The 52,443-nt window shown below is 59.5% G+C and carries 48 protein-coding genes; 24 read left to right on the forward strand and 24 right to left on the reverse strand.

Translation table 11 applies throughout. From position 1 onward, the window contains the following. Positions 1-3,547: retention module-containing protein (locus D8U73_RS29490; protein WP_241668517.1), on the reverse strand; the 3,547-nt coding region annotated here is incomplete at its 3' end. 590 nt (positions 3,548-4,137) lie between these two features. Between D8U73_RS29490 and D8U73_RS13770 the strand changes: the two genes are divergently transcribed. The 3 genes from D8U73_RS13770 to D8U73_RS13780 all read left to right on the forward strand — a co-directional run bounded on the left by D8U73_RS13770 (position 4,138) and on the right by D8U73_RS13780 (position 9,335). Then, positions 4,138-5,496 carry a TolC family outer membrane protein gene (locus tag D8U73_RS13770; RefSeq protein WP_056853075.1) on the forward strand — a complete coding sequence of 453 codons (1,359 nt, stop codon included), beginning with the start codon at positions 4,138-4,140 and terminating at the stop codon, positions 5,494-5,496. Between the two features lie 133 nt (positions 5,497-5,629). After that, positions 5,630-7,789, forward strand: a complete 2,160-nt coding sequence (locus tag D8U73_RS13775) for a type I secretion system permease/ATPase (RefSeq protein WP_130904788.1) — start codon at positions 5,630-5,632, stop codon at positions 7,787-7,789. A gap of 181 nt (positions 7,790-7,970) precedes the next feature. Beyond that, entirely contained in the window at positions 7,971-9,335 is a 1,365-nt protein-coding gene (locus D8U73_RS13780) for an HlyD family type I secretion periplasmic adaptor subunit (protein WP_130904789.1), read from the forward strand. A 141-nt stretch (positions 9,336-9,476) separates the two neighbouring features. Here D8U73_RS13780 and D8U73_RS13785 read toward each other — a convergent pair whose 3' ends face one another. Together D8U73_RS13785 and D8U73_RS13790 are read right to left on the reverse strand one after the other, a co-directional pair. Beyond that, positions 9,477-10,070 carry a DTW domain-containing protein gene (locus D8U73_RS13785; protein WP_056853078.1) on the reverse strand — a complete coding sequence of 198 codons (594 nt, stop codon included), beginning with the start codon at positions 10,068-10,070 and terminating at the stop codon, positions 9,477-9,479. Positions 10,071-10,075: 5 nt separating this feature from the next. Then, the gene (locus D8U73_RS13790) at positions 10,076-10,969 is read right to left on the reverse strand and encodes a LysR family transcriptional regulator (protein WP_056853079.1); all 894 of its coding nucleotides are present in this window, start codon (positions 10,967-10,969) and stop codon (positions 10,076-10,078) included. A 333-nt stretch (positions 10,970-11,302) separates the two neighbouring features. Here D8U73_RS13790 and speB point away from each other — a divergent pair, with 333 nt between their 5' ends. The 5 genes from speB to D8U73_RS13820 all read left to right on the forward strand — a co-directional run bounded on the left by speB (position 11,303) and on the right by D8U73_RS13820 (position 16,261). Next, positions 11,303-12,253, forward strand: a complete 951-nt coding sequence (gene speB, locus D8U73_RS13795) for an agmatinase (protein ID WP_056853080.1) — start codon at positions 11,303-11,305, stop codon at positions 12,251-12,253. Between the two features lie 9 nt (positions 12,254-12,262). Next, complete coding sequence (locus D8U73_RS13800) at positions 12,263-12,685, forward strand: nuclear transport factor 2 family protein (RefSeq protein WP_056853081.1); 423 nt, start codon at positions 12,263-12,265, stop codon at positions 12,683-12,685. A 51-nt stretch (positions 12,686-12,736) separates the two neighbouring features. Next, the gene (locus D8U73_RS13805) at positions 12,737-14,248 is read left to right on the forward strand and encodes a cytosine permease (RefSeq protein WP_241668518.1); all 1,512 of its coding nucleotides are present in this window, start codon (positions 12,737-12,739) and stop codon (positions 14,246-14,248) included. A gap of 187 nt (positions 14,249-14,435) precedes the next feature. Further along, positions 14,436-15,815 carry a sodium:solute symporter gene (locus D8U73_RS13815; protein WP_056853083.1) on the forward strand — a complete coding sequence of 460 codons (1,380 nt, stop codon included), beginning with the start codon at positions 14,436-14,438 and terminating at the stop codon, positions 15,813-15,815. A gap of 194 nt (positions 15,816-16,009) precedes the next feature. Further along, a complete protein-coding gene (locus D8U73_RS13820; RefSeq protein WP_130904805.1) occupies positions 16,010-16,261 on the forward strand; it encodes an acyl carrier protein in 252 nt (83 codons plus the stop codon). Between the two features lie 138 nt (positions 16,262-16,399). Here the strand turns inward: D8U73_RS13820 and D8U73_RS29670 are convergent, their stop codons facing one another. The 4 genes from D8U73_RS29670 to D8U73_RS13835 form a co-directional block, all read right to left on the reverse strand. Further along, a complete protein-coding gene (locus tag D8U73_RS29670; RefSeq protein WP_007914492.1) occupies positions 16,400-16,528 on the reverse strand; it encodes a PA1414 family protein in 129 nt (42 codons plus the stop codon). A 139-nt stretch (positions 16,529-16,667) separates the two neighbouring features. Next, positions 16,668-17,561: a LysR family transcriptional regulator gene (locus D8U73_RS13825; RefSeq protein WP_056853085.1), complete on the reverse strand. Its 894-nt coding sequence runs from the start codon at positions 17,559-17,561 to the stop codon at positions 16,668-16,670. 91 nt (positions 17,562-17,652) lie between these two features. Continuing rightward, the gene (locus D8U73_RS13830; protein ID WP_130904791.1) at positions 17,653-18,585 is read right to left on the reverse strand and encodes a DMT family transporter; all 933 of its coding nucleotides are present in this window, start codon (positions 18,583-18,585) and stop codon (positions 17,653-17,655) included. 150 nt (positions 18,586-18,735) lie between these two features. Then, on the reverse strand, positions 18,736-19,572 hold the full coding sequence (locus D8U73_RS13835) for a S1-like domain-containing RNA-binding protein (RefSeq protein ID WP_056853087.1): 837 nt from the start codon (positions 19,570-19,572) through the stop codon (positions 18,736-18,738). A gap of 348 nt (positions 19,573-19,920) precedes the next feature. On the opposite strand from D8U73_RS13835, the gene D8U73_RS13840 reads away from it, so the two are divergent. The 3 genes from D8U73_RS13840 (at position 19,921) to D8U73_RS13850 (ending at position 21,986) form a co-directional block, all read left to right on the forward strand. After that, on the forward strand, positions 19,921-20,109 hold the full coding sequence (locus D8U73_RS13840; protein ID WP_017337097.1) for a hypothetical protein: 189 nt from the start codon (positions 19,921-19,923) through the stop codon (positions 20,107-20,109). Between the two features lie 207 nt (positions 20,110-20,316). Further along, complete coding sequence (locus D8U73_RS13845; protein WP_130904792.1) at positions 20,317-21,039, forward strand: TorF family putative porin; 723 nt, start codon at positions 20,317-20,319, stop codon at positions 21,037-21,039. Positions 21,040-21,116: 77 nt separating this feature from the next. Next, positions 21,117-21,986, forward strand: coding sequence for a DUF6279 family lipoprotein (locus D8U73_RS13850; protein ID WP_130904793.1), 870 nt, complete (start codon positions 21,117-21,119; stop codon positions 21,984-21,986). Between the two features lie 56 nt (positions 21,987-22,042). On the opposite strand, the gene D8U73_RS13855 is transcribed toward D8U73_RS13850, so the two are convergent. Further along, entirely contained in the window at positions 22,043-22,432 is a 390-nt protein-coding gene (locus D8U73_RS13855; RefSeq protein ID WP_056853090.1) for a hypothetical protein, read from the reverse strand. 172 nt (positions 22,433-22,604) lie between these two features. Here D8U73_RS13855 and D8U73_RS13860 point away from each other — a divergent pair, with 172 nt between their 5' ends. Then, positions 22,605-23,336 carry a thioredoxin family protein gene (locus D8U73_RS13860; RefSeq protein WP_130904794.1) on the forward strand — a complete coding sequence of 244 codons (732 nt, stop codon included), beginning with the start codon at positions 22,605-22,607 and terminating at the stop codon, positions 23,334-23,336. A gap of 69 nt (positions 23,337-23,405) precedes the next feature. Next, positions 23,406-23,681, forward strand: coding sequence for a hypothetical protein (locus tag D8U73_RS13865; RefSeq protein WP_056853092.1), 276 nt, complete (start codon positions 23,406-23,408; stop codon positions 23,679-23,681). Between the two features lie 166 nt (positions 23,682-23,847). Here D8U73_RS13865 and D8U73_RS13870 read toward each other — a convergent pair whose 3' ends face one another. Next, on the reverse strand, positions 23,848-25,188 hold the full coding sequence (locus tag D8U73_RS13870; RefSeq protein WP_056853093.1) for a DEAD/DEAH box helicase: 1,341 nt from the start codon (positions 25,186-25,188) through the stop codon (positions 23,848-23,850). A 192-nt stretch (positions 25,189-25,380) separates the two neighbouring features. Between D8U73_RS13870 and D8U73_RS13875 the strand changes: the two genes are divergently transcribed. Next, positions 25,381-26,679 (forward strand): mechanosensitive ion channel family protein, encoded by a 1,299-nt coding sequence (locus D8U73_RS13875; RefSeq protein WP_130904795.1) that lies wholly within the window; start codon positions 25,381-25,383, stop codon positions 26,677-26,679. A gap of 21 nt (positions 26,680-26,700) precedes the next feature. Here the strand turns inward: D8U73_RS13875 and D8U73_RS13880 are convergent, their stop codons facing one another. The 4 genes from D8U73_RS13880 to D8U73_RS13895 form a co-directional block, all read right to left on the reverse strand. After that, complete coding sequence (locus D8U73_RS13880; RefSeq protein WP_130904796.1) at positions 26,701-27,201, reverse strand: MepB family protein; 501 nt, start codon at positions 27,199-27,201, stop codon at positions 26,701-26,703. After that, the gene (locus tag D8U73_RS13885; protein WP_056853096.1) at positions 27,198-28,076 is read right to left on the reverse strand and encodes a carboxylate/amino acid/amine transporter; all 879 of its coding nucleotides are present in this window, start codon (positions 28,074-28,076) and stop codon (positions 27,198-27,200) included. The genes D8U73_RS13880 and D8U73_RS13885 overlap by 4 nt, the downstream gene beginning before the upstream one ends. 264 nt (positions 28,077-28,340) lie before the next feature. After that, positions 28,341-28,940, reverse strand: coding sequence for an FMN-dependent NADH-azoreductase (locus D8U73_RS13890; protein ID WP_056853097.1), 600 nt, complete (start codon positions 28,938-28,940; stop codon positions 28,341-28,343). Positions 28,941-29,090: 150 nt separating this feature from the next. Further along, entirely contained in the window at positions 29,091-29,420 is a 330-nt protein-coding gene (locus D8U73_RS13895; RefSeq protein ID WP_130904797.1) for a 3-phosphoglycerate kinase, read from the reverse strand. Positions 29,421-29,470: 50 nt separating this feature from the next. Here D8U73_RS13895 and D8U73_RS13900 point away from each other — a divergent pair, with 50 nt between their 5' ends. The 4 genes from D8U73_RS13900 (at position 29,471) to D8U73_RS13915 (ending at position 33,698) form a co-directional block, all read left to right on the forward strand. After that, positions 29,471-30,394 (forward strand): LysR family transcriptional regulator, encoded by a 924-nt coding sequence (locus tag D8U73_RS13900; RefSeq protein WP_056853099.1) that lies wholly within the window; start codon positions 29,471-29,473, stop codon positions 30,392-30,394. 14 nt (positions 30,395-30,408) lie between these two features. Further along, positions 30,409-31,212, forward strand: coding sequence for an alpha/beta hydrolase (locus tag D8U73_RS13905; protein WP_056853100.1), 804 nt, complete (start codon positions 30,409-30,411; stop codon positions 31,210-31,212). Positions 31,213-31,215: 3 nt separating this feature from the next. Next, the gene (locus tag D8U73_RS13910) at positions 31,216-31,773 is read left to right on the forward strand and encodes a peptidylprolyl isomerase (protein WP_056853101.1); all 558 of its coding nucleotides are present in this window, start codon (positions 31,216-31,218) and stop codon (positions 31,771-31,773) included. Between the two features lie 92 nt (positions 31,774-31,865). Continuing rightward, positions 31,866-33,698, forward strand: coding sequence for an ABC transporter ATP-binding protein (locus D8U73_RS13915; RefSeq protein WP_130904798.1), 1,833 nt, complete (start codon positions 31,866-31,868; stop codon positions 33,696-33,698). 140 nt (positions 33,699-33,838) lie between these two features. On the opposite strand, the gene D8U73_RS13920 is transcribed toward D8U73_RS13915, so the two are convergent. Further along, a complete protein-coding gene (locus D8U73_RS13920; RefSeq protein WP_056853103.1) occupies positions 33,839-34,963 on the reverse strand; it encodes a GNAT family N-acetyltransferase in 1,125 nt (374 codons plus the stop codon). A 282-nt stretch (positions 34,964-35,245) separates the two neighbouring features. Here D8U73_RS13920 and D8U73_RS13925 point away from each other — a divergent pair, with 282 nt between their 5' ends. Further along, entirely contained in the window at positions 35,246-36,562 is a 1,317-nt protein-coding gene (locus tag D8U73_RS13925; protein WP_056853104.1) for a putative porin, read from the forward strand. A gap of 135 nt (positions 36,563-36,697) precedes the next feature. On the opposite strand, the gene D8U73_RS13930 is transcribed toward D8U73_RS13925, so the two are convergent. From D8U73_RS13930 to D8U73_RS13975, 10 genes are all read right to left on the reverse strand, one after another. Then, positions 36,698-37,750, reverse strand: a complete 1,053-nt coding sequence (locus D8U73_RS13930) for an AI-2E family transporter (protein ID WP_130904799.1) — start codon at positions 37,748-37,750, stop codon at positions 36,698-36,700. Between the two features lie 67 nt (positions 37,751-37,817). Next, entirely contained in the window at positions 37,818-38,624 is an 807-nt protein-coding gene (locus tag D8U73_RS13935; protein ID WP_130904800.1) for a DUF4892 domain-containing protein, read from the reverse strand. A gap of 8 nt (positions 38,625-38,632) precedes the next feature. Continuing rightward, complete coding sequence (locus tag D8U73_RS13940) at positions 38,633-39,292, reverse strand: glutathione S-transferase N-terminal domain-containing protein (RefSeq protein WP_056853107.1); 660 nt, start codon at positions 39,290-39,292, stop codon at positions 38,633-38,635. A gap of 50 nt (positions 39,293-39,342) precedes the next feature. Beyond that, complete coding sequence (locus D8U73_RS13945; RefSeq protein WP_130904801.1) at positions 39,343-40,197, reverse strand: alpha/beta hydrolase; 855 nt, start codon at positions 40,195-40,197, stop codon at positions 39,343-39,345. Continuing rightward, the gene (locus D8U73_RS13950; RefSeq protein WP_056853109.1) at positions 40,194-41,000 is read right to left on the reverse strand and encodes an alpha/beta hydrolase; all 807 of its coding nucleotides are present in this window, start codon (positions 40,998-41,000) and stop codon (positions 40,194-40,196) included. The genes D8U73_RS13945 and D8U73_RS13950 overlap by 4 nt, the downstream gene beginning before the upstream one ends. A 113-nt stretch (positions 41,001-41,113) precedes the next feature. Continuing rightward, positions 41,114-41,557 (reverse strand): hotdog fold thioesterase, encoded by a 444-nt coding sequence (locus D8U73_RS13955; RefSeq protein WP_056853110.1) that lies wholly within the window; start codon positions 41,555-41,557, stop codon positions 41,114-41,116. A gap of 31 nt (positions 41,558-41,588) precedes the next feature. Further along, the gene (locus D8U73_RS13960; protein ID WP_130904802.1) at positions 41,589-43,244 is read right to left on the reverse strand and encodes an AMP-binding protein; all 1,656 of its coding nucleotides are present in this window, start codon (positions 43,242-43,244) and stop codon (positions 41,589-41,591) included. A gap of 192 nt (positions 43,245-43,436) precedes the next feature. Further along, entirely contained in the window at positions 43,437-43,892 is a 456-nt protein-coding gene (gene sixA, locus D8U73_RS13965; RefSeq protein WP_056853112.1) for a phosphohistidine phosphatase SixA, read from the reverse strand. After that, positions 43,889-44,236 (reverse strand): DUF4389 domain-containing protein, encoded by a 348-nt coding sequence (locus D8U73_RS13970; RefSeq protein ID WP_056853113.1) that lies wholly within the window; start codon positions 44,234-44,236, stop codon positions 43,889-43,891. The genes sixA and D8U73_RS13970 overlap by 4 nt, the downstream gene beginning before the upstream one ends. Before the next feature lie 30 nt (positions 44,237-44,266). Next, complete coding sequence (locus D8U73_RS13975) at positions 44,267-45,292, reverse strand: NAD(P)H-dependent glycerol-3-phosphate dehydrogenase (protein ID WP_130904803.1); 1,026 nt, start codon at positions 45,290-45,292, stop codon at positions 44,267-44,269. 196 nt (positions 45,293-45,488) lie between these two features. On the opposite strand from D8U73_RS13975, the gene D8U73_RS13980 reads away from it, so the two are divergent. The 5 genes from D8U73_RS13980 (at position 45,489) to fabB (ending at position 52,439) form a co-directional block, all read left to right on the forward strand. Further along, a complete protein-coding gene (locus D8U73_RS13980; protein WP_130904804.1) occupies positions 45,489-47,612 on the forward strand; it encodes a TonB-dependent receptor in 2,124 nt (707 codons plus the stop codon). 1 nt (position 47,613) lies between these two features. Further along, entirely contained in the window at positions 47,614-48,546 is a 933-nt protein-coding gene (locus D8U73_RS13985; RefSeq protein ID WP_056853116.1) for an ABC transporter substrate binding protein, read from the forward strand. After that, the gene (locus D8U73_RS13990; protein ID WP_056853117.1) at positions 48,543-50,444 is read left to right on the forward strand and encodes an ATP-binding protein; all 1,902 of its coding nucleotides are present in this window, start codon (positions 48,543-48,545) and stop codon (positions 50,442-50,444) included. Before D8U73_RS13985 ends, D8U73_RS13990 begins: the two co-directional genes overlap by 4 nt. A 247-nt stretch (positions 50,445-50,691) precedes the next feature. Next, positions 50,692-51,207: a 3-hydroxyacyl-[acyl-carrier-protein] dehydratase FabA gene (gene fabA / locus D8U73_RS13995; protein ID WP_003227150.1), complete on the forward strand. Its 516-nt coding sequence runs from the start codon at positions 50,692-50,694 to the stop codon at positions 51,205-51,207. 11 nt (positions 51,208-51,218) lie between these two features. Then, on the forward strand, positions 51,219-52,439 hold the full coding sequence (gene fabB, locus D8U73_RS14000; RefSeq protein WP_007974551.1) for a beta-ketoacyl-ACP synthase I: 1,221 nt from the start codon (positions 51,219-51,221) through the stop codon (positions 52,437-52,439). The last annotated feature ends 4 nt before the right edge of the window (positions 52,440-52,443 follow it).

Consider the following 52,443-nt stretch of genomic DNA (forward strand, 5'->3'; position numbering starts at 1 on the left):
TGGTGATGGTGGTGGTGCTTTCATCGCCGTCGGCATCGCGCACGGTGTAGGTGAAGGTGTCGGTGGCGCCTGCCTCGGCGACCGAGTTCGGGTTGCTGTGATAAACCGCGTTGCCGCTGGCGTCGAGGGTCAGGTAGCCGTAGGTGCCGTTGATCTGGCTGTTCAGGCCACCGATAGCCGAAGTAGAGGTATCCGAACCGGCGCGCACGCCGATCACTGCACCGAGGCCATCGGCGCCGCCGATGTCATTGACCAGTACGTTGCCGCTGACGGTGCCGCCCTCCACCACCGAATCCACGTCCGCTTTGGCAGTGGGCACGTCGTCGACGATGTTGACCACGATGGTGCTGGTGACCACATTGCCCAGGGAATCGGTGGCCTGATAGGTGAAGGTTTCGTGGGTGACGTTCGGCCCATCGTTGGCGCTTGGCGTGGTGCTCGGTGGCGAGGTCAGGGTGTAGGTGTAGGTGCCGTTGGGATTTAGCACGATTTGACCATAGGCCCCGGTGGCGCTGCCGACCAGTGCGTAGGTGATCGCACCGACGGCGCCGCTGACCGAGCCGACCAAGGTGCCGGACGCGGTTTCACCGGAGTGCCCCGGTTCGCTGCCGGTGACGCTGCCGGCCGCCAGGTCCTGGCCGTCCTTGTTCAGGTCGAGGGCTTTTTCGTAGACGGTGACGTCAGCGTCGCTGACCGCTTGCAGGCAGCTGTTGTAGACGTCGATGGTGATGGTGGTGGTGCTTTCATCGCCGTCGGCATCGCGCACGGTGTAGGTGAACACATCCACTGCACCGGGACCGCTCACGGCGTTCGGGTTGCTGTGATAAACCGCGTTGCCACTGGCATCGAGGGTCAGGTAGCCGTAGGTGCCGTTGATCTGGCTGTTCAGGCCAACGATAGCCGAGGTCGAGGTATCCGAACCGGCGCGCACGCCGACCACTGCACCGCTGGCGGCCGGGCCGTCGGCGCCGCCAATGTCATTGCTCAGCACATTGCCACTGACGGTGCCGCCCTCCTGCACGGAGTCCGCGTCGGGTTTGGCGCTCGGCAAGTCATCGACGATGTTGACGTTGATCTGCCCCGATGCGGTGCTGCCATCGGTGTCGGTTGCGATGACGTTGAGGTTCTCGGTGATGCTGTTGGCGCCGTTGGCAGTCGGGTGGGTTTCGTTATCGGCCAGGGTGTAGCTGTAGCTGACCACGCCGGTGGCCGGGTTGTAGCCGGTGACGGTCAGGGTGCTGCCCAACGGGGTGACGATCGATTGCGGAAAACCGGCTGCCACACCGCCAGTGACGACGGCGATGCCCCCGACGGTCAGGGTTTGCACACCGTCGAGGGCGGTAATGGTGAAGGTGCCGCTCTGGGTCAACGCCGATGCGTTGGGGCTGGTGCCGTCGCCGAGGTTTTTCTCGTAGACGGTCAGTTCGCCGCCCTCGACGTCGAGGCCGTTGATCGTCACACCGTCGTCGTTGTTGTGGATGTTCAGCACCAGATTGGCGGTGCTGCTGTCGCCGTCGGCATCGGTGAGGACGTAGGTGAACGTTTCGGTACCGTTGCCACCGCCATGCAGCGCTTTGAAATCCGCATCGCTGGTGTTCAGGGTGTAGGTGTAAGTGCCGTTGGCATTCAGCACCAGGGTGCCGTAGGTCCCGACGAACGTACCGGGGGTGATCGGGCCGCTGTTTTCACCGACCGGCACGCGATCCGCGCCTTGTATATCGTTGGTCAGCACGTTGCCATTGAGGGTCAGCTGGGTTTCCGACGCCACGCCGTTATCGTCGTCGATGGCTTTGGGCACATCGTCGGTGATGTTGACGTTCAATTCACCGTTGGCGGTGGTGTTGTTGTCATCGACTACCACCACGGCGAACGGCTCGGAAAGGCTGTTGGTGCCGTTGCCCGTCGGGTGAGTTTCGTTATCGGCCAGGGTGTAGCTGTAGCTCACCACGCCGGTAACCGGGTCGAACCCGGTGATGGTCAGCGTACTGCCCAACGGGGTGACGATCGATTGCGGAAAACCGGCTGCCACACCGCCAGTGACGACGGCGATGCCCCCGACGGTCAGGGTTTGCACACCGTCGAGGGCGGTAATGGTGAAGGTGCCGCTCTGGGTCAACGCCGATGCGTTGGGGCTGGTGCCGTCGCCGAGGTTTTTCTCGTAGACGGTCAGTTCGCCGCCCTCGACGTCGAGGCCGTTGATCGTCACACCGTCGTCGTTGTTGTGGATGTTCAGCACCAGATTGGCGGTGCTGCTGTCGCCGTCGGCATCGGTGAGGACGTAGGTGAACGTTTCGGTACCGTTGCCACCGCCATGCAGCGCTTTGAAATCCGCATCGCTGGTGTTCAGGGTGTAGGTGTAAGTGCCGTTGGCATTCAGCACCAGGGTGCCGTAGGTCCCGACGAACGTACCGGGGGTGATCGGGCCGCTGTTTTCACCGACCGGCACGCGATCCGCGCCTTGTATATCGTTGGTCAGCACGTTGCCATTGAGGGTCAGCTGGGTTTCCGACGCCACGCCGTTATCGTCGTCGATGGCTTTGGGCACATCGTCGGTGATGTTGACGTCCAGCGACCCGGTAGCGGTGTCGCCATTGCTGTCACCGGCGACCACAGTGAAGTGTTCGCTGAGGGTGGTACCGTCGCCGCTCGTGTGGGTTTCGCTGCCATTGAGGGTGTAGCTGTAGCTCACAACGCCAGTGGCCGGGTTGTATCCGGTGATGGTCAGGGTACTACCCAACGCAGTGGTGATCGACTGCGGGAAACCGCTGGCTACACCGCCACTGATCACGTTGATCCCGCCGATGCTCAGGCTGCTCAAGCCGTCGGGGGCGTTGATGGTGAACGTACCGTTCTGCGTCAGGGCACTTGGGCTGCTGGCCGAGCCGTTGGAAAGGTTGGCTTCCTTGACGGTCAGCTCACCGCCCTCTACCGACAGGCCGTCGAGGCTGACCGGGTTGTCCGCCACCGGTGGTACCAGCGGGATGACAACCGGAGGAATCCCTGGGGCAACCGGCGTCAGACTGCCATCGTCGGTATCCGTATCGCCTTCGCGGCGACCTTCCGGAAACTCGGGAATGCCATTGAATCCGGCAGTGGGAAAACCGATGATCGGATCGACTCTCCCACCGACCTCCTCCAGCATCACGAAACTGTGCCCGCCTCCCGCCTCACCACCCGGCGCGCCAGTCGATGGTCCCGCCGCGGTGGCTTCCGCGGTTTGCGTCGGGTCGTCACCCGCGGCAATGGCTTTTTGCAGTTGTTCGACATCGCTCAGTTGCGCCTGGCTCGGCGTCACTGCTTCGGCGGTGTCGACGCGGGGGATGTGATTAGTCAATAACTGCGGCGTCAGTTGCAGGCTGCTTCCCCGTCCAAGGGTCAGTTCCTGGCCATTTTGCAAATGCACCGCTACCGCGCCCTCGGCTCCGGTCGACAGTTGATCACCGGCGAACAAGCGGTCGCCCTCGATCAGGACGCGACGCGTGCCGTCGCTTGTCACCGCGAACACCTGCCCGACGACCTTACTGACGATACCGATGAGCGTAGCCATGTGCATTTCCTCCGCTGCCAACCGCTGTCGGCACTTTTTTATTGCGCGGAGCAATGCTTGATGGACGGTTTACCGAGTGCCTGGCGGATCGTCTACCGGCCAGCGGGTTTACCTGAGTAAGCCGCTGCCCTGGCGACGATCTCGCCGGCGTTGCTCACGGTCACGTTTGGTTGCGCAACAAACCCCTTTGCAATCAAAGGCATCGGGAATACATCGCAAATACGCTGCCCTGCGAGCAATGCGTAACGGAGCTGAATCAACCGAGTGACAAAAAACCGTCACACAATTCCGCTACGCCTCCCTCCCCTCCAGCACTTCTCCGCCCTATGTCGATAAGTGGATCGGAACTTTTCACTTGCCCCGATGAGCGCCCTAAAGCTCATAAATCAAGGGCTTTGGTAATGAACAATGTGCTGGATTTTGCGGAGCGCATAAGTTTTTTTCGGCATAGGGCTTATGAGAAAAACTTCTTAGGTTCTCTCCAGAATGTTCTTAGCTCTTCTGTAAAACCCGTGAAACGGTTTACCTATAAATTTCGTCAAATAATTGGCGACTGATTAAGCACCATCAGGACTTCAGGGAGAAGCACCATGCGCCTTTTAACCCCCCTCTGCAGCGCAGTTCTATTGGCCATGGCCTGCACTTCTCAAGCTCACGCCATGTCGCTGACCGAAGCCATCCAGAGCACCATTGCCACTCACCCGGAATTGGCGTCACGAGTGGACAGCCGTCTGTCGGCTGACGAAGACGTGAAAGTCGCGAAGGGGGGCTTTTATCCGTCGGTGGACTTGAATGCCGCATACGGGCGCGGGTACAGCGATAACACCAACACCCGGGCGCTCGGCAAACACCACACGGAAATCCTCAATTACACCCAGTCGGAACTGCGGTTGCGGCAAATGCTTTTCGACGGGTTCAACACTGCCAACGAAGTCGAACGCACCAAAGGCGTAGTCAACTCCCGCGCCTATTACGCCCAGGGCACCGCCCAGGATCTGGCTTTGCGCACCACCGAGGTCTACCTCGAAGTACTCAAGCGCCGTGAGCTGGTGACGCTGGCCAAGAACAACCTGCAGGCACACTTGCGCGTCAACGATCAGATCGGCCTGCGCACCGAGCGCGGAGTCGGCAGCAACGCCGACGCCGACCAGTCCAGTGCCCGTCGGGCATTGGCGGAGAACAACCTCGACACCGCCGAAGTCGACCTGGCCGACGCCGAATCGAACTTCGCCGCCGTCGTTGGGCGCCTGCCCGATGAACTGGAAGCACCGCCCTCGATTCGCGGCGAAGTGCCTGCATCCCTGACGGAAGCCCAGCAGAGCATGGTAGAAAACAACCCGTACCTGAAATCAGCCCAGGCCGACGTGCAATCGGCCGAGAGCCAGTACGAAGTCGCCAAGTCGCCGTTCTACCCGCGCTTCGACGCTGAAGCTGCGGTGGGCGCCAACAACAACATCGCCGGTGAAGAAGGCCATGACAACGAATGGCGGGTCGGCGTGGTGATGAACTACAACCTGTTCCGCGGCGGCAGCGACAAGGCGCGCCTGCAATCGGACGCGCACAAGATCAATCAGGCGATGGACATCCGCAACAACGCCCTGCGCCAGCTCAACGAGAACATTCATCTGGCCTGGAACGCCATGGTCAACGCCAAGAAGCAAACCCCGACCGCCCGTGAGTATGCCGATACCAGCAAACGCGTGCGCATGGCCTACCAGGACCAGTTCGGCCTCGGCCAGCGCACCCTGCTCGATCTGCTGGACAGTGAAAACGAGCTCTACAACGCCAACCGCCGCTACACCGAAGTGCGCTACACCGAGGAATATTCGATGTACCGGATACTGGCGAACATGGGCCAGTTGTTGAGCAAACAGCGGGTCGTGCTGCCAGCCGATGCCATCGCCCAGACCGAAGTGAAAAGCGAAGCCCGTTTGCCTGATCTCAAATAAACACCCCTGCAGGAGCTGCCTCAGGCTGCGATCTTTTGATTTGAACTGTTCAAGATCGCAGCCTGCGGTAACGCTTGCAGGGGGACGTGCAGAAACCGTTACCCATTGATGTAGCGCAACCGGAGCGATCACATTGACCAGCATGGAACCTGGCAACACAGGCGTTGATCCGCGCCTGAGCTTCGATGACCCGCTTCTGGACGGTCTGCTAATCCTCTGCAAACTCCATGGCGCGACGGTCAGTCGCGCCAGCCTGAGTGCCGGGCTGCCAATGGCACACCAACGCCTGAGCCTGGACCTGCTGCCTCGCGCAGCGGCCCGGGCCGGATTGCAGGCACGCCTGCTACGTCGCGAGCTCAAAGACATTTCTCCACTCAACCTTCCCGTGATGCTCCTGCTCAGCCATGGACGCACCGCTGTCCTGCGCCGTTACGGCGAAGACGGTCGGGTGCTGATCCTGCCCAGTGAAGCCGACGGTGGCGAACAGTGGATCAGCCCGCAAGAGCTGGCCGAACACTACAGCGGCCAGGCCCTGTTCGCACGGCCACGGCATGAACTCGAAGACCTGCGCTCGCCCCTCGTTCCCCGCGTACAGGCGTGGTTCAGAGACACGCTGAAACTGTCGAAATGGCTGTACAGCGATGCAATCCTCGCCAGCTTCCTGATCAACCTGTTGGGTTTGATGGTGCCGCTGTTCGTGATGCAGACCTACGATCGCGTAGTGCCGAACCAGGCCACCTCGACCTTGTGGGTCCTGTCCATCGGCCTGCTGATCGGCACCGGTTTCGAGCTGGTGCTGCGCGTGGTGCGCGCGCACTTGCTGGACACCGCCGGCAAGAAGACCGATGTGATTCTTTCGGCGACCCTGTTCGAACGCATCACCGGCATGGCGATGAAAGCGCGGCCTGCGACCATTGGCGGATTCGCCCAAAGCATTCATGACTTCCAGGGTTTGCGGGAATTTCTCACGGCGGTGACCCTGACCAGCCTGATCGACCTGCCCTTTGCGTTGCTGATGCTGGTGGTGATCGGCCTGCTCGGCGGCTGGCTGGTGGTGATTCCGGTGTTGGCGTTTCCGATCACGATCATCTTCGCCATGATCATTCAGACTCGTCTGCGCGACACCGTGCAAAAAAGCTTGAGCCTCGGCGCCGAACGCCAGGCGCTGCTGATCGAAACCCTCGGCGGCCTGGAAACTCTCAAGGCCTGCAGCGCCGAAAGCGAGCGCCAGCACAAATGGGAAAGCACCCACGGCGCCCTCACTCGCCTGGACAGCCATGCGCGCAACCTCTCGGCGCTGGCCACCAACGGCACGCTGTTCATCCAGCAGTTTTCCGGCATGGCGACCATCGTTGCCGGGGTTTACAGCATCATCGCCGGTAACCTCAGCGTTGGCGCACTGGTGGCGACGTACATGCTCGGCAGTCGCGTGCTGGCGCCGCTGGGACAGATCGCCGGGCTGATCACCCGCTACCAGCAAGCACAGTTGACCATGAAGAGTACCGACGCCCTGATGTCGCTGCCCCAGGAGCGCGATGCCCGGCAGCGGCCGCTTGAACGCACGCAACTGCGAGGTGCACTGGATGTGGTCGGCGTGACCTTCCACTACAACGGCCAGGCCGCCCCGGCGCTGGCCAACATCAGCTTCAGCGTCAAACCCGGTGAACGCATCGGCATCATTGGCCGCAGTGGCTCGGGCAAAAGCACGCTGGGGCGCCTGGTGATGGGGTTCTATGAGCCGGAAGAAGGCCAGCTCCTGCTCGATGGCCTGGACTTGCGGCAACTGGACGTCGCCGACCTGCGCCATCAGATCGGCTATGTCGCCCATGACTTGCCGTTGCTGGCCGGCAGCCTGCGCGACAACCTGACACTCGGCGCACGCTACATCAGCGACGCTCGCATGCTTGAAGTCGCCGAGCTCACCGGCGTCACCGAACTGGCCCGGCAACACCCGCAAGGCTTCGACCGGCCCGTCGGCGAGCGTGGGCAATTGCTCTCCGGTGGTCAACGCCAGGCTGTGTTGCTGGCCCGGGCGCTTCTGCTCGACCCGCCGATCATGTTGCTCGATGAGCCGACCAGCGCCATGGACAACAGCAGCGAGGATGTACTGCGGCAAAAACTCCACGGCTGGGTGCAGGGCAAAACCGTGCTGCTGGTCACGCACCGCACCTCGATGCTCAGCCTGGTGGATCGGCTGGTGGTGCTCGACAACGGGCGAATCGCTGCCGACGGGCCGAAAGAAGCGGTTATCGATGCATTGCGCAAGGGCCGCGTCGGCTCGGCGGCTGTCTAGATGCGAATACACAACCTGTGGCGAGGGAGCTTGCTCCCGCTGGGTTGCGAAGCAGCCCCCTCGTTGTGTCACCTGGATCGCGCCAGCCGTTTTTGCGACGGCTTCGCCGCCGAACGGGAGCAAGCTCCCTCGCCACAGGGTTGTGTTCGGCACTATTTCTCTTAACTGACGGGTATCGCCCATGTCTGCTCAAAAGCCAGATTCAGCGCCCCGAGGCTACTTCAACAGCTTCGGCAAAAGCGCCGAAGTCGAGTTCATGCCGGAAACCGCCGGCGCTTCGTTGCAGGACTCGCCGCGCTGGTCGCGGGTGACCGTGTGGCTGGCCGCCGCGCTGCTGATCAGTGCGCTGGTCTGGGCCAAGTTCGCCGTGTTGCAGGAAGTCACCATGGGCGAAGGCAAGGCGATTCCGTCAAGCAAAGTCCAGGTCATCCAGAACCTCGAGGGCGGCATCGTCAGTGAAATCTTCGTGCGTGAAGGGCAAATGGTCAGCAAGGGCGATACCTTGTTGCGCCTCGACGACACGCGCTACCTGTCGAACAAGGGCGAAAGCGAGGCCGATCGCTATGCCCTGACCGCGCAAGTCGAGCGGCTGTCGGCGGAAGCGGAAGGCCGGCCTTTCAAGCTGTCGGAGGAAGTGATTGCCAAGGCGCCGCAAGTGGCCGAGGACGAACGCTCGTTGTACGAACAACGACAACGCCGACTGGCCAGCGAGCAACGCACCCTGACCGAACAACTTCGGCAAAAAACCCAGGAGCTGGCAGAGTTCCGCTCGAAAGCCGGGCAATACAGTTCAAGCCTGGCGCTGGTCAATCAAGAGATGAACATGTCCGAGCCACTGGTGAAAACCGGTGCCGTATCGCCGGTGGAGATTCTGCGGCTCAAGCGCAGCGCCGTGGAAATCCGTGGCTCGCTGAACGCCACGACGCTGGCGATACCTCGTGCTGAGTCCGCGATCGCCGAGATCCGCAGCAAGATCGACGAGTCGGAACAATCCTTCCGTTCGGATGCGGCCAAGGAGCTCAACGAGAAACGCACCGACCTGTCGAAAATCACCGCATCGAGCATCGCCATCGACGACCGCGTGACCCGCACCACAGTGACCTCGCCAGTCAAAGGCATCATCAAGGTTTTGAAGGTCAACACCATCGGCGGCGTGGTCCAGCCAGGCAGCGACATGGTGGAAATCGTGCCACTGGAAGACAACCTGTTGATCGAAGCCAAGGTCCGGCCTCAAGACGTTGCGTTCCTGCATCCTGGCCAGAAAGCCATGGTCAAGTTCACCGCTTACGACTACACGATCTACGGTGGCCTGAGCGCGAAACTGGAGTTGATCGGCGCCGACACCATCACCGATGACAAGGGCAACAGCTTCTATCTGATCCAGGTGCGTACCGATAAAAACCATCTGGGCGGGGACGCCAAGCCGTTGCTGATCATTCCGGGGATGGTAGCGACAGTGGACATCATTACCGGGGAAAAGACGGTGCTGGATTATCTGCTTAAGCCAGTGTTGAAAGCGCGGACCGAGGCGATGCGGGAACGATAGTCCTGAATTCTTCCATGTGGCGAGGGAGCTTGCTCCCGCTGGGCTGCGAGCAGCCCCAAGTGGTGTGTCCGGGCTATCGAATTCGCTGGTTTGGGGCGCGCTTCGCACTCCAGCGGGAGCTTGCTCCCTCGCCACAACGGGTCATCCGCCATGATTGCGCTGGTAAACCTCCTCCCCCATCGCCGCAATCTGCCCCTCGATCAACGCCTCGAACGGTTTCAGCAAAGGCGCAAACGAGGCCGGTGCCTCCAGGGTTTCCAGCGCCTGCACAATCGCTTCCACCGTCGACAACGCTCCCGGCCCCGGCGCCTTGCGCAGTCGATAGCGCGACACGCCACCCTCGGCCAGCGTCACTCTGGGCAATGCCGCCAGCAACGGATTGAGATGCAACATCTTGCGTGCCTTACGCCAGGTACCATCCGGGACCACCAGCAACAACGGCTCGTCAGACGCGGCATACGTCTGCAGCGGCTGTGCATCCTCACCGGGAAACAACAACCGCGCCCGATACCCTGGCTGATGCAACAGCGCCGGCAAATCCGCAAACACCTCACCGACGATCAACTCGGCATTCTGCAACCCGAGTGCCGCCAGACGTGCGGTGTTCAACGCATGATTCACTTCACTCGGATGCTGTAACAACAGCACCCGGGTGCGGCTGTCGAGACTCGGGATCAGCGGACACAAGCAATGACTTTGTGGGCGCAGACAACGCGGACATTGAATTCTGGACATGCTCTTCAGGCCTGATTGAGTTGTGCTTTGAGCAGATCGCGGAAGGTCTGGATCAACGGCTCGCGGCTGCGTCCCCGGCGCATGATCATCGAGAACGGAGCCTGATAACCGAAGGTCGCCGGCAGCAGCACACGCAAATCACCCTTGTCGGCCCAGGCCTGGGCGTAGTGCTCCGGCAGGTAACCGATGTAGGCGCCGGACAACACCAGAATCAGCTGCGCCTCCATACTTTCCACCGTCGCGGCGCTGTGCTTGAAACCGTGGCGGGCCAGTTCCGCCTGGCTCCAGTAGCCACGACCGACCATGCGCTGCTGGGTAATGACCTGCTCGGGAATGCGCCGCTCGTTGAACAGCGGATGCCGCGAACTGCAATACAGCCAGTGCTGTTCGCGGTACAACGGCATGTACACCAGACCGCTCATGCGCGTGGAGAATGCGCCGATGGCCAGGTCAAGACGGTTGTCCTGCACGCCGAGCTGCAACTCATAAGGGCTCATGACCGAAAGGTGCAAGTGCACCGCCGGGTGTTCCTGACTGTAGGCGCCAATGGCTTCAGCGAACGGCAAGGCCTTGTCGCTGACCGTGGAGTCGATCACCCCCAGGTTGAGCGTACCTCGCAATTCGCCCTTGAGCGCGGCGGCGTACTGCTCGAAACCTTCCAGCTCGCCCAGCAGGCGCAGGGTTTCCTGATGGAACAACTCACCCTTGCTGGTCAGGCTGAACCCGCCACGGCCGCGATGGCAAAGCACCAGGCCCAGCGCCGATTCGAGCTGGCTCATGTAAGTGCTGATAGCCGATGTCGATAGATTGAGCTCCTGCTGGGCGTTGGCGAACCCCTGATGACGCACGACGCTGACGAAGATGCGCAAAAGTTTCAGGTCGGGTAAAGCGTTGGCCATGGGCACTCCTGCTCTTGTGGCGAGGGAGCTTGCTCCCGCTCGGCTGCGCAGCAGTCGTAAACCTGCTCATGTGGTTTGTCTGCCGGACTTGGGTGAATGGTTTGGGGGTGCTTCGCCCCCCAGCGGGAGCAAGCTCCCTCGCCACGGGGTTCTGTAGACCGCCTCAAGTCTATCTCCCTCCCCGCCATTAGTTTAGAAAAATCTGAACTAAGTATTTGCCCGTAGCGATTCTTCCCGACCACTACATTTCGCAGAATCGGCCCACAACGGTGCCCGTACCTTCCGTGAACGGCGCAACCCAATAAATAAAACAACGACGATGAGGCCCTACCCGTGGACAAGATTCTTCACCAACCACTGGGCGGCAACGAAATGCCGCGCTTCGGCGGCATCGCCACCATGCTCCGACTCCCCCATGTACCGACTGCTGCCGGCCTGGACGCGGCCTTCGTTGGCGTGCCGCTGGACATCGGTACTTCGCTGCGCCCCGGTACCCGCTTCGGACCACGTGACATCCGCGCCGAATCGGTGATGATCCGCCCGTACAACATGGCCACCGGTGCTGCACCGTTCGATTCGCTGTCGGTTGCCGATATCGGCGACGTGGCGATCAACACCTTCAACCTGCTGGATGCCGTGCGGATCATCGAAGAGTCCTACGACAACATCCTTGAACACGACGTGATCCCGCTGACCCTCGGCGGCGACCACACCATCACCCTGCCGATCCTGCGTGCCATCCATAAAAAGCACGGCAAAGTCGGCCTGGTGCACATCGACGCCCACGCCGATGTCAACGATCACATGTTCGGCGAGAAAATCGCCCACGGCACCACCTTCCGCCGCGCCGTCGAAGAAGGCCTGATTGACCCGGACCGCGTTGTACAAATCGGTCTGCGCGCCCAGGGCTACACCGCTGACGACTTCAACTGGAGCCGTAACCAGGGCTTCCGTGTGGTCCAGGCCGAAGAGTGCTGGCACAAATCCCTGGCGCCATTGATGGCCGAAGTCCGCGAGAAAGTCGGCGGTGGTCCGGTGTACCTGAGCTTCGACATCGACGGCATCGACCCGGCTTGGGCACCCGGCACCGGTACCCCGGAAATCGGCGGTCTGACGACCATTCAGGCGATCGAGATCGTTCGCGGCTGCCAAGGCCTCGACCTGATCGGTTGCGATCTGGTAGAAGTCTCGCCCGCTTACGACACCACCGGCAACACCTCGCTGCTGGCCGCCAACCTGCTGTACGAAATGCTCTGCGTACTGCCTGGCGTGGTCCATCGCTGAGGATCGGTCATGAACGAACGTGATCAGGTTTTGAACGCGGCGGCCGATCTGGTCGCCGCCTTCGCCCGTAACGATCGAGAAGCCTACTTCGGTGCGTTCAGCGCCGATGCCAGCTTTGTTTTCTACACCCTCGGCCAGCCGCTGCTGTCGCGCGATGCCTACCAGGCGTTGTGGGACAGCTGGCGTGCCGAGGATGGCTTCGAGGTGCTGTCGTGCACGTCGAGCAACGCCTTCGTCAGCCTGCAGGGTGACGTGGCGATTTTCATTCATGACGTTGCCACCGAGCTGCGCATGCAAGGGGAGCAACACTTCAGCCAGGAGCGCGAGACGATTGTTTTCAAGAAACAAGCGTCTGGCCAAGAACAACAAGGCCTATGGCTGGCCTGTCACGAACATTTGTCCGCAATGCCGGAAGGGCTGCCACCCCCTTAGCCAAACAGGTGACGCTCACACACGATGAGCGCGCCTTTATGATCGGAGCAGATCATGAATAACAACAACAAAGAAAAAAGCCTTAGCATCGAAACAAACGGGGTCGAACAGATTCCGGACAATGAGCGCACCGCCCGGCCCAGCGACCTGTTTCGCTTGATCTTCGGCGGCGCCAACACCTTTGCCACCGCCGTGCTCGGCAGTTTCCCGGTTCTGTTCGGCCTGTCTTTCCAGGCGGGCGTCTGGGCGATTGTGCTGGGCGTCGTGCTCGGTGCGCTGATCCTGGCGCCGATGGGCCTGTTCGGTCCGATCAACGGCACCAACAACGCGGTGTCTTCCGGTGCACACTTCGGCGTGCACGGGCGGATCGTCGGCTCCTTCCTGTCCCTGTTGACCGCTATCGCGTTCTTCTCGCTCTCTGTCTGGAGTTCGGGGGACGCATTGGTGGGCGGCGCGAAACGCTTGATCGACCTGCCGGAAACCGACCTGACCCTGGGTCTGGCCTACGGTTTGTTCGCGCTGCTGGTGCTGACAGTGTGCATCTACGGTTTCCGTTTCATGTTGTGGGTCAACCGCATCGCGGTGTGGGCGGCGAGCCTGTTGTTCCTGCTGGGCATCTTCGCGTTCGCCCCGGCGTTCGACAGTCAGTACGCCGGTACCGTGGCCATGGGTCAGGCTGGTTTCTGGGCAGCGTTCATCGGCGCAGCACTGGTTGCCATGAGCAATCCGATTTCCTTCGGTGCGTTCCTCGGCGACTGGTCGCGCTACATCCCGCGTGAAACGCCGAAAGGCCGGATCATGCTCGCGGTGATCGCCGCGCAACTGGCGACGCTGATTCCGTTCCTGTTCGGCCTCGCCACCGCGACGATCGTGGCGATCAAGGCACCGGACTACATTGCGGCCAACAATTATGTCGGCGGGCTGTTGGCGGTTTCGCCCACCTGGTTCTTCCTGCCGGTGTGTTTGATTGCGGTGATCGGCGGCATGTCCACCGGCACCACGTCGCTTTATGGCACCGGGCTGGACATGTCCAGCGTGTTCCCACGGGTGTTGTCGCGGGTCAAGGCCACGCTGCTGATCGGTGTGATGTCGATTGCCTTCATCTTCATCGGTCGCTTCGCGGCGAACCTGGTGCAGAGCGTGTCGACTTTCGCCGTACTGATCATCACCTGCACCACGCCATGGATGGTGATCATGATCATCGGCCTGGTGACGCGTCGCGGTTTCTACTGCCCGGATGACCTGCAAGTGTTCACCCGTGGCGAGAAAGGTGGGCGCTACTGGTTCACCCACGGCTGGAACTGGCGTGGCATGGGCGCCTGGATCCCGAGCGCGGCCGTCGGCCTGTGCTTCGTCAACCTGCCGGGGCAGTTTGTCGGTCCGCTGGGCAACCTGGCCGATGGCATCGACATCAGCCTGCCGGTGACACTGGGCCTGGCCTCGGTGGTGTACCTGATGTTGCTCAAGATGTTCCCGGAAGCGCACGCGGTGTTCGGCCCGAACGATTCACGCAGCAAGAGCACGGACCCGCTCGTTAAACCGGCGATGCGGCAAGTCGCCTGAAAAAACGCACGAACCTGTGGACAACGCATGACCTGTAGGAGCGACGCTTGCCCGCGAAGAACGATGACGCGGTCAGGCTGACTCACCGCGGCACCCCATTCGCGGGCAAGCCACGCTCCTACAGGAATACATTCACAGGAACTGATTTTCAGCCTCACATAAAAAAGACAATCGGAGACACGCCATCATGGCTTTGGATTTATTCGTCGTACTCATCTACGCCGCCGCGATGCTGATACTCGGCTACTACGGCATGCGCAAGGCCAAGACCAACGAAGATTTTTTGGTTGCCGGTCGCAATCTCGGCCCTAGCCTGTACATGGGCACCATGGCGGCCACCGTCCTGGGCGGCGCGTCCACTGTGGGCACCGTGCGTCTGGGCTACGTGCATGGCATCTCCGGTTTCTGGCTGTGCGCAGCCCTGGGTTGCGGGATCGTGGCGTTGAACCTGTTCCTCGCCAAGCCGCTGCTGAAACTGAAGATCTACACCGTTACCCAGGTGCTGGAAAAACGCTACAACCCGATGGCCCGCTCGGCGAGCGCGGTGATCATGCTGGCCTATGCCCTGATGATCGGCGTGACCTCGATCCTGGCGATCGGCACCGTATTGCAAGTGCTGTTCGGGTTGCCGTTCTGGATTTCGGTAGTGCTCGGTGGTGGTGTGGTAGTGGTTTACTCGGCCATCGGCGGCATGTGGTCGCTGACCCTGACCGACATCGTCCAGTTCGTGATCAAGACCGTTGGCCTGATGTTCATCCTGTTGCCGATCTGCCTGTACCGCGTCGGTGGTTGGGATGAGTTGGTGTTGAAACTGCCGGCGGCGAGCTTCAGCTTCACCACCATTGGTTGGGACACCATCATCACCTACTTCATGATCTACTTCTTCGGCATCCTGATCGGTCAGGACATCTGGCAGCGGGTGTTCACCGTCAAGACCGCCAAAGTCGCTCAGGTTGCCGGCACCGCTGCCGGTATCTACTGCATCCTCTACGGCCTGGCCTGCGCCTTGATCGGCATGGCTGCACACGTACTGATTCCGGATCTGGACAACGTCAACAACGCCTTCGCCGCCATCGTGAAACTGTCCCTGCCGGACGGTATCCGCGGTCTGGTAATCGCTGCAGCACTCGCGGCCATGATGTCCACCGCCAGCGCCGGCCTGCTCGCCGCTGCCACCACCCTGACCGAAGACCTGCTGCCGAAACTGCGTGGCGGTAAGCAATCGAGCCTGGGCCTGAACCGCCTGGTCACCATGCTCACCGGTATCGTGGTACTCGGGATCGCCCTGGTGGTGAACGACGTGATCAGCGCCCTGACCCTGGCCTACAACTTGTTGGTAGGTGGCATGCTGATCCCATTGATCGGTGCGATTTTCTGGAAACGCGCTACCACCGCCGGCGCCATCGCCAGCATGGGCCTGGGCTTCGTCACTGCGCTGGTGTTCATGGTCAAGGACGGTCTGGATGCCAACACCCCGATCTACTACAGCCTGGCTGTTGGCCTGGTGAGCTTCGTCGTGGTCAGCCTGCTGTCCCGTCGTCCGGTGACACTGGCCAGCGCTGCCTAAGCTGAACACAACGAATTGATGTTTTCTTCGACGGGTGTGGCGTCGGTTGCCTCACCCGTTTTTTTTCGCCTGGAGAAAATGTCGTATGCAGAGCCACGTGATTGACGAGTGGTAACGCCAGCATGGCGCAAGCCTGCTGTACTCAATACCAGGAACCCATCCAGCAGGGACGACAATCGATTTGGCGTGCCCCCATGAACAAAGCAGCCGTGCGTGCCGCCGTGCATCAATTCATCAGCCGCTTGCTGGAAGGCCGGGATGATTTCGACGACAACGCCAGTCTGGCGCAGTTGGGATTGGATAAAGCGGATATCGAAGATTTGATCTTCCATCTGGAAGATGAATTCGGTTTGACGGCTTTTACCGCCGAAGAAGACACGATGCTCAAGACCGCCAGAACGGCAAATGACCTGAGTCGGTTTTTAATTGAGATCGGGCGGCATTGACAGCCTGATCACCGCCCTATGCCTTGTACGCGCACCTGTAGCAGCGAAACTGCTCGCAAAAAACTCCAAGCGCCACGTACTTTCAGGCAGCCGACAGCATTGTCAACGTCCACTGCGAGCGTGCTCGCTCCTGCAGGACTACCGGCGGCGCTGCTGGCGTCGACGCTGTTCGTCGTCCGTACGGATGGGCACAGGTTGCAGAGGCGGTTCGATCAGACCGAGTGCGACACCCAGGTCGTGCAGCCAATTTTGGATTTTCTCTTTCATGATGCCCCCTTCAGGGTAGTGCCGAGCGGCCAAAATTCTGTAGCCCCTTCGCACTGATAATAGTCCGAAGTCCTGAGCAATGCTCGCCCAAAGTGGCAATGATCTGTTACTGAATGGATCACAATCGAGCGCCATTAAATCATGCAATCGCCCGGGCCTGGCTTTGTGCCGACGGATAGACCGCTTGCTGTTCCTCGATCCACGCATTCAGGTTGGCCCCCACCATGCCCTTGCGCCACATCAGCCACGTGGTTGCGCTGGCAAAAGGCTCGGGGAGCGGGTGCACCGCTACGCTTTCACGCCCCGGCAGGCTTGCCAGCATCGACTCCGACATCAATGCCACGCCGGAGCCGGCAATCACGCACGCGAGCATCCCCGGGTAGGACTCGATTTCCATCGCCCGGCCCATGGCCGCGTGATCGTGAGAGAACCAGGACTCCAGGCGCATCCGATAAGAGCACCCTTGGCGAAAGGTGAATACCGAACGCCCTTCCACGTCACGCGCGCTACGCACCGGCGGGTGGTCGGCTTCGCTGATCAGCACCAGTCGTTCCTCACACAACAGCACGCCGTCGATCACTGCCAACTCTGGCGGCCCATCCACAAGTGCCGCATCGAGGCGGCCGGTGAGCAAACCTTCCAGCAGCTCACCGCTGGGTCCGGACTGCACTTGCAGGTTCACCGCCGGGTAGCGCCGGTGATAGCGGGCCAGCAACGCCGGCAGATGAATCGCAGCAGTGCTGTACATGGTGCCGAGAACGAAGTCGCCGGCCGGTTGACCGCCCTGCACCGCTGCATGGGCTTCGTCGTGCAAGGCGAACAACCTGGCGGTGTAGTCCAGCAGGACTTTTCCCGCAGGCGACAACTGCAGCCGCTGACGCTCGCGTACGAACAATTCAACGCCGAGTTGTTCTTCGAGTTGCTTGAGCCGTGTCGACAGGTTGGATGGCACCCGGTGCAGGCGTTCGGCGGCACGGGTGATGGAGGCTTCCTCCGCCACCGCCTGGAAGATCCGCAACTGACTGAATTCCACACCTTTCTCCAAAAATGAACAACTCAGCCACTATTGTTCATCTATGAAGAAAATCAATCAATCCCGGCCTGACGGTTGCCTGTGTTCTCGCTCAGCTTTGACCCAGCGCCCTGCGCAATCGGCGGCGAACCCACTGCTCAGCGCTGACGAAGGTGATGCCCAACAACACCAGGACCGCGCCAATCACGAAGTTCAGGCTCAGCTCTTCGCCCAAGAGCAACACGCCGAACGTGACACCGAACAGCGGCGTCATGAACGAAAACACCGCCAGGTTTGCCGCCAGATAACGGCGCAGCAGCCAGAACCAGATCAGATAGCTGAAGAACGACACCACCACACCTTGGAACAGCACGCTGGTGACCGCCACGGTGGTCAGGCTGACATGGGTGATTTGACCGCTGAGCAGCGCGATCAACAGCAGGCCGACAAAACCGACTACCAATTGATAGAACAACGTCAGTGTCACGGGCGCCTCAGACAGCCGCGAAGCCCTCACCACTACTGTCGTCGCGCCCCAGGCCGCACCCGCCATTACGCCCAGCGCGTCACCGAGCAGCATGCGGCGATCGAGGTTATCCCACGAAACCCCACCGGCAAACGCGATGCCGATCCCGATGAATGCCAGAATAATCCCCAGCCATTGCACCGGCCGTAAACGCTCACTGGGCAATAACCAATGCACGCCCAACGCCGTGAAGATCGGCGCGGTATAAAGAAACACCGACATGTGCGCTGCAGTGGTCAGTTGCAGGCCTTCTGAGATGAAGAAAAACTCCAGGCCAAACAAGGCACCGGCCAACAGCCCGCCGCGCCACGTGGAGCCGACCTGGTCCCAACCGCCCTTCCAGCAGATCAACAGTCCTACGAGCAATGCAGACATGCCCGACCGCCCTGCCGCCTGCATGACCGGCGCGATGTCGGGTGCCGCCCACTTGATCATCACCTGCTGAACACCCCAGACCAGGCACAACCCCAGCATCACCTGCAGGGCAAATCCATCGGCGCTGCGCCGGGTGGCGCTCACCTTGAAACCTCGACATCACAAAACATGGCGGTGGCTCGACAGTTAAAGCAAAGCCCCGGCCTGCTTGTTGGCCAAGCGGTGCCGGGGCGGATTTCAGGCTGTAGGGTGACCTCGCAGGCAACACCCTGAAGTGTTGACTACAAGCAGCAATCAGCTCAGCTCAATACGATCGGCATGAATGACGATCTGGCCGTTCTTGTACAACGCACCGATGGCCTTCTTGAAGTTGCCTTTGCTGACACCGAACATGCTGCTGATAACGGTTGGGTCGCTTTTGTCGCTGACTGGCAAAGTGCCGTTGTTCTCACGCAACTTGGCGAGGATCTTCGAGTTCAGGCTGCTCGCCGCTTCCTGGCCAACCGGTTGCAGGCTCAGACTGATCTTGCCATCGGCACGAACTTCCTTGATGAAGCCCTTCTCTTCTTTGCCGGCGCGCATGAACTTGAAGATTTCGTTCTTGTGGATCAGGCCCCAGTGCTTGTTGTTGATGATTGCCTTGAAGCCCATGTCCGTGGCTTCGGCAACCAGCAGATCAACTTCCTGGCCGGGCGTGTAGTTGGCCGGAGTTTTGTCCAGGTAGCGGTCCAGACGCGCCGTCGCGGTGATGCGGCGAGTGTGCTTGTCGAGATAGACGTGCACCACGGCGTATTCACCCGCTGACATCTGACGCTTTTCTTCCGAGTACGGCAGCAACAGATCCTTGGGCAAGCCCCAATCCAGGAACACCCCAATGCTGTTGACTTCAACAACTTTCAAACTGGCGAATTCACCGACTTGAACTTTCGGCTTTTCAGTTGTTGCGATGAGTTTGTCATCGCTGTCCAAATATACAAATACGTTGAGCCAGTCTTCATCTTCGCTTGGAACATCTTTTGGAATATAACGATTCGGCAAAAGAATTTCGCCGTCCGCACCACCGTCCAGATATAAACCGAAGTTAGTGTGTTTAACCACTTGCAAACTGTTGTAACGCCCGACTAAAGCCATGTCCAATACCCTCATTACGTGGCGGCATTCTACCCGGTTTTGCGGGCCGCGTTCGGTGGGCGGTCCGGTGGTGGGAGAAAAACCTCTGAAGGCCGCAATTTTTCTGGGTTCGGCCACGACCGCTGGCCGCTCGTCTGATCGATCTGTCCACTTTCATGGCGCCCCAAGCAGCGCATAAAACGCCTTTTTCGAGAGCTGTTTTTATTTAAAACAGCGACTTAGGAAAAAACTCCAACAATTAACCGCCGTTTATTTTTCCTGTACATCGAATGCTTCAGGGGATATTTGCCAAGCAAATTGCAGGCATTTCCTGTACGATGCCTGGCCAAGTTAATTTTCTACAGGTTAATGGCCGCCATGCGCGTAAAAGCATCCAACAGCAAAGCAAAGCCAGCTCCAGCCGTCGAAACCAGCGAATCGATCAATAACCAGATCGCTGCATTCCTCAAATCCGGCGGTGAAATCCAGCAAATTGCCAAAGGCGTAAGCGGCCAGACGTTCGGCCCGTCCAAGCAGATCACGCTGGGCAAAAAGTAAAAACCACGCCTTACCTGGTCCCTGGGCGCTTTGAGCTTCGAAGCGTCTGGACTGGAACTCTGCAATAGCCTCCCCCCAACATCACCAATCTCGTAAAAATCGACGAACGGCCCTCGATGCCTGTCATTCGCCGGTATCCTTGCACGCGTCTAGATCAAGCGTTTCAGCAGGCCAAACCGCCTGCACTCGCTGTTCATGGAGTGACGCATGCAAAAACTCTCCTGCCTTTGCTTACTACTCGGCGCTCTGCTGGCGTGCTCCGTTGCCCAGGGTCAGGTTTTTCAGCGCGAGCTGGGCGATTTCGACCTGAAACTCGGTACCAACCCAGCTCGCAGCATGGCCCAGGGTCTGGTCAAACCTTCCGCCGTCGGTTCATTCCATGGTGGCCTGGACCTGACCCATGACAGCGGTTTCTACTTCGGCCAATGGTCACCCAGCATGGGAATCAGTCCCGGGAAAAATCTCGAAATCGATTCCTACGCAGGCTTTAAACAGCCTTTCGACCAAACGCTCGGTTACGAAGTGGGCATCATTCATTACAGCTATCCCGAAGTGGAAACCCTCGACAGTCAGGAACTGTTCGCAGGCTTGACCTTGCTGGGCAGCCGTTTCGGCGTTGCGTTGAGCAACGACCCGGACAAACAGAACAGCACCCTGTTCGCCAATCTCAGCGGCAATGAGCCCTTCGGCATCGGGATCAGTATGAAATACACCACCCACCAGTTGAATACTCCGGTGGCTGTGGACGGTGGTTACGTAGGCAGTTTCACTGATTGGTCGGTGAAGTTGTCCCGCCCCTTCATGGGAATCGACCTTGACCTGATCTACAGTGATTCCAGCCTCAGCGGCAGCACTTGTTCAGCCTATTCCGGGCACAACAACCAGTGTGACGGACTTGTCACACTCAAGGCCGAACGCAGCTTCTATTGATCGGCTGAACTGCCGGCCTCCTCTTGCGTTCACATGAGAATCAGATTCCGAAGCCAGGCCTTCGCAAGGATTCGCCCATGTCTCGCTGGTTAAAATATATCGCCTGTGCACTCATTTGCAGCCTGACCCTGGGCGCGTGCAGTCGCATGGGCCTGGCCTATCGCAACCTCGATGTGATCATTCCCTGGACGCTCAGCGATTACCTGGACATGAACGGCGAGCAGAAAGGCTGGTTTCACGAGCGCCTCAAGGAACATTTGAGTTGGCACTGCTCCACGCAAATGCCCGGCTACCTTGACTGGCTGGACCGCTTGCAAAACATGGTCGCCAGCAATCAGGTCACCGATGCCGCACTGCAGGACCGCGCCACCGAAGCCAAGCAGGCGATCGCCGAAACCGCGCGGGAAATCACTCCGTCAGCGGTCCAGTTGCTGCGGGGGCTGGATGACAAACAGGTGGCAGAGATGAACGAGGCGTTCGCCAAAGACCAGCGCAAACGTCAGGAGAAATACCTAAACCCCTCCCTTGATCAGCAGATCAAGGATCGCGGCGAACGCATGGAAAAGCGCCTGAATGACTGGCTCGGACCACTCAGTCAGGCCCAGCGGCAACGAGTAGCGGCGTGGTCGAATGCCTTGGGCGACCAGAATACGGAGTGGATTGCCAACCGTGCTCACTGGCAAAAGCAATTCAGCGCAGCGGTAGCCCAACGTCAGAGCCCAGAATTCCCACAGCGAATCGAGACGCTTCTGGTCGACCGAGAACGCCTGTGGACACCGGCTTATCGGCAGGCCTTTGCCAAAACCGAAGCGCAAGCGCGTTCGCTGTTTGTCGACCTGATGGCAGAAAGCACGCCGGAACAACGTCAACGGCTGCTGACAAAGATTGAAGGCGTGAAGAAAGACTTCAGTGATCTGAAGTGCCTGAAAGCGGCAAAGCAGGGTTGAAGATCAAAAGATCGCAGCCTGCGGATGCCGTGTGCCGCAGACTGCAAACTAGTGATTCAGGCGATCTGCGCTTTCGACGCGACCTCATCAAACGTCAGCTCATCCAGCGCATCTTCCTGTTCATCGAGCACTTGCCGAGGATGCTCATTGCCCGGAATGCTGCTGTCGATCAGGCTCAATAAACTCGAGCCCCGGGGCGTCAGAATGTAGTTGGCACCGGTGCCGCCCTGTTCCTCAGGCCGAGGTTCGATGTAGCCCCGCTCCAGCAGGAGCTTTTCATATTCGCCCGCCACCGCTTTCAGATGGTCAAGGTTCTCTGTCTGTTCACCCTCCGACGCCTTTTCTGCTGCGTATTGCTCGGCATAGGGCCGTGGGGTAAAGCTGGCTTCGCCGCGCTGCACCTCGTGCAGCAAGCGCTCGATCAAATCCCAGTTATAAGTCGTCATCCTGCAACCTCCGGTGCCCGTGAGTGGGGGCTTCATAGTGTGTGACCGGCAGGCCGGGCGGCCGTTCACCCTGGATTTTTCAGCCCGACCGACCGGCGGCATGTCGAATTCCAGGCATGCCAAACGACTAGGCTGTGTAAGTCACTCCCAGCCCCACGCAGGAGAAAAAACAATGAACGTTCAGAACCATCCCGTCGTGTCGCGGGAAGAATGGCTCGCCGCCCGCAAGCAACACCTGGCCCACGAAAAAGCCTTCACCAAGGAACGGGATAAACTCAGCGCCGAACGCCGCGCCTTGCCTTGGGTGAAAATCGACAAGGACTACCACTTTCAAGGTCCGAACGGCGAATTGAAGCTCGCCGACCTGTTTGGCGGCCGCAGTCAGTTGATCATTTACCATTTCATGTTCGCCGAGGGCTGGGACGAAGGTTGCCCCGGGTGTTCGTTTCTTTCCGACCACATCGATGGCGCCAATCAGCACCTGGCCCACCATGACGTTGCAGTGGTGGCGGTTTCCCACGCACCTTTCGCCGAATTCCAGGCATTCAAGCGACGCATGGGGTGGAAGTTTGACTGGGTCTCGTCAGAGGGCTGCGACTTCAACTACGACTTTGGCGTCTCGGCCAGAGCTGAAGATGTCGCCGCCGGCAAGGCCACCTACAACTACGAAAAAACTGACGGCTCCGAGGAAGAACTTCCGGGCCTCAGCGTGTTTTATCGCAACGAGGATGGCGAAATTTTTCACACCTACTCAACCTATGCCCGAGGCCTGGACATGCTGGTGGGTGCCTACAACTACCTGGATTTGACGCCCAAGGGGCGAAATGAAGAGGAGATCATGGAGTGGGTGAAGCATCACGATAAATATGACGATAATGCCCCGGCAAGTTGCTGCCATGGGTGAATCTGAACTTTTTCCATGCTTGAGGCCTCAACCGGTTAACCCGCCTTAACCGGAACTGAGGCCTGACACATGAAAAACCTGCTCAAGCTCACCCTCGCCGCCACCCTCGCTTGCGCACTGCCTGCCTGGGCCTGTACGCCCGAAGAGGCCACGGCCAAACGCGAACAACTGGCCAAGGAAGTCACCAGGCTCACCGAACAGAACCCGGCCAAGGCCAAGGAAATCAACGATGAGTTGCAAAAAATGGACCTGGGAACGGCTGCGAAAGACCTGCCGGACAAGTGCCAGTTGATCGATCAGCGTTTGAAAGAGCTGGGAACGGCAGAGAAGAAGGCCGACAGCTGAAAACAGACATAAAAAAACCCGGGCTTTGCCCTTGATGCTGTTCACGTAAGAGAACGTCAGCAACCTGTGGCGAGGGAGCTAACTCCCTCGCCACAAGTACAATGTTCGTCCTTAGGTGAAGAGAATCAGGACTTTGTCCGGGTTTTTTCCAGAACGCTACGGCGCTTTATTCAGCCGCCGGTGCTTCCGGCTTGCGACGTTTCAGCGGGGCCATACCGTCCTTGCTCACCAGCGAATCGCTTTTCGGGCGATTGACGCTCTTGCGTTTGGTCGGGGTCTTGGCGGCGGTTTTCTTCTTGTCGCCCTTGGCGTCGGTCTTTTTCTTCTTCACGCCGACGGCCTTGCCCGAAGCCTTGACCTTTTTCGGTCCGCCGTAGGTGCCTTTGACTTCCTTGATGGTGCGGCGCTCGAAGCTCTGCTTGAGGTAGCGCTCGATGCTCGACATCAGGTTCCAGTCGCCGTGGCAGATCAGCGAGATGGCCAGGCCATCGTTGCCAGCGCGGCCGGTACGACCGATGCGGTGTACATATTCGTCGCCGCTGCGCGGCATATCGAAGTTGATCACCAGATCCAGGCCGTCCACGTCGAGACCGCGAGCGGCGACGTCGGTCGCCACGAGGATTTTCACCCCACCCTGCTTCAGCCGGTCGATCGCCAGTTTGCGATCTTTCTGGTCTTTCTCGCCGTGCAGCACGAACGCTTTGTATTCCTGAGCCACCAGACGACCATAGATACGGTCGGCCATCGCCCGGGTATTGGTGAACACGATGGCCTTCTGGTAGGTCTCGTTGGCGAGCAACCAGTTGACGATCTGTTCTTTGTGCTGGTTGTGGTCAGCGGTGATGATTTGCTGACGGGTGGTTTCGTTCAGCTGGCTGACCGCGTTGAGCTGCAGGTGCTCAGGATTGTTCAGGACCTTGGCGATCATCTCGCGCAGACCGGAGCCACCCGTGGTAGCGGAGAACAGCATGGTCTGCTGACGGTTGGTGCACTCATCGACCAGACGCTGCACGTCATCGGCGAAGCCCATATCGAGCATGCGATCGGCTTCGTCGAGCACCAGCACTTCAACTTCTTTCAAGTCGAGGTTACCGGCGTTCAATTGCTCGATCATCCGCCCGGGCGTACCGATCAGGATGTCCGGCACCTTGCGCAGCATGGCGGCCTGGACCTTGAAGTCTTCACCGCCGGTGATCAGGCCGGATTTGATGAAAGTGAACTGCGAGAAGCGTTCAACTTCTTTCAGGGTCTGCTGGGCCAGTTCACGGGTTGGCAGCAGGATCAGGGTCTTGATGCTGACGCGGATCTTGGCCGGCCCGATCAGGCGGTTGAGGATCGGCAAAACGAACGCAGCGGTCTTGCCGCTACCGGTTTGCGCTGTCACCCGCAGGTCACGCCCTTGGAGCGCCAGCGGAATGGCCGCTGCTTGCACAGGCGTTGGCTCGACAAATTTCAGCTCGGCCACGGCTTTGAGCAGGCGTTCGTGCAGGGCGAATTGGGAAAACACGGGTGCTACCTCGAAGAAATACAAAAAATCAGCTGCATAGGGTAACGGTTTCGAGCGCCGAGGCCGAGTTTCTTTATGCAAACGACAGTAAACAGTGGCTTTTTTGTTGCCTGATTTGTCTCCGAAGGTAATACAAAGCGTCTTAAATGCTCTAATCGCCCGTCGCGTCTCACAGAAGAATCGTTTTTACCCATGGATATCAAACAGCTCTGGCTCAACGCCCAAGACCTTTGGGGTGCACTCGATCAACATCCCGTCGTGCATGCCGGCCTTGCGCTGGCGATGCTGCTGGTCATAGCGCTGCTGCTCGGACGAGTGGCGCGCTACCTGATCCTGCATGCCAGCCGAATGCTTGGCCGCCAGCCTGCGTTGCACTGGATCAACGACTTTCGTCACAACAAGGTGTTTCAACGCCTGGCGCAGATGACGCCATCGCTGGTGATCCAGTTCGGCCTGCACCTGGTGCCGGAACTGAGTAAAACCGCGATGATTTTCCTCGGCAATGTGGCGCTGGCATTCACCGTGCTGTTCCTGATCCTGGCGATCAGCGCGCTGCTCAATGCCTTGCTGGACATCTACGCCCGCACCGAACACGCCCGCACCCGCTCGATCAAGGGCTATGTGCAACTGACGAAAATGGTCTTGTACGTATTTGGCGCGATCATCATCGTCGCTACGCTGATCGATCGCTCACCGCTGTTGCTGCTGTCAGGCTTGGGTGCCATGTCGGCGGTGATCCTGTTGGTCTACAAGGACACGCTGCTGTCATTCGTCGCCAGTGTGCAGCTCACCAGCAATGACATGCTGCGGGTGGGTGACTGGATCGAGATGCCACAGGTCGGCGCCGATGGCGATGTGGTGGACATTACGCTGCATACGGTCAAGGTGCAGAACTTCGACAAGACCATCGTCTCGATCCCGACCTGGCGCTTGATGTCCGAATCGTTCAAGAACTGGCGCGGCATGCAGGCTTCTGGCGGCCGCCGGATCAAGCGCAGTCTGTTCATCGACGCCAGCGGTGTGCGTTTTTTGCGTGATGAAGAAGAGCAGAAACTGGCGCAGGTGCATCTGCTGACCGACTACATGTCCCGCAAGCAGGCCGAACTCAAAGCGTGGAATGAAGCCCAAGGCAACCTCGCCGCCATGTCGGCCAACCGCCGACGCATGACCAACATCGGCACGTTCCGCGCCTATGCACTGGCCTATCTGAAAAGCCACGCGCAGATCCAGCCGAACATGACCTGCATGGTCCGGCAGATGCAGACCACGGCACAGGGCATTCCGCTGGAAATCTATTGCTTTACCCGAACCACGGCGTGGGCCGATTACGAGCGGATCCAGGGGGATATCTTCGACTACTTGCTGGCGGTGCTGCCGGAGTTTGGCTTGAGCCTTTATCAGCAGCCCAGTGGCGGCGACTTGCGGGCCGGGTTGTTGCCGGCCCTGCTGGGTTCAAGCCACATTCCCGAGCCGGAAAAAAACCGTATGTAAGGGGTTCAACAGGTCAAGTGGCTAGGTTTTGAAGAGTCGCCGCACATCCACGGGGTCGGCATTTCCGCTTGGGTCAATAGCGAGGAAATACTTCAGCTGCCACTGCTGCGTCTTGATAGCTTGCCGGGCGACGGGCCGTGACCACGGCGGATACACGCGAATCGCTCGCTTACCGCCTTCGCCGGCAATCGACATGACACCTTTGGCAGCCAATATCTCCCGGTCGAACACAAACTGCCCGTTATGGGTTTCATCGCCAACGCTCACCACCACAAAGGCGACGCCATCGTCACTATCGAACGGTGCAATCTCGCTGGTCGGCGTTGGCCGTTTCCACAACGTGACGAACTGGCCAATCTTGGTCGGCGTGGTTTTCGCCACCCGGAAGACGATCACCTGGCCATCGAGGCCGAAACGGAAGGCGCCATACTCGGCACTTTCCTCCTCGCGCCGCGCTTCATCCGTCAACGCCAAACCTGCGCGCTTGTAGATCTGCTCAATGGCGGCGATCAAGTCCTTCATGTCCGACTCCGCAACGGCAACACTTCTCGCCTGACGCCCAACCGGCTGATCCAGACCGCCATCAAAATCACAGAGCCACCGAGCAACAACCGCCCCAACTGCTCATGCTGATTCCAGATCAGCAGATTGATCAGCAACCCCACCGGCACATGCAGGTTGTTCATCACTGCCAGCGTCCCGCCATTGACCAGGCAAGCGCCCTTGTTCCACCAGTACAGCCCCAATGCGGTCGAGACCAGGCCAAGGAACAACAACACAGCCCATTGCAACGGTGCTTCGGGTAGGAAATTCTGTTTGCCGAACAGCAGGAACGCCGGCAACGCCACGGCCAGTGCCCCGAGGTAGAAGTAGCCGAAGCGCCGATAATGCGGCAGATCACTCGGGTGTCGTGCGACCAGATGCTTATAGAGCACCTGCCCGGCGGCATAGGTGAAGTTGGCCAGCTGCAGCAGCAGGAACCCCATGAAGAAGTCGGGATTGATCCGGTCGAAGCGAATCACCGCGGCGCCCGCGACCGCCACCAGTGCCGCGATCAAGGCCCACGGATTGAAGCGACGGTTCAGGGCATCTTCGATCAGGGTCACGTGCAAGGGCGTGAGGATGGTGAACAGCAACACTTCCGGCACCGTCAGCACGCGAAAGCTCAGATACAGGCAGACGTAGGTCACACCAAACTGCAACGCGCCGATCAGCAGCATGCCGCGCATGAACGCCGGTTCCACCGAACGCCAGCGCGTCAACGGAATGAACACCAGCCCCGCCAGCAGCACGCGCACGAGCACCGCGAAGTAACTGTCGACATGACCGGCCAGGTACTCACCGATCAAACTGAAGGAAAACGCCTGGATCAGCGTGACAAAAAGTAGATAGCCCATGCTCGCCTCGTTTCGAATGGCGGCGACGATAGCGGGTTTTGCCAATGATCGCGACCAGTCAAACAATACAAAAACCTGTGGAAGCGGGCTTTTATGCCACCCCATCAAATCGCAGGCAAAAAAAAAGCCCGATCTCGCTAAAGCGTTCAATCGGGCTACGGCACTCAGGAGCAATAAGTGCAAAGGGAGGTTCGATGCGCGTACAGGCTTGAAGGGTTGCGCCAGGTCACTAGACCATCGAGCGATTATCTGGCGATTAACAGGTCAGGCCACTTGCGATAGCTTGGCATTGGCCTGGTTCAGGCCTTTCTCCTGGAAGTCGCCACCCAGGTTCATGCCTTCGGCATGGATGAATGTCACGTCGTGGATACCGATGAAGCCCATGACCTGACGCAGGTACGGTTCCTGGTGATCCGCCGTGCTGCCGGCATAGATACCGCCGCGCGCCGTCAGCACATAAGCGCGCTTGCCGCTGAGCAGACCTTGAGGCCCGGTTTCTGTGTATTTGAAGGTGACGCCGGCGCGCAGCACATGGTCCAGCCAGGCTTTGAGGGTGCTGGGAATTGCAAAGTTGTACATCGGCGCGGCCATCACCAGTACGTCTGCGGCCAGCAATTCGTCTGTCAGCTGGTTAGACCGCTCCAGCGAAACCTGTTCGATGTCGCTGCGTTGTTCAGCGGGCTTCATCCAGCCACCCAGCAGGTTGATGTCCAGATGCGGTACCGGGTTGACGGCAAGGTCACGAACCGTGATCTGATCCTGCGGATGAGCGGCTTGCCATTGTTTGATGAACGTCTGGGTCAGTTGACGGGAAACCGAGTCTTGCTGACGGGCACTGCTTTCGATGATCAGAACGCGGGACATGGGATGTAGGCTCCATCTGAGAATGCTGTAAGTCGATGGAGTGAAGGTTAAACAGAGTCATATCGATGAAAAAGCGCAAATAATTGCTATAACCCATCAATAAATTCGTTTATAAGCGGAGCATGCCCGTCAGGTTTGCTCCGTTCGGTGTCATTTCGGGGTGCAGCTCAGCTCGATGCGCAGTTTGATGATGTTGCGGCTGAACTTGGCGGTGACGTTTTTGTGTTTGCCAGCCGGTACATCGATCTTTCGGGTGCGTGGAGCTTCCGGGCCGTTGCTGAAAACCGCCTTGCAGCTGGCATCGACATCGCCATAGTTGGCCACCCGAATGGAGCCGATATCGCTATCGGTGTCGAAGGTTTCGTAATCGATCTTCAGGCCATTGAGGTCTTTTTTCACATCGATCGGGTAAGCAGACGCAGTCAGCGGCAACAGGCCCAGCAGTACGCAACCTGATACCAGACAACACATTTTTTTCATTGAGCAGTCTCCAATAAGAACTGCCCAGCTTAGGACAAGAGGAGCACATCATGAAAGCGCCCCGCGTGACCCTTGATCAATGGCGAACACTTCAAGCCGTGGTCGACCACGGTGGTTTCGCCCAGGCCGCCGAAGCGCTGCATCGCTCGCAATCCTCCGTCAGCTACACCGTAGCGCGGATGCAGGATCAGCTTGGCGTGCCATTGCTGCGCATCGACGGGCGCAAAGCAGTGCTGACCGAAGCCGGCGGCGTGCTGTTGCGACGGTCCCGGCAACTGGTGAAACAGGCCAGTCAGCTCGAAGACCTGGCTCACCATATGGAGCAAGGCTGGGAAGCCGAAGTGCGCCTGGTGGTCGACGCCGCCTATCCGAGCGCTCGCCTCGTCCGCGCGTTGACCGCCTTCATGCCGCAAAGCCGAGGTTGCCGGGTGCGATTGCGCGAAGAGGTGCTATCAGGTGTGGAGGAAGTCCTGCTCGAAGGCGTCGCCGACCTGGCGATCACCGGGTTCAGCATTCCGGGCTACCTGGGTGCGGAATTAAGCGACGTCGAATTCGTCGCGGTCGCCCACCCGGAACATTCCCTGCATCGCCTTAACCGCGAGCTGAGCTTCCAGGATCTGGAAAGCCACATGCAAGTGGTCATCCGGGACTCCGGTCGCCAGCAACCACGGGACGTCGGCTGGCTCGGCGCCGAACAGCGCTGGACGGTCGGCAGCCTGGCCACCGCCGCGACATTCGTCGGCAGCGGCCTGGGGTTCGCCTGGTTGCCCAGGCACATGATCGAACGAGAACTCAAGGAAGGCACGCTCAAGCTGCTACCTTTGGATCAGGGCGGCAGCCGTAACCCGAGCTTCTATCTGTATTCGAACAAAGACAAACCCCTCGGGCCAGCCACACAGATTCTCGTCGAATTGCTGCGCACCTTCGACACTGCACCACTGGACGCACCGTTCGCCGCCCCCGAACAAGCCTGACACGGAGTGTATGCATGGCCTATTTCGAACATGAAGGATGCAACCTGCACTATGAGGAATATGGTCACGGCACGCCGTTGCTGCTGGTCCACGGGCTGGGTTCCAGCACGCTGGACTGGGAAAAACAGATACCCGCGCTGGCTGCACGCTATCGGGTGATCGTCCCGGATGTACGCGGCCACGGTCGCTCCGACAAACCCCGCGAGCGTTACAGCATTGCCGGCTTCAGCGCCGACCTGATCGCGCTGATGGAGCATCTGAAGCTGGGTCCGACACATTATGTCGGACTTTCCATGGGGGGCATGATCGGCTTTCAACTCGGGGTCGATCAGCCACAACTGCTTAAAAGCCTGTGCATCGTCAACAGCGCGCCGGAGGTCAAATTACGCAGCCGTGACGACTATTGGCAATGGTTCAAACGCTGGAGCCTGATGCGCGTGCTCAGTCTGCGCACCATCGGCAAGGCCTTGGGCGGCAAGCTGTTCCCCAAACCCGAGCAGGCAGATTTACGACAAAAGATGGCTGAGCGCTGGGCAAAAAACGACAAACATGCTTATCTCGCCAGCTTCGATGCCATTGTCGGTTGGGGTGTTCAGGAACGCTTGTCGAAGGTGTCCTGTCCAACCCTCATCATCAGCGCCGACCGTGACTACACTCCGGTCGCGTTGAAGGAAAACTACGTAAAACTGTTGCCTGATGCGCGGCTGGCAGTGATCGCCGATTCGCGTCATGCCACTCCGATGGATCAACCCGAACGCTTCAACCAGACACTGCTCGAATTTCTCACCGCAGTCGACACCACCAATCAGGATCTCTGACCCATGCTGAAAAAAATCGTCCTCGCCGCTGGTTCCGTTCTGTTTGCCGCCAACCTTATGGCCGCAACGCCTGCCAAGGCGCCGCATGTTCTGCTGGAAACCACCAACGGCCAGATCGAAATCGAACTGGACCCGGTCAAGGCTCCGATCAGTACCAAGAACTTTCTTGAGTACGTTGACAGCGGCTTCTACAACAACACGATTTTCCACCGTGTGATTCCGGGCTTCATGGTCCAGGGCGGCGGTTTCACCCAGCAAATGCAACAAAAAGAAACCAAGGCGCCGATCAAGAACGAGCACAACAACGGCCTGGTCAACGTGCGTGGCACCTTGTCCATGGCCCGTACCTCGGTGCCGGACTCTGCCACCAGCCAGTTCTTCATCAACGTCAAGGACAACGACTTCCTCGACCAGGGCGACGGCTACGCGGTGTTCGGCAAAGTCGTCAAAGGCATGGATGTGGTCGACATCATCGTCAACTCGCCTACCACCGTTCGCAGCGGCATGAAAGACGTACCGGCAGATCCGGTGTTCATCAAGTCGGCCAAGCGCATCGACTGAAACCAAGCTGGACAAGGATGTCCGAGCGGTTGCCGGCTCTGTCGGCAACGCTCAATCCGTTCAAAGGAGAGCCCGTTAACGGGTAAACACCGATGCTTTATCGCCGTTTTGAAAAACTGATCGACATCTTCCGCGACGCCCCTTCGGCCGCTCCGCCGGATCGCGTCCTGCCCTTCTATACCTATTACCTCAAACAGGTCTGGCCAAGTTTCGTCGCCCTGTTGATCGTCGGCCTGTTCGGCGCGCTGATCGAAGTCGCGCTGTTCAGCTACCTGAGCCGCATCATCGACCTGGCCCAAGGCACACCCAACGCTGACTTTTTCAAGGTGCACGGCCTTGAACTGGCCTGGATGGTGGTGGTGGCGCTCGTCCTGCGGCCGATTTTCGTCGGCCTGCATGATCTGCTGGTGCACCAGACCTTGAGCCCGAGCATGACCAGCCTGATTCGCTGGCAAAACCACAGCTATGTGCTCAAGCAGAGCCTGAATTTTTTCCAGAATGACTTCGCCGGCCGTATCGCCCAGCGCATCATGCAAACCGGCAACTCCTTGCGCGATTCAGCGGTACAAGCGGTGGACGCCCTGTGGCATGTGCTGATCTACGCGATCAGCTCGCTGGTGCTGTTTGCCGAAGCCGACTGGCGCCTGATGATCCCGCTGCTGACGTGGATCGTCGCGTTCATCAGTGCACTGTATTACTTCGTACCGCGAGTCAAGGAACGCTCGGTGGTGTCCTCCGATGCGCGCTCCAAACTGATGGGGCGGATCGTTGACGGCTACACCAACATCACCACCCTGAAGCTGTTTGCCCATACCAACTTCGAACAGCAATACGCTCGCGAAGCGATCAAGGAACAAACCGAAAAGGCCCAACTGGCCGGCCGCGTCGTCACCAGTATGGACGTGGTGATCACCAGCATGAACGGCCTGTTGATCGTCGGCACCACCGGCCTGGCCCTGTGGCTTTGGACGCAGTCGCTGATCAGCGTGGGCGCCATCGCCCTGGCCACCGGGCTGGTGATCCGCATCGTCAACATGTCCGGCTGGATCATGTGGGTGGTCACCGGCATCTTCGAAAACATCGGCATGGTTCAGGACGGCCTGCAGAGCATCTCGCAACCGGTCAGCGTCACCGACCGAGACCAGGCCAAACCCCTGGCCGTGGCCCGTGGCGAAGTGCGTTTCGAAGACGTGGATTTCCACTACGGCAAACAGAGCGGGATCATCGGCGGGCTCAACCTGACGATCAAACCCGGCGAGAAGATCGGCCTGATCGGTCCGTCCGGTGCCGGCAAATCAACGCTGGTCAACCTGCTGCTGCGTCTCTATGACGTGGAAGGCGGGAGGATTCTCATCGATGGCCAGAACATCGCCGATGTCAGTCAGGAAAGCCTGCGTGAACGCATCGGCATGATCACCCAGGACACGTCGTTACTGCACCGTTCGATCCGCGACAATCTGCTTTACGGAAAACCCGACGCCACCGATAGCGAACTCTGGGAAGCGGTGCACAAGGCCCGGGCCGATGGTTTTATCCCAATGCTTTCGGACGCTGAAGGCCGTGTCGGTTTCGATGCCCACGTCGGTGAACGCGGTGTGAAACTCTCCGGTGGCCAGCGTCAGCGCATCGCCATCGCTCGCGTGCTGCTCAAGGACGCGCCGATTCTGATCATGGACGAAGCCACATCGGCACTGGACTCGGAAGTCGAAGCGGCAATCCAGGAAAGCCTCGAGACCCTGATGCAGGGCAAAACCGTCATTGCCATCGCGCACCGGCTCTCGACCATTGCCCGCATGGACCGCCTGGTGGTGCTGGAAAACGGCAAGATTGCCGAAACCGGCAGCCATGCCGAATTGCTGGCATTGGGTGGGTTGTATGCGCGGCTGTGGCAGCATCAGACGGGTGGGTTTGTCGGGATCGATTAACTTCAGATCACCCTGACCCCTGTGGGAGCGACGGTGCGACGATTCGACTTGCCCGCGATGACGGATTCACATTCAACATTGATGTTGACTGATATTCCGCTATCGCTGGCAAGCCAGCTCCCACAAAGACTCCTTGCCAATTACGCCTGCCGGTAAGGCAAGGCTGTCCGCGCTTCTTCGGCATACGCCAACACCCCCAGCCGCTCCTGTTGCAGAAAGTCTTTAACCGCCGCTTTCAGGCCTGGATGGCGCAGGTAATGCCAGGAATGGGTAATCACCGGTTCGAACCCGCGAATCAATTTGTGCTCGCCTTGAGCACCCGCATCGAAGCGTTGAAAGCCGTTGGCGATTGCGTAGTCCATGCCCTGATAGAAACAGGTCTCGAAATGCAGGCGATCGAACTCTGCCAGGCATCCCCAATAACGGCCGTAAAAACTGTCGCCCCCCACCAGGCTGAAAGCCATGGCTACCGGCCGTGAACCTTGTTTGGCAAAAACGACGCGGATCGATTGCGGCATGCGTTCGGCCAACAGGCTGAAAAACGCTCGCGTCAGGTAGGGCCGTTGCCGACGCACTGCGTAGGTGTTGGCGTAGCAGGCGTAGACAAAATCCCACTGCACCTGACTCAACTCACGACCTTCGAGCCACTCGAAATCGAAACCCTGCCCCGCCACCTGTTCCCGCTCTTTACGCATCTGTTTGCGCTTGCGTGAACTCAGTACATCGAGAAAATCCTGGAAGTCCCGGTAGCCGCGGTTTTGCCAGTGATACTGGCAGCCGACACGTTGCAGCCAGCCCGGCTGCTCGGCCAGCGCGGCGTCAGTGAACGGGTCTGTGAAATTGATGTGGGCGCTCAAGAGTTGTTCGATCTCCAGATAACCCGGCAGGCTTTTCAGCAATTCGGAACCATCCTCCACTGTGGCCGCCAACAAACGCGGCCCGCTGACTGGACTGAAAGGCACTGCGGTCAAAAGCTTGGGGTAGTAATCGATGCCCGCGCGTTCGCAGGCATCGGCCCAGGCGTGATCGAACACGTACTCGCCGTAGGAATGCCACTTGCGGTAGCTGGGCAATGCGGCGATCAGTCGATCACCTTCGGTGTGCAGCAAATGCTCGGGTTGCCAACCGGAGTGAGGTCCGACGCTGCCGCTGTCCTCCAATGCGCTCAGGAACGCGTGAGACAAAAATGGTTGTGTCTCGGGTACCAACGCATCCCATGTTTGCGCAGTGATTTCAGACAGACTTTGCAGGCGCTGCAACGGCATTACACATCTCTCTCATCGATGGCATGAAGCTTTGCGAGTATCGCCCATCGCCATCCGTTGCACACGATCAATTCGACGACAGCGCTCTAAATCAAGAGTTCGCGACGACTCGGCATCGTCATCGACATGCCATCACATTGCCACTTCCTTGTAATAAACCATCGCGATACTGGCGCCTGTTTTTAGAGCGTCGGGTTCTAACCCGGCCACTGTTTTCCGTCCATCAATGGTCGGTTGTGCCCTGGATGGCTCAGCCATCCACTCTCATCTTCGGAGATTGATATGCGTCTTGCTTCCACGAAAACTGCGGCAGCCCTGTGTGGCGGTCTGTTGCTGGCCATGAGTGTTCCGGCCAGCGCCGCAGTCGACGCCAAACTGCTCGACATGCTCAAGGCAAACGGTTCGATTACCAACGCGCAGTACAGTGAACTGCAAGCCGAGCTGGCCCGGGATCAGAAAGAACAGCAAATCGCCCGCCAGGCTCAACAGGAGACTAACGAGCAGATCGCAGCGACCGCGAAGAAAACCAACGAACTGAGCACCTTCGACCAGAAACTGGCGTGGGCTGCCAAGACCCAGTTCAAGGGCGATGTGCGTTTCCGCCAGGAAAACGTGCACAACGATGGCGTGTCGAACAACAAAGACCAGGATCGTCAGCGCATTCGTGCCCGCCTGGGTGCCTATACCGAAATCAACCCGCAAGTCGACACCGGTATCCGAATCGCCACCGGCAACAACGACGACGCGCGTTCTACCAACCAGAGCCTGGACAACTACTTCGACAAGAAGCAGATCTGGCTGGATCAGGGTTACGTCGACTACCACCCCGACGCGATCAAGAACCTGCACCTGGTGGGCGGCAAGATGCCACAACAATGGGTCAGCATGGGCGACGTGATTTGGGATAGCGACATCAGCCCGGAAGGCCTGTCGGTGTCGTACAAGTACCCGCTGAGCGGCAGTACCGAGCTGTTCGGTAGCGCCGGTCACTACACCCTCAAGGACAACGTCGACGGCGACGGCGTGCAGTTCAAACACGACCTGCGCCTGTACGCGGGCCAGTTGGGTGCACGCTTCGGCATCACCGACAACCTTAAGCTGACCCTGGGTGGCAGCGTCTACGGCTACGACAACGACGACGACATCATCCCTGGCGGCACCTCGATCCCGGCTGCACTGGCCATCAACGGCAACAGCCCGAACGAACAATTCAAGCTGTTCGAAGGTTTCGGTCAGCTCGACATCGGCGGCCTGCCAATGCCGCTCTCGCTGTACGGCCAGTACGTCAACAACGACGATGCCAGCAACGATCAGGATACCGCCTGGCTGGCCGGTTTGAAGACCAAGGTCTACGGTTTCGCCATCGACTACAACTACCGCGACGTGCAGCGTAACGCTGTGGTTGGCGCGTTCACTGACTCCGACTTCGCCAACGGCTTCACCGGTTCGCGCGGCAGCAAGTTGAAAGTGAGCTACGAGCTGGACAAGAACTTCAACCTCGGCGCGACGTACTTCATGGCCAACTCTGACTACACCAACGCCACGCTCAAAGACTCCGACATCAACACCCTGCAACTGGATGCTGAAGCGAAGTTCTGATTCACCCCGCTACACGACTCGGGCAGGGAGGCCCGAGGCGCTTTTACAGCCTGGCGTTGGCCCGACGGTCCCCATCATCCGTGCGCCGGACCAACGCGAGTCTGTTTTACCGACCTTGCAGCCTGCCGTGTGCAATCAACGACGATCTCCCACCCGCGAATGGCTTTTGCTCCAGTCGTTCAACAGGCTGTACGCCACTGCCAGCAACGTCGGACCGATGAACAGCCCGATGAAGCCAAACGCAATCAACCCGCCAAACACGCCCAGCAACACAATCACCAGCGGCAGGTTTCCGCCGCGGCTGATCAGGTACGGTTTGAGCACGTTGTCCACGCCACTGATGATGAAGGTGCCCCAGATGCCGAGGAATATTGCCATCCCGTAGTCACCTCTCCATGCCAGCCAGGCGGTGGCTGGAATCCACACCAGCGGTGGCCCCATGGGAATCAGGCTAAGCATGAACGTTACGATGCCGAGCACCAAAGCCCCCGGCACACCGGCAATCAGGAAGCCGACCAGCGCCAGGACGGCCTGGGCCGCTGCCGTACCGATCACGCCGTTCACTACCCGCTGCACCGTGCCCGCCACCAATTCGATGTAGTACCCGGCCCGTTTACCGATCAGGCGCTCCAGCAAGCCATGGACAAACGCCGCCAGCCGCGGACCGTCGCGATAGAAAAAGAACACGAAAACAATGCTCAAAGTCAGTTCGAGAATGCCGCCACCAATCTGCGCACTGCGCGCCAGCAGCCAGTTACCGACCTGACCGAAGTAGGGTTTGAGCGACACCATCATGGCCGCGCCCTGCTGATCGACACTGTTCCAGATTCCCAGCAGTCGCTCACCCACCAGCGGAATGCTGCCCAGCCAGTCCGGCGCTTGCGGCAGACCATCGACCTGCACATCCTTGATGAACGCCGTGGCGTCGCGCACATGGTCCGCCAGGTTGAAGCCCAGCCAGACCAGAGGCGCTGCCACCAGCACCATCCAGCCCACGGTCAACAGCGCCGCCGCCAGGGATTCGCGACCATTTAGCCAACGGGTCAGCAAGCGCATCAGTGGCCAACTGGCAAACGCCAGCACCGCCCCCCAGAACAACGCTGACCAGAACGGTGCCATCACCCAGAAGCTCGCGCCAAACAGCACCAGGAGCAGGATCTGCACCAACAGCCGATCATTATTGATCATCTAAAGTCTCAAAAAATCAGTTCGAAAGAGTTGGCGAACGCGTTACGCGCGTTCGCCGGGATAAAGCCTAGCGCAATAGCTGGATGTGCAGGCCAGAGCCTTCGACGCTGCCGGTTTCCAGCCGCGCCGCACGCACGCCCTGAGCGATCAACGCCTGCCGCCAGGCTTCGGCAGCAGGCCCGGAAACACTGACCCGCAGCGTCGTGTCCAGGTTCAGACCACGGGAAATCAAACGCAGCCAGGTGTCATCCGGTGCATCCGTGAGTTTGGGAAAGTCGAGTTCGCCGGTGCTTTTGAGTTCACGCAGCAAGGTCGCCGAGGTCGGCAGCAAATCGCCCAGCGGCGCAGCGGCATCGAACTGCTCGACGTGCAGGTAGGCTTTGCGATTGCCACGGGTGATGCTGTAGAGCGCCACCAGTGTGTTGTCTTTCGGAGCAGCCAGGCGCAACAGCAGGTACGCCTGCTCATTGTCGGCGCCATAGAGCTTGGCGTTGCCGAAGACTTCGTTGGCCCACAGGCTGCTTTCACCGCAATCACGGGCCTGGCACCAGAACAGCAACTGGGCGTCCTGTTTCTGCAAGGCTTCGCGGGCGGCCGTGAATGCTTCGGTGGATGAATGCTCCGGTGGCAGCTCGTAGGTCACTGACGTGGCATTGCCACGGGCGCTGACCTGGCCATCGAAGCGCAGCTGGCCGCTGATCTTGCGGATCGAACCCAGTGGGTAAATTCGCTCGATGTCGACCGGAACGCGATAGTCGACGATCTGCGCATCGGCCATGCGCGGCACGATCGGCAAATCCTGACTGCCAGGCACATCAGCGGCAAACAACACGGGACTGAAACTGCACAGTGCCAACAGACTGAGGGAACGCATCGATAGACTCATCGGATCAGCATGGCCTGGGCACCCTTGATGACACTCGCTTCATCGGCGCGCTGTGGCACCAGCAAGCCACGTTGCACCGCAGGACGCGCCTCCATGGTCGCCATCCAGCGTTGCAACGCCGTCAAACCTTCCACCGAGACACCGGACCACTCGTAGCCACGTACCCAGGGGAACGTCGCGATATCGGCGATGCTGTAGTCGCCGGCAAGGAACTCGACGGCTTGCAGGCGCGTGTCGAGGACTTCGTAGAGGCGACGGGTTTCGTGCTGATAGCGATCGATTGCACCCTGCAGCTTTTCCGGGAAATAACGGAAAAACACGTTGGCCTGGCCCTGCATCGGGCCGATGCCGCCCATCTGGAACATCAGCCACTGCAATACCACCGAACGCCCCTTGGGGTCGGCTGGCAAAAGCTTGCCGGTCATTTCAGCGAGGTAAATCAGGATGGCACCGGATTCAAACACGGCAAAATCGCCGTTGGCGCGATCGACGATCGCCGGAATACGCCCATTGGGGTTGATCTTGAGGAAGTCCGCGGACTTCTGTTCCTTTTTGTCGAAACTCAGGGCATGCACCTTATAGGGCAGGCCGAGTTCCTCGAGCACGATAGAGACCTTGTGGCCATTCGGGGTCGCAGCGGTGTACAGATCTATCATGGTTGTCTCCCATTTCAACCCGCCCAGCCTCGACAGTTGCCTGGTGCAAGTCAAGGAATGGCGAAGAACCGATTGAAACAGTCTGCGACAAGGTCGGCACCGGACTCGTCGTTCAAGTGCAAATGGTGGCCACCAGGCAGCTGTTCACGGCTAAAGGGTAGACGCTCCAGCAATTCTGGATGTTTGGCGAGCATGCCGTCGGCGGCCACCACCAGTTTTGCCGGACAACTCACCCGTTTGACGAATGCCATTGCCTGTTCGGTCGTAAGACGCAGCGGCGATGGCAGCGTGAGGCGGTTATCGGTGCGCCAGGTGTAACCGCCCGGCACCGGCATCAAGCCACGTTGCGCCAGCAGTTCGGCGGCTTCGCGACTGACCGCCACCAACCCTTTCATTCGAGCCTCGACGGCTCGATCGAGGGTGTCGTAGACCGGTTTGCGTTTTTCTTGCAAATCCAGCTGCGCTTGCAGGGCCATGCCCATGCGTTCGGCCGCATTTTCGCCCTTGTCGGTAGGCGGAATGACGCCATCGATCAAGGCCAGATGAGTGACTCGCTCCGGCAAAGACCCGGAGATGATCAAGCACGCGATCGCCCCCATCGAGTGGCCCAACAGGGCAAAGCGCTTGAGGCCCATTTGTTCGGCGACTTGCAGTACATCGTGGGCATAGTCCCACATGGCGTACCCCGCGCCGGGCGGGCGATGCCCGGAATGGCCGTGCCCTGCCATGTCCAGTGCAATGATGCGCAGACCTTTAAGCTTCGGCGCCAGTCGGGCGAAGCTGTTTGCGTTGTCGAGCCAGCCGTGCAAGGCAATCACCGGCAATCCGTCTTCCGGGCCGAACAGATGCGCCGCCAGCTCGATGTGCGGCAGGCTCAGGCGGACTTCTTCAACGACGTGACTCATGCGCAATCCTGTGGGCGGCGTCCTTCCCATTTGCTGAACAGGTTTTTCAGCAACAGGGCGGTGTCTTGCGGACGTTCGAGGGGAAACATGTGGCCACCAGGCATGGTCAGGGACTCTCCCAAAGGCATGCGCCCGACCGAACTGGCGTGGTGGCGCATCACCACCCGGCTGCTGCGCCCGCGCACCACCGCCAGCGGCACTTTCAATTGTCGCGTGCGGCCGGGGCTGGTGTGGGGTACGCCACGGTAGATACTGATTTCCGTGGCCGGGTCGAAGCGCAGGCGCAGCTTGTCACCGACCTTGTGCAAGCCGTGTTGCAGATAGGCGTCGAAACATTCCGGATCGAAGCTGCGAAACAGGGTTTTGCCGGCGAAATAGCGGCGGGCACTGTCGAGATCGGCGAACTCTTCCCGCCGCCCCAGGGTACGACCCGCCGGGGTCAGGCGATCGATGAAACCCAAACGCTTGGCCGCACGGATCACCCATTGATCAGTCCGGGTCAGCACGGGGGAATCAAGCATCACCACGCCGCGATAGAGATGAGGACAGCGCAACGCAGCGTGCTGGTGCAGTACGCCACCAAAGGAATGGCCGACACCCCAAACCGGTTCCGGCTGCTGCTCCAGGTGATGAATCAACTCATCCACCAGGTTGTACCAGTTGTCGTCCGCCGGAAACCTCGGGTCATGGGCGTGTTGCTCCAGATGCGTCACCTGATACTCGGGCGCCAGCGCCGCGAACAGTTTGCCGTAGGTGCCCGAAGGAAACCCGTTGGCGTGGGCGAAAAATATCTGTTGCGACATACCGGCAAATCCATGAGCGAAAACAGGTGTTGATTGTCCGTAAGACCACGTACTACAGCAATGACCGTAACTGACAGGAATGATGACAGTCCGGTCAAAGCTATGGACTGCTCTCAACGTGCCGGCGGATTCTCGCCCAACGGCACCACCGCCATGGTCAAGCGCGACACGCAACTGGCCTTGCCCTCATCACTGGTCAGGCGGATGTCCCAGACATGGGTCGTGCGCCCGATGTGAATCGGCTTGGCCACCGCCGTCACTCGCCCGCTTCGCAGGCCGCGCAAATGGTTGGCGTTGATTTCCAGGCCCACGCAGTAAAACTTGCTGGCGTCGATGCACAGGTAACTGGCCATGGAGCCGACGGTTTCAGCCAGCACCACCGAAGCGCCGCCGTGCAGCAAGCCATAAGGCTGGTGGGTGCGGTGGTCGATGACCATGCTCGCGGTCAGCGACTCTTCATCAAAGGCTTCGAAGCGGATGTCCAACACTTCGCCAATAGTGTTCTTCTGGATTGCATTCAACTGTTCGATGTTGGGGGTGGTGCGCCACAAACTCATCGCTGGATTCCTTGTTGGTTTTGTTCGTGACTCAATCCTGCCACAGCACTGCTTCGCTGCGCTCGCTCCATTCTTCGAATTGCCCACCGTAAGCCGCTTCGATGACGTTGCGCTTGATCTTCAAGGTCGGCGTGAGGAAGCCGTTTTCCACGGCCCAGCTGTCCTTGACCACCACCAGACGCCGCAGACGTTCGTGCTTGTCGAGTGCGGCATTGACCTCCTCGAGCAGTTTTTCCAGGCTTGAATGCAACCCCGCGCGCGCCTCCTGTTGCCCGACGGCCGAGAGTACGCATAGCCCCAACGGCGCACTCAAGCCATCGCCGACCACGCAAACCTGTTCGATGCGCGAATGCACCGCCAAGCGATTTTCAATCGGTGCCGGTGCCACGTATTTGCCTTTGCTGGTCTTGAAGATTTCCTTCAAACGCCCAGTCAGGCGCAAGTTGCCTTCGGCGTCCTCTTCGCCTTTGTCGCCGGTCCGCAGGAAACCGTCCTCGGTGATGGTTTCAGCGGTTTTCTGCGGTTCCTTGAAATAGCCGAGCATGGTCGCGCCGCTACGCACCAGCACCTCGCCCGACTCCTCGATGCGCACTTCCACCTCGGGGCATGGCTTGCCAATCCAGCCGGGTTTGTTCTGGCCCGGCAGGCATATGTGCGAGTAACCACAGCTTTCGGTCATGCCGTAGACCTCCAGCACGTCCAGGCCCAATTTGCGGTACCACAGCAACAAGGTCTGTGGCACCGGCGCGGCACCGGACAAGGCCACGCGCAACGCATCAAGCCCCAACCCGGCGAGCACCTTGTGCCCAACCCGCTTGCCGATAAACGGCAAGCCGAGCAAAAAATCGAGGCGTTTTGCCGGGATCTTGCTGTACACGCCCATCTGGAATTTGGTCCAGATCCGCGGTACGCCAAACAGCGCCGTCGGTCGCGCACGTTTCAGGTCGGTGAGAAAAGTATCGAGACTCTCGGCAAAAAAAACGGTTTGCCCGGTATAGATCGAGGCCAGTTCGACGAACATCCGTTCGGCCACATGGCACAACGGCAAATAGGACAACAGTCGGTCCGACTCGTTGAGGCCGAATAACGACGTGCCACGTGTGGTCGCAAACCCAAGGTTACCGAAACTGTGCATCACGCCCTTCGGCATGCCGGTGGTGCCGGAGGTGTAGATGATCGTCGCGAGTTGATCGGCGGCAGGCTTGGGATCGTCCTGGATCGGTGAGCTGCGTTGCAGATCGGCCCAGCTGAAATCGAAGGTGCCAGGCGGATGCAGCGGCAGGCTGATCGTCATCAAGTCCGGGCTCACCCCTCGGGACATACCGGGCCAGTCGTCGAGTTTGCCAATAAAGGCCAGGACCGCTTCAGAATGCTCCAGCACCTGGGCCACGGATTCGGCCGTCAGGTTCGGGTACAGCGGCACCGAGACATGGCCAGCCATCCAGATCGCCAGGTCGGCAATGATCCAGTGGGCGCAGTTTTTCGAAATCAGGGCGATATGGCTGCCTTGTGGCAACTCCCGCGCTCGCAACCAATGTGCTGCACAGCGGGCCTGATGGCCGACGTCGGCCCAGGTCAGGGTCTCGACTTGCCCACCGCCAACGGGCTGCACCAAAAAGCGCTGGCGCGGATGACGGGCTTCACGCTCGTAGAAAACGTCCAGCGGCAAACGAAAAGCAGCAGACATGCGACTCGCTCCTGTTTTTTTTGTTCTGGAGCAAGCGTAGTCAACCAAGCAAGTGCTTGGTTAGCTATTTTGTACGATTTTTTTCAAGCCCTCTCTGCCTGTAGAAGCGAGGCTTGCCCGCGAAGGGAGCCTCTGAATTGCCAAAAGCTTCGCGGGCAAGCCTCGCTCCTGCATAAGAAAAATCAAAGACGGCTATGGGTGCTTGACGCTGTTGAGCCTCATCGAGCCGACCAGCAGTTCACTGCCTTCGAGTTCCGCCAGCCCGGCAGTGCTGATCCGCTCCGGTGGGTGTCCGGCACCGTGTTGCAAATAGCTCAGCAAATTGCCCACCAACGGGTTGTGACTGACCAGCAATACGTCACTCACCGCAACCATTTGCTCGGCCACTTTGTCCGGATCAGTGTCCGGTGTCAGCCAATCGACAGTGCGAATTTCCGGTTCGAAACCCAACGCTTCGCGCACCAACTGCGCTGTTTGCTGTGCGCGCAGGTAGGGGCTGGCGTAGATCGCGGTCAGCGGCTGGCCGATCAGCAGTGCCGCACTGCGCAATACTTCTTCACGACCGTGGTCCGTCAGTTCCCGCTCCGAATCGTGGGGGCGGGAGCCGTGTGGTACGGCTTCACCATGACGCAATACCCAGAGTTTCATAGCTTGGGTTCCTCATCTCGGGCCGGATGCGGCGCTGGCGCCACGACGTGCGGCGCTTCACCTTCCGGCGTACGCGGCGTCGGCCAATCGGCGAACGGCCAAGGCTTCTGGTCGCTGTGAAAACTGCCGAACCGACCGATCTGAGCCAGGAACTGGCTCAGACTGTCGCCGAAGTTCATCAAACTGGCGCTCGGGGCGCCGTAAATCAAACGATAGATCAACTGCACCAGCACCACGGCACCCAGGATGAATTGCGCCACTTGCCAGACCAGCACAAAAACCACCATCCACAACACCCGCAGCAGGATGGATTCGTACTTGGCTTCTACTTTCTGATCGTTCATGTCTCACTCCGTTCCGGTTAAGGGGTGGGCTCAGTTGAAACCGCTGGTGGAAATAAAGTCGACATCGGTTTTGGGTTCACCACGCATCAACAGCGCGATCACCTGTTCCAGCGTGCGCCCTTCGAACAAAATCGCATGCAGCCCGGCGACCAGCGGCATATAAACGCCCACCTCCTGGGACTTGGCCTTGAGCACCTTGAGGGTGTTCACGCCTTCGGCCACTTCACCCAGGCGATTGACCGCCTCTTCCAGGCTCAAGCCCTGACCGAGGGCAAAACCGACCTGATAGTTGCGGCTTTTCGGCGAGGAGCAGGTCACGATCAAATCGCCCACGCCCGCCAGGCCGAGGAAAGTCATCGGGTTGGCGCCCTGATTGACCGCAAAGCGGGTCATTTCCGCCAACGCCCGGGTGATCAGCATGCTCTTGGTGTTTTCGCCCATCTCCAGTGCCACGGCCATGCCGGCAATGATTGCGTAGACGTTTTTCAACGCGCCGCCCAGTTCCACGCCGAATCGATCCGCACTGGCGTACACACGGAAGGTGCGGCCATGCAGCACGGCCTGAACCCGCTCGCAGAGTTCCTCGTCTTCACTGGCAACCACCGTGGCGGTCAGCGCATGTTCGGCGATTTCGCGGGCCAGGTTCGGCCCGGATAACACGCCGATGCGTGCTTGCGGGGCAATCTCTTCGAGAATCTGGCTCATCAATTTGAACGTATGAGCCTCGATGCCTTTGGTCAGGCTCACCAGCATCTTGCCGCGCAGACGCTCGGCGTGCGGCGCCAGCACCGAGCGCAACGCGCCGGATGGCAGCGCAACGAAACTCAGATCGCAGGCTTCAAGGGTGGCTTGCAGATCGGTGACCGGCGTCACGCCGGGCAGAATCTTGATGCCCTTGAGATAACGCGGGTTCTCACGATTGACCCGAATGGCTTCGGCCTGTTCAGGGTCACGCATCCACTGCAGGACCTGGTGACCGTTTTCGGCCAGCAGGTTTGCCACGGCGGTACCAAAACTTCCGCCTCCCAGGACCGCAATCGGGCGCTGTTCAGTCATATGTAATCCGTTAATCCATACCAGTGGCGATGTCGGCATTATACGGAGCGCCCCAGTGTCGGCCAGCCCCTGTGTCAATTACCGGCGCAAGTTGAAAGGTGCAGGATAAAACCCCAGGAAAATGCTGACATCGTGACTGGAAAAGTCATCGGCCTCGGTTAACATGCGCGCCATCAATTGCTGACAAGGATGTGTTGTGTCACTGGGTTCTCCTTCACCTCGCTCGCCGTTGGTGCTGGCGCTGGTCTTCAGCTCGCCATTGCTGGCAGACGACTTGTTCCTCGATAGCGAACCGTTGCCGCAGGTGCTGACGGCCACGCGCCTTAAACAGTCGCCAGCGGCCGTTCCGGGAAGCATGACCGTGATCGACAGTGCGCTGATCAATGCCACGGGTGCCCGGGACATCAGTGAAGTGCTGCGATTGGTGCCCGGAATGATGGTCGGCAACATCAGCGGCAACCAGGCGACGGTGAATTATCACGGCACCAGCGCCAGCGAAGCGCGGCGCATGCAGGTATTGATCGACGGTCGCTCGGTGTACCGCGCCGGCCTGGCTACGGTGGACTGGAGCGACATTCCGGTGGCCATGGAGGATATCGAGCGCATCGAAGTTTTCCGCGGCCCGAACACCGTCAGCTATGGCGCCAATGCGCTGATGGCGGTGGTCAATATCATTACGCGCAACCCGGCCGACAGCCATGGCACGCGGATGAAAGTCACTCGTGGCCAACGCGGCATCAACGATTTTTACGCCAGCCAGGGCGTGGGTTGGAATGACGGAGATCTACGCCTGTCGTTGTCCGGCCAGCAGGACGACGGCTTCGACACCGACCGCAACGGCGCCGATTATCGCGACAGCCGCCGTTTGAATCGCTTCAATCTGGCCGTCAGCCAAGCGCTCGACGAACGCCAAAGTATCGATTGGCAATTGAACGCCAAAGAAGGCAGTAATCAGCGGCCGTATACCTACCGTCCAGTGTTTTCGGGGATTACCCGTGCCGGCGACAATTCTGACGTCACCGCCAAGGATTACGCCGGCTCGTTGCGTTGGAACCTCGATATCAATCCCGACCACAGTCTGTATGTCCAGGGCTCAGCCCAGCATTGGGATCGCCAGCAAACCTGGCGCGCGTGCGATGCCGAGATCTCGTTCAGTCCGCAACTGACCGAACTCTGGCAGCTCGACCCAAACTACACCGAACGCCTGGCACGCAATATCGAACGTTTTACCGGCCCCGGCGCCCCTCCCGGCGAGGCCACCGAGCAAGCATTGGCCAACCAGGCGCTCGATCAATGGCGAAATGGTGCCCGGCAGACCGTTTGCGGCGACATCGATCAAAGCACCCGGGAGACCCGCTACGATCTGGAACTGCAGGACACCCTGAGTCTGTCCGATAGTCTGCGACTGGTCAGTGGCTTGAACTATCGTTACGACCGGGCAGATTCCGAGACTTACTTCAATGGCACCCTCGATGACACCACGTGGCGGGCATTCGGCCAACTCGAGTGGCGCGCCAGCGAACACTGGCTGCTGCAAGGCGGCGCGATGTTCGAAGATACGCAGTTGATCGGCAACTCACTGACGCCGCGGGTGGCGGTCAATTACCTGATCAACCCGCGCCATGGCTTGCGGGCGGTGTACTCCGAAGCCATCCGTTCGCCGGACATGTTCGAAAACAGCGTCAACTGGAGTTACCGCGTCACCAACCTGCAACCGACGGCCTATGGCCAGTCCAGCGCCCGTTACTTCGTCAAGACCCGCGGCCCCGGCAATCTCGACCAGGAACATATGCGCTCTCGCGAACTGGGTTATAACGGATACTTCGCCGGACAGAGGCTCGCTCTTGACGTAAAGCTGTTCCATGACGAAATCACCGGCATGATCAGCGAACCGCTGCGCAACAATCAGTTCATCGCCAGTAACGCCAACACCGCACGATTTTCCGGAGCGGAAACCCAGCTCGACTGGCGTGTCGACGACGCTGACCGTTTGCGCTTTACCTACGCCTACGTCGATGTCGACGCGAGCAATCCCCAGGACGCACAACAGACGGCTCGCAATAGCGGTTCCGCTGGCTGGATGCGCGACTGGGGCAAAGGCTGGAACAGCGCGCTTTTCTACTACGGTGACGACGCCTTGAACGGCTACCGCTTCGAACGGATCGACACGCGCATCGCCAAACGTATCCGTCTGGGCAAAGCCAGCCTGGAATTGGCTGGTGTGCTCCAGCACCGCCTCGATCATCAACCGACCACCTTCATTGACAATAATTATGACGAGCGCCAAGTGATGTACTTCAGCGCGGAGCTGGCACTTTAAGATGGCTTATTGTCCGCCCCGCCAGACGCCAGGCCTGGGCCATCTGCTGGCCATGCTGTGCCTGGTGGTCAGTGGCTGGCTCGGCAGCCTTTCGGCCAACGCCGCGGACATTCTGTTGACCGGGGCAGAAGACAGCTCCGGGGTGCAATCCTTCGTTCAGGCCCTGCGCGAGTTGCGACCTGCCGATAACGTGCGTTTCCAGCCGTTGGCCACTTTGCCTGCACCGGGCAAACTGCCGGTGGACATCCGTTTGATCCTCCTCGATTTGCCGAGCCTCGACTGGCGCCTGCAGGACAGCCAAGGCCCGCCGACCCTGGTGTTGCGTATCAGCCGTCTGCAAGCCCGGCAACACTTGGGTGACGCGGTGCCTGCACAGCTGAGTCTGCTCTGGAGCGATCCACCTGCGGACCGCCAGATGCGCCTGATTCAAATCCTGTTGCCCCAAGTGAAACGCATTGGCGTGCTGTATGACAGTCACAGCGAATTCCTCTTGAAAGAACTGCGCCAGGCCGCCCGGCCACTGGGGCTTGAGGTGGTCAGCGAGCGCTGGGACAACACCCAGGACAGTCGCCCCTTGCAAACGCTGCTCAACAAAAGCGACGTATTGCTCGGCCTCGATGACCCTGATCTGTACAACTCGAAAACCGCGAAAAACCTGTTGCTCAGCAGCTATGCCCGACAATTGGCGCTGATCGGCCCCAACGCCGGATTCGTCAAGGCTGGAAGCCTGGCCAGCAGTTACAGCGATCAAAACGATTGGCTGGCGATGCTTGATCAATTGCTCGACCAGCCACCTGCCACTTGGCCGCGCACGTATTACCCGCACCGTTTCAAAGTCTCAAGTAACCCGCAGGTGGCTCGTTCACTAGGTATTGAGCAGATCAATGAATCTTCTGTTGCAACCCTGCTGGCCGAAGGAGAACGCCGCCCATGACCTTCCGTCGCCGTTGGGACATCAATACCCGCACCCAGATCATCAGCCTCGGCCCTGCCCTGCTGTTGACCTTGCTGTTGATCAGTTTCTTCACGTTCGTGCGGATCCAGGACCTGCGTCAGGAGCTCAACCACACCGGCCAACTCATCGCCAACCAGCTCGCTCCGGCCACGGAATACGGGGTGATTTCCGGCAACAACGAAGTGCTGGAAAGTCTGCTCAAAGCCACACTCGCCACGCCCAACGTGCGTTTTCTGGAGGTCCAGGACAGCGCCAACCGGATCCTGGTGTACGTCGAGCAGCCGTCGGCAAGCCACAATCGACCGCATCAGGTCGAAGTATTCCAGGCGCCCGTGCGATTGCAACGGGTGCCGCTGCACAACGATTTTTTCCAGAACAGCAAGGTCGCCACCACCGCTCCTGTCGAGGACTATCTGGGTCGGGTGATCGTCGGCCTGTCCAATGATGCGTTCAGTCAGCGCCAGCAGGAAATCCTGCTCAAGGCCGCCATTCTGGCACTGTTCGCCCTGCTGTTTACTTTCCTGCTGGCCCGACGCCTGGCCGCAAGCCTGTCGCAACCGATCCGTGATATCGGCAACGCAGTCAAGGCGATTCAGGAAGGCGACTACAAGACTCCGCTGCCGATCGTCGACGACACTGAACTGGGCGCGTTGTCGCAACACATCAACAATCTCGCCAGCGGTCTCGAACAGGCCAGCCGCGAACAGCAGCAAGCCATGGAGCAATTGATCCAGACCCGCGAAGAAGCGGAAAAGGCCAACAACGCCAAGTCCGACTTCCTGGCCATGATGAGCCACGAATTGCGTACGCCGATGAATGGCGTGCTGGGCATGCTGCAATTGCTGGAAACCACCGAGATGACCGAGGAACAGGTCGAGTACGCGGCACTGGCCTCGGAGTCCACCGAACATTTGCTCAAGGTCATCAATGACATTCTCGATTTCTCGCGTATCGAACGCTCGGAACTGGAGCTGGAGCATATCCCGTTCAACCTGGCCGACCTGATCAGCGCCTGCGCCCAATCCTTCCAGCACAGCGCTGCGCAACGCGGGCTCGAGCTGCAGTTGCAGATTCCTCAGGACATGCGCGCATTGCAGGTACGAGGCGATCCGACGCGGATCCGGCAGATTCTGGTGAACCTGGTCGGCAACGCGTTGAAGTTTACCGAGCAGGGCCGCGTAACCATCGAACCGCAGTGGCAATCACTGGATCATGAATTGCTGTGGTTTACCTGCAGCGTGCGCGATAGCGGAATCGGCATTCCGGCCGACAGTCTGGAATTGATGTTCAACGCATTCCAGCAGGCCGACAGCTCAATTTCCAGACGCTACGGCGGGACCGGCCTGGGTCTGCCGATTGCCCGCACGCTTGCGGAGCGCATGGGCGGGACTTTGCGTGCCCAGAGCGAAGAAGGTCGTGGTTCGGTGTTCACCCTCGAGATCCCGCTGGCACTCTGTCAACAGTCATTACCGGCGCTGACCTCACGCATGCCTGCGGGCGATGGCGACGGTGAGGGCCGCAATGTCCTGCTGGTAGAAGACAACCCGGTCAATCAAACCGTCATCGAAGCAATGTTGCGCAGTCTGGGCTTTACTGTCAGCGTCGCTGCCGATGGCGCGCAGGCGGTGCGCAGTGCCGAAAGTCTGATTTTCGAAGCGATCCTGATGGACTGCCGCCTGCCGATCATCGACGGTTATGAAGCCACCCGACAGATTCGCCAGTTACCCGGCTGCACCGACTTGCCGATAATCGCCTTGACGGCTAATGCCTTGCAGGGCGACCGCGAAGCCTGCTTGTCGGCGGGGATGAACGATTACCTGGCCAAGCCATTCAAACGTAATGATCTACAGCAAATTCTGCAGCGCTGGGTGCGGTAGTACAGGCCTTTCGACCATCTGTGACTGGCGTCAAAGGCGAAAGTGCGGCAGTCTTAGACACCCGAACAGGCCCATAAAGGGGCTTGAATAAAAATTTCAGTGCACAAGTGTACATTCATGTCCTTGGTGCTGTGACTTTCACCACAACGCAATAGTCTATGAGTAGGCTGCCGGTTCGAGGCATGAATGCTTCGGACGGTCGGGAAGATTTGCCCCACCTGCCGCATGGGACTATTGAGGAGCTCGCATGACCAAACAAAACGCCTTTACCCGGGAAGATCTGCTGCGCTGCAGTCGCGGTGAGCTGTTCGGCCCAGGTAACGCGCAACTGCCCGCCCCGAACATGCTGATGGTTGATCGCATCACGCTGATCAGCGAAGAGGGTGGCAAGTACGGCAAAGGTGAATTGGTCGCCGAGCTGGATATCAATCCGGACCTGTGGTTCTTCGCTTGCCACTTCGAAGGTGATCCGGTGATGCCGGGCTGCCTGGGCCTCGATGCCATGTGGCAACTGGTCGGCTTCTTCCTCGGCTGGCAGGGCCTGCCGGGCCGCGGTCGTGCGCTGGGTTCGGGCGAAGTGAAATTCTTCGGCCAGGTCCTGCCGACCGCCAAGAAAGTCACCTATAACATCCATATCAAACGCGTCCTCAAGGGCAAGCTGAACCTGGCCATCGCCGACGGTTCGGTCACTGTCGACGGTCGCGAAATCTACACCGCCGAAGGCCTCCGGGTCGGCGTGTTCACCTCCACTGACAACTTCTAAGGGTTATTCGCATGCGCCGCGTCGTTATCACTGGTCTGGGCATTGTTTCGTGCCTGGGCAATGACAAAGAGACCGTCTCCGCTAACCTGCGTGCAAGCCGCCCTGGCATCCGGTTCAACCCGGAATATGCTGAAATGGGTCTGCGTAGCCAGGTTTCCGGCTCCATTGACCTCAATCTCGAAGAACTGATCGATCGCAAGATCTATCGTTTCGTCGGCCACGCGGCAGCTTATGCCTACCTGGCCATGAAAGACGCCATTACTGACTCCGGCCTGACCGAAGAGCAAGTGTCCAACCCGCGTACCGGCCTGATCGCCGGTTCCGGTGGTGCCTCCACGCTGAACCAGATGGAAGCGCTGGACATCCTGCGCGAGAAAGGCGTCAAGCGCGTCGGCCCGTACCGCGTAACGCGGACCATGAGCAGCACCGTTTCCGCTTGCCTGGCCACTCCGTTCAAGATCAAGGGCCTGAACTATTCCATCGCTTCTGCCTGCGCCACCAGTGCGCACTGCATCGGCACCGCCATGGAACAGATCCAGATGGGCAAGCAGGACATCGTTTTCGCCGGCGGCGGTGAAGAAGAGCACTGGAGCCAATCGTTCCTGTTCGACGCCATGGGCGCCCTGTCCAGCAAGCGCAACGACACCCCTGAAAAAGCTTCCCGTGCCTACGACGCCGACCGTGACGGTTTCGTCATCGCCGGCGGTGGCGGCATGGTCGTGGTCGAAGAGCTGGAACACGCTCTGGCTCGCGGCGCGAAGATCTACGCGGAAATCGTTGGCTACGGCGCGACTTCCGACGGCTATGACATGGTCGCCCCAAGCGGCGAAGGTGCGATTCGCTGTATGCAGCAGGCACTGTCCACCGTCGACACCCCGATCGACTACCTGAACACCCACGGCACCTCGACTCCGGTCGGCGACGTCGCGGAAATGAAAGGTGTGCGTGAAGTGTTCGGTGACAAGGCTCCGGCCATCAGCTCCACCAAGAGCCTGTCGGGCCACTCCCTGGGCGCCGCCGGCGTTCACGAAGCGATCTACTGCATGCTGATGATGGAAGGCAATTTCATTGCCGGCTCCGCCAACATCGACGAGCTGGACCCTGAAGTGGCCGACCTGCCGGTGCTGACCAAGACCCGCGAGAACGCCACCATCAACACTGTGATGAGCAACAGTTTCGGTTTCGGTGGCACCAACGCCACGCTGGTACTGAAGCGCTGGGAAGGCAAGTAATTCC

This window comes from Pseudomonas sp. Sample_22 (genome assembly GCF_004307635.1).
In the GTDB taxonomy this organism is placed as follows: Bacteria; Pseudomonadota; Gammaproteobacteria; order Pseudomonadales; family Pseudomonadaceae; genus Aquipseudomonas.

What these genes read in the sequence shown, in the direction of transcription:
- D8U73_RS13770 (WP_056853075.1), top strand. Translation starts at nt 4,138, where the DNA reads ATGCGCCTTTTAACCCCCCTCTGCAGCGCAGTTCTATTGGCCATGGCC.
- D8U73_RS13780 (WP_130904789.1), top strand. Translation starts at nt 7,971, where the DNA reads ATGTCTGCTCAAAAGCCAGATTCAGCGCCCCGAGGCTACTTCAACAGC.
- D8U73_RS13785 (WP_056853078.1), bottom strand. Translation starts at nt 10,070, where the DNA reads ATGTCCAGAATTCAATGTCCGCGTTGTCTGCGCCCACAAAGTCATTGC.
- D8U73_RS13790 (WP_056853079.1), bottom strand. Translation starts at nt 10,969, where the DNA reads ATGGCCAACGCTTTACCCGACCTGAAACTTTTGCGCATCTTCGTCAGC.
- D8U73_RS13800 (WP_056853081.1), top strand. Translation starts at nt 12,263, where the DNA reads ATGAACGAACGTGATCAGGTTTTGAACGCGGCGGCCGATCTGGTCGCC.
- D8U73_RS13815 (WP_056853083.1), top strand. Translation starts at nt 14,436, where the DNA reads ATGGCTTTGGATTTATTCGTCGTACTCATCTACGCCGCCGCGATGCTG.
- D8U73_RS13820 (WP_130904805.1), top strand. Translation starts at nt 16,010, where the DNA reads ATGAACAAAGCAGCCGTGCGTGCCGCCGTGCATCAATTCATCAGCCGC.
- D8U73_RS29670 (WP_007914492.1), bottom strand. Translation starts at nt 16,528, where the DNA reads ATGAAAGAGAAAATCCAAAATTGGCTGCACGACCTGGGTGTCGCACTC.
- D8U73_RS13835 (WP_056853087.1), bottom strand. Translation starts at nt 19,572, where the DNA reads ATGGCTTTAGTCGGGCGTTACAACAGTTTGCAAGTGGTTAAACACACT.
- D8U73_RS13840 (WP_017337097.1), top strand. Translation starts at nt 19,921, where the DNA reads ATGGCCGCCATGCGCGTAAAAGCATCCAACAGCAAAGCAAAGCCAGCT.
- D8U73_RS13845 (WP_130904792.1), top strand. Translation starts at nt 20,317, where the DNA reads ATGCAAAAACTCTCCTGCCTTTGCTTACTACTCGGCGCTCTGCTGGCG.
- D8U73_RS13850 (WP_130904793.1), top strand. Translation starts at nt 21,117, where the DNA reads ATGTCTCGCTGGTTAAAATATATCGCCTGTGCACTCATTTGCAGCCTG.
- D8U73_RS13855 (WP_056853090.1), bottom strand. Translation starts at nt 22,432, where the DNA reads ATGACGACTTATAACTGGGATTTGATCGAGCGCTTGCTGCACGAGGTG.
- D8U73_RS13860 (WP_130904794.1), top strand. Translation starts at nt 22,605, where the DNA reads ATGAACGTTCAGAACCATCCCGTCGTGTCGCGGGAAGAATGGCTCGCC.
- D8U73_RS13865 (WP_056853092.1), top strand. Translation starts at nt 23,406, where the DNA reads ATGAAAAACCTGCTCAAGCTCACCCTCGCCGCCACCCTCGCTTGCGCA.
- D8U73_RS13875 (WP_130904795.1), top strand. Translation starts at nt 25,381, where the DNA reads ATGGATATCAAACAGCTCTGGCTCAACGCCCAAGACCTTTGGGGTGCA.
- D8U73_RS13880 (WP_130904796.1), bottom strand. Translation starts at nt 27,201, where the DNA reads ATGAAGGACTTGATCGCCGCCATTGAGCAGATCTACAAGCGCGCAGGT.
- D8U73_RS13885 (WP_056853096.1), bottom strand. Translation starts at nt 28,076, where the DNA reads ATGGGCTATCTACTTTTTGTCACGCTGATCCAGGCGTTTTCCTTCAGT.
- D8U73_RS13890 (WP_056853097.1), bottom strand. Translation starts at nt 28,940, where the DNA reads ATGTCCCGCGTTCTGATCATCGAAAGCAGTGCCCGTCAGCAAGACTCG.
- D8U73_RS13895 (WP_130904797.1), bottom strand. Translation starts at nt 29,420, where the DNA reads ATGAAAAAAATGTGTTGTCTGGTATCAGGTTGCGTACTGCTGGGCCTG.
- D8U73_RS13900 (WP_056853099.1), top strand. Translation starts at nt 29,471, where the DNA reads ATGAAAGCGCCCCGCGTGACCCTTGATCAATGGCGAACACTTCAAGCC.
- D8U73_RS13905 (WP_056853100.1), top strand. Translation starts at nt 30,409, where the DNA reads ATGGCCTATTTCGAACATGAAGGATGCAACCTGCACTATGAGGAATAT.
- D8U73_RS13910 (WP_056853101.1), top strand. Translation starts at nt 31,216, where the DNA reads ATGCTGAAAAAAATCGTCCTCGCCGCTGGTTCCGTTCTGTTTGCCGCC.
- D8U73_RS13915 (WP_130904798.1), top strand. Translation starts at nt 31,866, where the DNA reads ATGCTTTATCGCCGTTTTGAAAAACTGATCGACATCTTCCGCGACGCC.
- D8U73_RS13920 (WP_056853103.1), bottom strand. Translation starts at nt 34,963, where the DNA reads ATGCCGTTGCAGCGCCTGCAAAGTCTGTCTGAAATCACTGCGCAAACA.
- D8U73_RS13925 (WP_056853104.1), top strand. Translation starts at nt 35,246, where the DNA reads ATGCGTCTTGCTTCCACGAAAACTGCGGCAGCCCTGTGTGGCGGTCTG.
- D8U73_RS13930 (WP_130904799.1), bottom strand. Translation starts at nt 37,750, where the DNA reads ATGATCAATAATGATCGGCTGTTGGTGCAGATCCTGCTCCTGGTGCTG.
- D8U73_RS13935 (WP_130904800.1), bottom strand. Translation starts at nt 38,624, where the DNA reads ATGCGTTCCCTCAGTCTGTTGGCACTGTGCAGTTTCAGTCCCGTGTTG.
- D8U73_RS13940 (WP_056853107.1), bottom strand. Translation starts at nt 39,292, where the DNA reads ATGATAGATCTGTACACCGCTGCGACCCCGAATGGCCACAAGGTCTCT.
- D8U73_RS13945 (WP_130904801.1), bottom strand. Translation starts at nt 40,197, where the DNA reads ATGAGTCACGTCGTTGAAGAAGTCCGCCTGAGCCTGCCGCACATCGAG.
- D8U73_RS13950 (WP_056853109.1), bottom strand. Translation starts at nt 41,000, where the DNA reads ATGTCGCAACAGATATTTTTCGCCCACGCCAACGGGTTTCCTTCGGGC.
- D8U73_RS13955 (WP_056853110.1), bottom strand. Translation starts at nt 41,557, where the DNA reads ATGAGTTTGTGGCGCACCACCCCCAACATCGAACAGTTGAATGCAATC.
- D8U73_RS13960 (WP_130904802.1), bottom strand. Translation starts at nt 43,244, where the DNA reads ATGTCTGCTGCTTTTCGTTTGCCGCTGGACGTTTTCTACGAGCGTGAA.
- sixA (WP_056853112.1), bottom strand. Translation starts at nt 43,892, where the DNA reads ATGAAACTCTGGGTATTGCGTCATGGTGAAGCCGTACCACACGGCTCC.
- D8U73_RS13970 (WP_056853113.1), bottom strand. Translation starts at nt 44,236, where the DNA reads ATGAACGATCAGAAAGTAGAAGCCAAGTACGAATCCATCCTGCTGCGG.
- D8U73_RS13975 (WP_130904803.1), bottom strand. Translation starts at nt 45,292, where the DNA reads ATGACTGAACAGCGCCCGATTGCGGTCCTGGGAGGCGGAAGTTTTGGT.
- D8U73_RS13985 (WP_056853116.1), top strand. Translation starts at nt 47,614, where the DNA reads ATGGCTTATTGTCCGCCCCGCCAGACGCCAGGCCTGGGCCATCTGCTG.
- D8U73_RS13990 (WP_056853117.1), top strand. Translation starts at nt 48,543, where the DNA reads ATGACCTTCCGTCGCCGTTGGGACATCAATACCCGCACCCAGATCATC.
- fabA (WP_003227150.1), top strand. Translation starts at nt 50,692, where the DNA reads ATGACCAAACAAAACGCCTTTACCCGGGAAGATCTGCTGCGCTGCAGT.
- fabB (WP_007974551.1), top strand. Translation starts at nt 51,219, where the DNA reads ATGCGCCGCGTCGTTATCACTGGTCTGGGCATTGTTTCGTGCCTGGGC.